The organism is Ruegeria sp. G10, from assembly GCF_056533645.1.
This window is the reverse complement of the sequence record NZ_JBQFOQ010000013.1, coordinates 57,672-105,300: the sequence shown is the minus strand read 5'-3', so window position 1 is coordinate 105,300 and position 47,629 is coordinate 57,672. Positions and strand designations below refer to the sequence as shown.

Here is a 47,629-nt window from a genome sequence, read left to right as displayed (position 1 = left end):
TCACCCACACCATGGGGCTGGACGACATCAACCACGGCTTCGACCTGATGCATAAGGGCGAAAGCATCCGCTCGGTGGTTGTGTACTAAGGTTCTGAACTGGCGAAGAATGGTGGATCATAGATGAGGTCAAGCGCTGTATTGGGGTTTTGGCACATTGCCTTAACTCGACCAGTAGTCCGGCGCGCGACGCGCATCTCCCTGATCGTTGGTACAGTTTTGGCCGCGATCAATCATGGCGACCGCCTGCTATCGGGCGACATCGATCTGACAATGGTTGCAAAGATCCTGGTGACGTATTGCGTACCCTATTTGGTCTCAACCTATTCCTCGGTTCTTGCCATTCGCGAAAACAGCATCACTGAACAGATCCGTGACTAGGGCTTCAACTCGGTCCAAATACCGAAGGCTGAGATATTGCGCTGTACCTAACGGCAGTTGGAGCAGCACACAGCGTCACGTTTGAAACGGAGACCCCAAGAAGCCCTCGGCTGATCTATCGTGACAGACGACCTGCTGTCCGATACCCGCAACCCTGAAATCGCAGCAGTTTTGAGCCATACACCAATACATCAGAACCTCTATTCAAATGGACTGGGTGCAGTCCTTCGTAACGCCCAAAGCCTGGGCCCGGGTCTGAATACAACCGGTTGCTCGCAGCGCTTTGTTGTGGATCAGCTAGCGCGCGATCCCCCTCCCCCTTCTTAGCGTATGCAAGGTCTGGAAAACGAGTGCGGACGATTAGAAGGTCCAGGTTTCCGAGTAGGGGCGCAGCTCAATCTCATTGCTCCAGGCCGATCTCGGCTGCAAATAAGCATGCCAATAGCTGAGCGCCACGTCATCCGGGTGCGCCAGTTTCTCAGGGTCGTAGCGGTCGCCATAGCGTTCATGCATCACCGGAACATCCAGGTCGCAGTCTAGTCGCACATGAACGATATGAATGCCGTCCTTGGCATAAGCACGTGTCAGGCTTTGCGACAACGCTCTAAGACCGAATTTTCCGATCGCATAAAGCGGCATCTTACCTGACCCTCTGAAAGCTGCGGTCGAACTTGAAAAAAACACACTGCCCCCGCCATTTCTGCGCATCGTGGGCAGCACTGCTTTTGCCGCCGCAAAAGCACCGATGACCTCGAGCCGCAAAGTTGCCTCCAGCGCCTCATAGCTCATCTCCAGAGGATCGATGGCCGTAAATGCATCACGCACATTGTAGATCAGCACATCGATCGGGCCCAGCTCACCGGCAGCGATTGACAGCGCCTCTTCAAGTGTCGCAGGGTCGGTCGCGTCTGCGCGATAGTATCGCACCTGTGCCTCAGGCCTCGCTTCAAGGGCCGCTGTCTTTGCTGCGTCACTACCCTGTTCAGTGCGCGAGACCAAAGCAATGTCCATCCCTTCGCTGCAGAATTTGCGCGCCAGCGAAGCGCCCAAGCCCTCTCCAGCTCCAATGATTGCACAGACTGTCGGCATAGCGTTCCTCAGTTCGCGGTTACAAATTGTTATGCGTCGTATAGGACGGCGCAGCGCACCTCGATACTCCACCGGTCCGGAGCGTCGTCTCCAACTGACGGGTCGGTAAAGGCGCTATGGAAACTGAAGGTTGAAGCACCCCCCGGTTGAGCGCTGTCTGCATTCGCCCCCTGCGAACGAGAGAGTTCACCAGCGGAGTCCCATTGCTTGATCAACAAGGCCTCATCCCGCGTCATCTCAGGGTAAAAGAGCCACTGATGCTGCTCCGAGTATTTGGCATAGTAATTTTCGCCGATCCGGTCCGCATAGTGGATTTCGAACACCACCAGATCCTTCGGACTGACCAAGGCTGCATCGCACAGAGCCAGAGGGTCGGTCATGACTGGGTTGTGGTCGATGTTACGCCACAAGTTGATGATAGCATAACGCCCCTTTCTGATCGCCTCGTCCACCGCATCCTTGTCGAGCAGCGTCCTCCCATCTTCTAAAATGAAACTGTAGGTATCATTGCCTGTCGGCGGCCGGGTCAGATCTCGCAGCCGCTGTGGTGCGCTGGTCATGGTGTAGTCGCCATGGACCATATGCAGCGGTGGCTGCACCTGTTGCCCACCAACAATCCGCTGCAAGTTTCGGTTACCCGAAACCGAACGGACATTGTGATCGAACGCCGCCACGACGTTAGCACCGGTAGCCTGCCGAATGATCTCTTGGCACTGAGGGTAGTAGCGTCGCACCACCTGCTGGTTATCAAGAAAGTCAATGTCGGGACCGTCCATCGGCCTCTGCAACAGCTCGAAACCGTTAGGGTCTAGCCGACGCCGCGCCGCACCGTCAAAGGCGCGGGCATCGCGCACGCGTATCTCGCGTCTATCGAAGGTCGTGCCAACCCATTTATCATCCGACCCACTGTTGTCGCGTCGTGTGTACACTTTGCCGTTGCGCAGCAAAGACGTCTGGGTTGAGGCATCCAGATAAGTGAATTCTCCAACCCGCTCAGCTTGTGCAATCAGGCTCATTTGCACTCCCTTCGAATAACGACCTTAAAGACATCGAGTCAGTTTGCTTTCCTGGCAAGAATTGTGAGTTTCTATTTCGATTAGACCGATGGCCATTTTGAGCAAAATTGGAAGAAATGGTTATCAATGTCAAACAAAGTATAATAAAATCAAGAAGCGATTTGCTTACTTGTGAAGCCTTGGCCTACTGAGGTCTATAGCGGGTTCAACATCCCGGCGTAGCTTCCAACGGTGCTATGGAAGACTACAGGAGCCAATAAGACCTATACCTCAACGGGTTACCCTCGCGGACTGCTCATAGCTGGCGTCAACGTTTTGCCTCATCAGAGTGATCTGCCCAAAGCCGACATCCAGCTATAATTTAGGACGTTGCAGCGCGAAGGGCATTCCGGACCTCCGCCGCCGCGTGGGGGTGCCATCAGGATGGTCTTGATCCGGCCGCGAGTTGCTCGATCAACAGATCCTGGCAACCGCTGGCATCGTAAGGTGCCTTGTAAGCAGCCAGTGCGACACGTGCGAGCGGCGGCAGCCCTAAGGATGGGTGTGCAGGAACCAAGGGCGACACGATCGAGTTAGCGGGCATCACAGTCAGTGCCAAACCTGCCTGAACAAGTGTTCTGACGCCGACGGGATGCGGGCTGAGATGAGAAACACGCCCCTTCATACCCGCGGCGTCCAATGCCCGCAGCGCGTGCCGCCTTAGATCGCGCCCGTCCGTCAGGAACGCCAATGGAATTGGCCCGTTTGGTGGCATCTCAAAGTCTGGCGAAGAGGCCCAATGAAGGTCCATGGACTGGACAAAGGACCGAAAGCTATGGCGGCCCTGGTCCATCATGAATGCAACATCAATGTCGCCGCCTTCCAGCCGCTCTAGAAGACGATCGCTTCGGTCGCATTGGATCTGAATTTGAATGTCAGGTCGCAATCGCGAGAACGCGCCAAGGGATTGCGCAACAATTGACATTGCGAGCGTAACGGTCGTGCCCAGCCTGAGTATCTGTCGGGCATTGGCGGTTTGCATGACCTCTACCGCCTCATCGGAGAGGGACAGGATACGTCTGACATAGACCAAAAAGACTTCGCCATCTTTGGTCAGCGCAACTTTCTTGCCCCGACCACGAGAGACCAGCTGCTGTCCAAGACTGGCTTCAAGTTTGCTGATCTGCGCGCTGATAGCGGATTGCACTGTGTTTTGTCGTTCGGCGACCGTCGTAAAGCTCAACTCGTCTGCCAACATGGCAAAAGTGCGTAATTCTCGGGTATCAAATGAAATCTTCATTTTAGATTTTTAGAAGCACATAAAATCGTTTCACAGATTTACTTTAGTCCGATATGCGGGTGTCAAACAACCGAAAGCCCGCCCTTATGGATCAATCAGTTGCATTTTTTGCCGTAGCAGTACTCGCCGTACTGCTCACAGGTTTTTCCAAGAGCGGCTTTGGCGGCGGTCTGGGTGTGATGGCTGTTCCAATGATGTCGCTCTTTGTGACGCCGCAGTTTGCGGCCGCCGTGATGATGCCGATTCTTCTGGTCATGGATCTGCTGATCGTGTGGCGCTATCGCCTGACCTGGGATCGGCGGATCATTCTTGGACTGTTGCCGGCTGCCCTTTTTGGGTTGGGCCTGGGGAGTGTTTCGTTCCAATACATGGACGCAAATACCGTGAAGTTCCTGGTGGGGCTGCTGGCTGCGTTCTTTGTTTTGCAGTTCCTGATTTTGCGGCATCGTGATCAGCCCCACGGTCATACGCCAAGGCCGGTGGTGTTTGCGCTTGGCACGCTGTCTGGCTTTTCCAGTTTCATCGCTCATGCGGGTGGCCCGCCCGTAAAAGGGTATCTGCTTCAACAGCGGCTCGAAAAGTCATGGTTTGTGGGAACCAACACGATGTTCTTCTTCACGTTGAACTTTCTGAAGACCATTGCGTACGGGGCCTTTGGAACGCTCTCGATGTCCAGCTTGAAGATCAGTGCTATTCTATCACCGATTTTGTTGCTTGGGGTTTTTCTGGGATTTCGGCTGCACAAAGTGGTCGATCAAAGCATATTCGTAATGGTGGTCTATGTCTTTCTGGCCCTGACTGCTTTGAAGCTCCTCAACGACAGCTTATCAGCCTTTCTTGGGTAACTAACAAGCCGTGCGAGCTGAGCTTTCAAACGAGCAGACAGCAACCCAATGAGTCCGGGCGGCAGATCACACTAATTCGGTATCGGCCGAAGTTTCGTTGATCATCGTGCGGTCAACGAACTTAACTGACTTTTCGTTGTGGGCGTTTCGTAGATTCCCAAAGTCCCGGCCCGTCGCCAATTCAAACAACCACAGATCCACAATGCACTGCAGGGGTTTCACTGTCAGCGTCTACATCGAAGTTACTGCAGGGGCGACAACATCACGATCCCCGGAAAGCTGATTTGACAACTCAAGAATGTAAGATGCCTGACCTTTCCATTCCGTCGTATCCGTTTTCCCGGTCGGGTTTTCGCTATCTAGCTAACGAGTGCTGGCTACCAAAGCCCTAGACCCTCGATCCGTCAGTTCTGCGTCATGGGGGATGCTCCTCCTGTAACCCAGGGGAATACCCCTAAGCACACACTTCTCCACTTGCCCGGCAAACAGGCATGATCTGGGCGCGAAAGTCGCCAGTCGACACCAAGCAGGAATGCCTCGATCGTTGTCCCAAAGCACCCAAATGCTCGACGAAGGTGTCGGTTTGTTGGTTAAGGCGGTTTGGCAGATCGCAGTTCTCCAATTAGATGCGGGTCTTGAGCGCTCGGCGTCGGCGCTCGATTCCACATTGGGTTTGCGCATGTCTTTGACGGTCTTGTCGCTGTTGCTGCTGAGTGTTGCGAGCTGCCATCTCGTCTCCAATCGTTGGTGTCACGAAGAGCCGCAAACCCTCGCATATTGAATCACTCTAATCTGCCCCATTGGACCTGACGTACGATACTCACGCTCGAGCAAACGGGCCCCCCTGCCATGTTCCTGTAATTCAAGCTTGAAATACCGACTGAGACTTTGGCGACCGCTCAATCGCCCGAACGTTGGCCAATTGTGAGGGTTATATGGTCGCCCGAAAACCAGGTGCGACCATATTCTATGGGTTGTCCATTCTGTTCGGTATTGATCGAAACCAGACGCAAGACAGGCGCACCGGGCCGCAAGCCGAGGTGGCCCGCGATTGTCTTGCTTGCGCGAACTGAATTGACCTCGGTCCACGCGCGAACATAATCGTCGATACCGTGAGCCGCAAATGCGGCAGTAACCGAGCCGGTGCGGTCAAATGCATCAAGCATGTTTGGAAAACGAAAGGCCGGGAAAATACAGCGATAAACGGAAATCGGCTGACCATCTGCCATCCTTAGCCCCTCGTTGACATGCACTTTGACGCCCGGCGAGATTTTCAGCGCTTTGGCTTCTTCGAGATCGGCGGCGCGTGTCTCACGAAACAGACTTTTGCGTGATGGTGTTTGCCCGATGGATTTTAGATTCTGATGAAAGCGTACACGATGACCGATGGTGTACTGGGTTGGCTTACGAACGACAAAAACGCCGGCACCCTGTTGCGTCCGCAGAACGCCTGCGCTCACAAGGTCAGCAATTGCGCGCCGCACGGTATGACGGTGCACGCCAAAGCGCGACGATAACTCAGATTCTGTAGGAAGCTTGTCCTCGGGAAGGTACCGACCACCAGCGATCTCGAAAGACAGAGTATCGCGGATCGCGGTCCAGACGGCATTCCGAGACATCAAGAACTCCTCTTGAGTGCCAGAGCTGTGAAGGACCAGAAATTTGAGTAGGTAAATTGGCACATTTCAACAAGCAAACGGATTAGGTCGAGAGCTTTGATACAGCCAAATTGCAACAGAATTATATGTGAACTGTCCTTGGCTGGGTCAATGATCAATCAGGCTGAATCGCCGCTGGGGAATTCAGCCCAATCGCCTTGAGTTACGGACTTCTATACAACAATCCAACTGACGTTCTTGCGTGCTGTTTTTGCGGCGTCAGCGCCGGTTCAACCATCCCGACCTGCTCCAAGCCCCGAGAAAAATCATTGCCCGGTCAACCGCCCCGGTTTATCGCATTTCTCATCATCAGGAGGAGTTGAGATGAAAACAGATACACTCGGCATTGACCATATTGGATTGACCGTCGGAAATCTGTCAGCAACCCGCGATTTCTTTACCGACTGCCTTCTGTGGGACGAGATTGGTGGTAACGCAGATTATCCGGCAGCCTTTGTTTCGGACGGCCACTCACGCATAACGCTTTGGCAGCGTCTGGACGAGACAGGCAGCGACTTTGACCGGCGAGCCAACATCGGGTTGCATCACCTTGCGCTCAAAGTTGGCTCCAAAGAGGTGCTGGATCGGTTATACACGCGCGTTTCTAGCTGGCCTGGCGTGGTGGTGGAATTTGCACCTGAGCCGTCGGGTAAAGGACCCAAAATACACTTCATGATATTGGAACCTGGCGGGACGCGTATGGAATTCGCTTTCGACCCCAGATAATGCGACAGCGGCCGCCGAAAGCCGAAACGAACCTGCAAAACCCGCGCGTTTACAAACTGCGTGCCGCCCGGATCGGAGAATCACACCTACTCACATCAAACAGGCTGCTCTTTCTGCCGGTTGTACAATACTAGACAAATGCGCTTATGGTCCGACAAATTTGCAAGTGATCGCTCATTTGCCTCATTCTATCCTATTGTTTTTATGTTATCATTTTTCTTTTCGGGGTGATGTCACAAAACCTTCTCAGTATTCGAACACCGTCTGACTACTCGGAACAGCGCCTTCAGCTTTCATGCTGAATGCCAAATCGACTGATTAGTTTTCATGGAGGACAACGGTGTTTGTGTCTCGACTATTTGCCGCTGCGCTTTGTGCGACGCTGCCTTTGAACTATGCTGCCGCTCAGGATTTGCCGACAGGCACATCCGATGATCCGGTGCGGGTCGTGATGGTGCCCGCCGAAATCGGTGCTCGCGATACGCTCAGTGATTACCGCCCTGTGTTCAATGCGATCACAGACATCTACGACATTCACTTTGAACTGACACTTGCGGATAGCTACGCTGCCGCCGTGCACGGGCTGTGCAACGATCAGGCGGACATCGGATGGTACGGTGCCGTGACCTTTGGTCAGGCGCACGAATTGTGCGGCGCTGAGCTTTTGGCTGTCGATGTCAAAGACAATGAGGCTGTGTACTATTCAGGCATCTATGCACGGCGGGATGCCGGTTTCGAAACGCTTGAAGACCTTAAAGGTCGCAGCCTTGCTGTTGGTGACCCCAATTCGACGTCCTCGTTCAACTTCCCTTTTGCGATGGTTCTTGAAGCCGACGTTGATCCAGTCAAGGATTTGGACAAAATCATCATCGCGGGAAGCCACACCAATTCGCTGGCGGCGCTGTCTGAAGGGCGCGTCGATGCGGCTGCGGCCTCTTTCGTTGCGTATGAAAAAGCTGTCACTGCCGGTGTTCTTGACCCTGCCGAGTTCATAGTTCTAGCCAAATCCGTAGGTATTCCGAACCCGCCAATGGCTATCAACACCAACCTCGACGATGATCTGAAAGCCCGCATCCGGCTTGCCTTCGGTGAAATCCACACGAGGGTTGACCCGCAATTCGTGCGTGGCTTCGGCGGCAAGGTAGTGGACCGTTACGACACCGAATATCCGCTAGACCAAATGCTGGGAACGCTTGAAACGCTGGCCGGTCTGACCGACAGCCTGAAAGGTGAGATCATCGATAAAGCCGGCGAACGGTAGTGGTCAAAATCAAAAGCCAGGCTCGCGTCATCGGCGCGAGCCTTATTTTGGGCTAAAAGGATACGCCATATGCTTAGGTTCGATGGGATCACGCATGTCTTTCCAGATGGCACACGCGCAAGTCATGATGTGAGTTTTGACGTGCCGAATGGGCAGTTCTGCGTGCTCCTTGGCCCATCAGGCGCGGGAAAGTCTACAATCCTGAACACCGTCAATGGTCTTGTGATGCCGACTCAAGGCCGGGTTGTGTTCGAAGGCGAACCAGTGACGTTGAAGAACCTGGCAAAGATCCGCGGCCATATTGGAATGGTTCATCAGCAACTTCATCTCGTGCCGCGGCTCAGCGTGCTGCACAACGTGCTCGCTGGGCTACTACCGATCACGCCGACCTGGCGCGCGCTGTTCAAGCTTTTCCCTCAGGAGCAGCAAAGAAAAGCCTGCAGGCTTCTCGAAGAGGTGGAGTTGGAGGAAAAACAGCTCTATCGACGCGCGTCAGAACTGTCCGGGGGCCAGCAGCAAAGGGTGGCCATCGCAAGAGCCTTTATAAACGACCCGGATGTGGTTCTGGCAGATGAACCCGTTGCCAGTTTGGACCCCACAGTTAGCAGGCAGGTGCTGCAACTGCTGCGGGCCGCATCACGTCAGAGAAAAACCACCGTATTGTGCTCGTTGCATCAGGTCGAGTTTGCACTTGAATTCGCCGACAGGATCATTGCGTTTCGCGCCGGCGAGATCGTTTTTGACGGTTTGCCTGCCGACCTTTCTGCTGGCGTGCTCCGGCAAATCTACGGTGGAACCGACGAGCAGACCACAGGCATTCAGTTGGCTGGTAAACAAGCTGCTGTTGCAGACAGCGACATGCGCGTTTTGACTACAGTCTAGAAAGGGCCAATACATGGCGTCGATTGATCCGGCACGCCTCCCGTCCGAAACCTGGGAGTTACATCGCGCAATCTCTTCCCGCACCATCGGCGCATTGCTTGTCATTACGGTTCTTGCCGGATACTCCGCGCATGACATGGGGCTTGATAAGGCGCTGTCAGAAACATGGGGTGCGCTGCTGTCGCTCATAGGGATCGGAGAGTCCAGAGTTGTAAACGCCGCAACCGGGTTTCTTGGTCAGTCTTTTCCCATCCAAATCTCGACAAGCCAGGAAGTCAGCCGGATCGAGAATTTCGACCCGGCACATCTACCGCTGTTTTCCTACATAGAGATTCAGACCATCCGCGAGTACAGCGCGCTGACCGGCGAGTTCACCGAGGTCGAAGCTGAGTTTCTTGTGCAGCCCATTGGGTATCTGGTCAAAGTTCTCGTGAAAATGTGGGAAACGATCGAGATGGCAATTTGGGGGACCGTCCTATCTGTCATTATCGCCACCCCGCTCGCGTATTTTGCCGCGCAGAATTACACACCCAACTGGATCGTCTATCAGATTGCGCGCGCGATCTGCAGTTTCAATCGCGCGATGCCGGAGCTTATCCTCGCGTTGTTCTTCGTGCTGATGTACGGGTTCGGGCCAATAGCGGGCATTTTTGCGCTGGCGCTGCACACAAGCGGTTTCTTAGGCAAGTTCTTCGCCGATGAGATCGAAAACTCGGATCCGGGACCGCAGCAAGCGTTGCGCGGCACAGGAGCGAATAGAATAAAGGTCCTTCGATACGCGGTTCTGCCGCAAGTTGCTCCTCAGTTCTACGCCTATGTGCAGTATATTCTGGAACGAAACATCCGGACAGCTACCGTTTTAGGCATTGTCGGAGCAGGCGGTATCGGGACCGAGCTCAAAGGTCGGTGGGATTTGTTCGACTACGGGCATGTGGCTACAATCCTTCTGGTTATCTTTCTCACCGTCGTCTTGCTGGAATTCCTGACGCAGAAGCTCCGGGCACGCGCAATCTGATGATCAGAACCAGCCTGTCTTTAGGAGACATTGAATTCCAGCTAGAAGGATTGTGCGTAGTCCAAAACTGAGCTGAGGCTGCCTTTGGTGTTTTCTGGTCGAGCGATAGTTCGAAGCCTTAGCTGGACACTAAAACCGATTGCCTTGCCACGTTTACTTTCTAAGCCTCAGGCCCTCTTACGCCTGCTGAGCACGTGTCCGAACCGTTCAGGGAAAACAAGAAAAGATCAAACAAAAGGCCATCAAAGCCCTTCTTCACCGCATATTTGCCGCACAATCAATCCAGTAAGACGGGTCACACTCCGTCATAGTTCAAAATGCAACTACCCGATCTTGTTACCCTGGCTCCAGACGCCTCGTAGTATGGGCGTTTTGTCGGTTTTGCGCACACACAGCACGTCGCCGCGCAGGCCTATGGCAAGCGCACCGCGATCAGTCAGTCGGGCTGCCCTGGCCGGGTTGCTTGTCACCGTGGCAATGGCGCGTGGAATGTCCTGCCAGATCTCAGCAAGGCGAAAGGCAGATAGCAACAGCGCGGAAGGCACATAGTCCGAAGACAAAATGTCCAGAAAGCCGGCATCGGCTAACTCGACCGCAGCAACATTGCCAGAGTGCGAACGCCCCCGGATCAGGTTCGGTGCGCCCATCATGACAGCGATTTCCTTTTCGCGACACGCTTCCGCCGCCTCGATGGTTGTCGGGAACTCTGCAAACGCTACACCGTTTCTGGCCGAGGTTTCGACGTGATCAGTCGTCGTATCATCATGGCTGGCCAAAACCGCGCCCAATCGGCCCGCCTCTGCTACGGCAGCCGTTTCGTGTTTCGCCCCAAAACGCTTCTGCAGGTCCAGCAGGTTCTCCACATGCGCGGCAAACTCAGTGTCATTCATTGCGCGTTTTTTGGTGATATAGGTTTTCAACGCATCCAGACTGCGGAACTGACGCTGACCGGGCGTGTGATCCATCAGGCTCACGATCCCGACCCGGTCCTCAGGCTTGAAACTACCAAGCTCATCAATCAGGGTTTCCGAACATATCTCGGCCCGCAGATGCAGGAAATGGCTGATCTTGAAGACCCCATTTGCGCGGGCTGTCAGCAGCTCATTGGCCAGTTCGCGGGCATAGTTGACGTTGCGCCCCTTACCGCCATGAACCGAGCCGACACGCATGGCATCGAAAACGGTCGTGATGCCTGTGGATGCCAGCTCGGCATCATGGGCCATCAGGGCTGGCAGGTGCGGCCAGTGAACCTCGGGGCGAGGTTCAATGTGTCGCTCAACGTTATCGGTATGCAATTCAACCAAACCCGGAAGGACCAGATCTCCCGCACAGTCGACAGCCCCGGCGGGCACCTTGTCGCCTTCTACGATCCCGGAAATAACGCCCCGTTCAATCGTGACTGCGCCGCGGACCAGCTGATCGGGCAACACCAGCTGCGCATTGGCGAGGCATAGATCGCCGGACCTATCGCTGTCACAAGTCTTCGCCAGAGAGGATGCGGGAAAAACGGAATTCATATCACAATCTCAATTTGCGGTTTACTATGCTCCACCCGACAGGCCTGTGGCAGAGTTCGGGGCCGCCTGGCCGAGGTGGTACGTGGTGCGCGGTGCGCCAACTTGATCTGACCGGATTGCGTGACATCACGATGACACCGCGCAAATACAGGTTCCACCTGGGACTGTCCGGTCGGTTGCCGACGGACGCCCTGCCCATGTGGTCGGACGAGGTGATGCGCAACCTGCCGACTCTGCACGGCCCATTTGCTCTGGATCAGATCGCCTTGTGTAGCAAACGTCGGGAGGTGTGTTTCGAGGTGCCTCATCGCTATACGCTCACCGGTCGAAGCAGGGCGGTTGCACGGGCGATCGTCTCTTCTAGGGGGCCGTCATTGGCAAGCGTGATGACGTTTAGCCCTTCGGGCAGCGGCCTGCCTGCCTGCCCTAGTCGTTTTGCGATCTCCGCCTCCGACTCGCGGCCGCGTGCGGCCAGACGGCGTGCGAGTGTATCCGTTTGTGCGGTGATGTTCAGCACCAGAAGTTGGGGGAATTTTTCAGCCGCCTCAGCCAAGGCGCCCCGAGAAAAATTGACAAGGCAATCAACGCCTTCGCTCAGGCGCGCTTCCACCGAACTGGGTATGCCATAAAAAAGTCCATGGGCCTCCCAATGCACAGCAAACGCCCCACGGCGTGCCATTGCTTGAAACGCATCGGCAGAGACGGCGTCATAATCCTCGCCGCCTGCCTCTTTGGCGCGGGTGATGACGCGGCGCACCAGATGGACGTGTGGCAGAGCACGATGGATGCCTGCCATCACGCTGTCCTTCCCAACGCCCGATGGGCCAACCACCGCTATGAGGCGCCCTTGTGTCATGCTGCCAAACCCGGCGTAAAGCGCGTGATGTCGATTTCTCGGTCACACACCCGCTTCCGCGCGCCCTCATCATGGAAAATCCCGACTATTGCGGCCCCGCGCGCTTTGGCCTCTTCGATCAGGGACAGCACCACTTCGCGGTTCGTCGCATCAAGGCTGGCGGTCGGTTCATCCAACAGCATCGCGGGATATGGATGGGCGAAGCCGCGGGCAATATTGACCCTCTGCTGCTCGCCACCCGAGAAGGTCGTTGGTGAAAGTGTCCAAAGCCGTTCGGGGATGTTGAGCTGGCTCAGCAGCGCCCGGGCGCGGTCCTCGGCCTGCTCAGCAGGTGTTCCAAGGGCGCGCAGCGGTTCGGCGACCACCTCAAGAGTCGGCACCCGAGGCACAACGCGCAGGAACTGGCTGACATAACCCAGCACATCCCGGCGCAGGGCGATCACGTCGCGCGGTTCGGCCTGAACCAGATCGACCCCGCCGATGCGGATTTCTCCCGACGGCGTCAGGTAGTTACCGTAGATCATGCGCATGAGCGTCGACTTACCGGCGCCGGACGCGCCAGTGAGTGCCACACATTCGCCAGCAGCAACCGAAAGCGAGACGTTGCTGAGGACTTCTATGACAGCGCTTCCCTGATTGTGCAGGGTGAAGGTCTTGGAGACGTTGTTGAGCTCGATCATGACTTACACCTGCAAAACTGAACTGACCAGAAGTTGGCTATAGGCGTGTTGCGGATCGTCGAGGACCTGATCTGTCAGGCCCGCTTCGACCACGCGGCCCGATTTCATGACCATCAGCCGGTCCGCCAGCAGCCGGACAACGGCCAGATCATGGGTGACAATGATCGCGGACAAACCCATGTCACGCACAAGGCTGCGCAGCAGATCAAGCAGGCGTGCCTGCACGCTGACATCCAGCCCTCCCGTCGGCTCATCCATAAACACAAGCCGCGGACCGGTGACCAGATTGCGAGCAATCTGAAGCCGTTGCTGCATGCCGCCCGAGAAAGTCGTTGGCCGGTCGTCGATACGCTCGGCATCAATCTCGACCCGTCCCAGCCAATCGCTGGCCGTATCGCGAATATCGCCATAGTTGCGCGCACCCACGGCCATCAGACGCTCGCCAACATTGCCACCTGCGGAAACACCCATGCGCAGCCCATCACGTGCGTGCTGGTGTACAAAGGCCCAATCGGTGCGGCCCAGCATGCGGCGTTCCGGTTCGGACATCGAGATGGTGTCGCGCGGCCCGTCGGTGCGGGTGTCGAAGATCACCTCGCCTTCATCCGGGGTCAGATGCCCCGCCATGCAGTTCAGCAATGTGGACTTGCCGGACCCGCTTTCGCCGACAATCCCCATTACCTCGCCGGGATAAAGGTCGAAGGACACATCCGCGCAGCCGATATGCGCGCCGTAGCGTTTGGTAATGTTCTGAACAGACAGCAAAGGTGTCATGCCGCGTCCTTTCCCTTATGTCCCGCTGCCTGCCGGGTCTCGCAATAATCCGTGTCCGAGCAGACGAACATCCGCCCGCCCGCGTCGTCCACAATCACCTCATCCAGATAACTGTGCGCAGCCCCACAAAGACCGCAGCAATAGTCGGCCTTGGAGGCTTCGAACGGGTGATCCTCAAAATCGAGGCTGACCACGTCGGTATAGGGCGGCAGAGCATAGATCCGCTGCTCGCGCCCCGCTCCAAACAGCTGGATCGCGGGCATGTCTGTCAGTTTCGGGTTGTCAAATTTCGGGATAGGCGATGGGTCCATCACGTAGCGTCCCTCGACGTTGACAGGATAGGCATAAGAGGTCGCGATATGCCCATGCCGGCTGATATCTTCGTAGAGCTTCACATGCATCAGCCCGTATTCTTCCAGGCTGTGCATTTTTCGCGTCTCGCTTTCTCTCGGCTCCAGAAAGCGGAGTGGCTCGGGAATGGGGACCTGATAGACGAGTATCTGCCCCTCGGTCAGCGGCTCTTCGGGGATGCGGTGGCGTGTCTGGATAACCGATGCATCGGCTGTTTTGGTCGTCGTCTCCACACCGGCGGTGCGTTCAAAGAAGGTGCGGATCGATACCGCATTTGTCGTGTCATCCGCGCCCTGATCGATCACCTTGAGGGTGTCCTCGGGCGTCAGGACGGCCGCTGACACCTGTACGCCGCCCGTGCCCCAGCCATAAGGCATCGGCATTTCACGCGATGCGAAAGGCACCTGATAGCCGGGAACGGCAAGAGCCTTTAAGATGGCTCGCCGGATCATCCGTTTGGTTTGTTCGTCAAGGTAGGCGAAATTGTAAGCCTGATCGTTCATGTCAGCCCCCAGCCCGTTGAGCTTTTTTCACGTTGGACGCACCCGAATGGCGCCAGCCCGGATCGTCGACCCAAGCGAGATGTGGCTGCCAATCAATCGGCACGCTGCGGATACCAAAAACGACCGTGTCAATGCTCATTCCGCAGCCTCCTGAACCTGATCCGCACCCGCTTCGCGGCGTAGTTTGCGCACAAGTTCCAGTTCTGACTGGAAATCGACGTAATGCGGCAGCTTGATATGTTCCAGAAAGCCAGTGGCCTGAATGTTATCAGCGTGATACAGGACAAATTCCGCATCCTGCGCCGGCGCGCCAACATTATCCTCGCCCAGTTCTTCCCATCGCAGCGCACGGTCGACCAAGGCCATCGAGATCGCCTTGCGCTCGGTCTGTCCAAAGACCAACCCGTACCCGCGGGTGAATTGCGGGGGCTCAGTTTTTGACCCTTTGAACTGGTTGACGGTTTCGCATTCGGTCAGGGTGATCTCGCCGATTTCGATGGCAAAGCCCAATTCGGGGATTTCCATTTCGACTGGCACAGAGCCGATCCTCAACTCGCCCACGAAGGCATGATTTCGGGCATAGCCGCGCTGCGTCGAATAGGCGAGACCCAGCGTAAAGCCCTCATCTGCGCGGGTCAGGGCCTGCAGGCGCAAAGCGCGTTCGGCAGGCATCTCCAGCGGTTCACGTGTCAGATCAGGGGGCGTCGTGTCGTCATGAGCGGCCTCTTCAATCAGCCCTTCGCGGTTCAGAAACTCCGTCACATGCGGCACATCTGCGGGCTCGGCCTCGCGCAAAGGGGCCTCAGGCACCTCGCCATCAGCGGCCAGCTTGAAATCCAGCAGCCTGTGCGTGTAATCGAAGGTTGGCCCCAGCACCTGACCGCCCGGCAGATCCTTGAAGGTCGCTGAAATGCGCCGGTCGCAGGCCATCTTGCCGGTGTCGACCGGCTCTGATCCGCCAAATCGGGGCAAGGTGGTGCGATAGGCGCGTATCAGAAAGATCGCCTCGATCAGATCGCCGCGCGCCTGTTTGATCGCAAGCGCGGCAAGGTCAGGATCATAAAGCGAACCCTCGGCCATGACGCGGTTTACCGCAAGGCTCAGTTGTTCGCGGATTTGCGCAATGCTCAGCTCGGCAACATCCGTGCTGCCCCGGCGTTCCTCGGCCAGCCAGGCATGCGCATTTTCAATCGCGCGTTCGCCGCCTTTGACAGCTACATACATCAGGATACCTCGGTAGAACGCGGCAGGGCCGCAAGGTGCGCGCCGCAGGTGAATATGAAATCTAGCCCCAGAGGAAACAGCGCGCGGTTCGACCGGAATGCCTGCAGCTCCGGAAGGGACAGGACTGCGCTGCCTTGAATGCCGGGACCGGTCAGGGTTGCTCCGGCGGACCTCAGCTGGGGGCTTTCCACGATCAGCGTGGCCGAGCGGTCGGGGTATTCAGGGCTACCAACGGGGTAGGACGATAGCGGTGCCAGCGCGTCCCACGATCCGATTGCGAACATGCAATGCGCCGGGCCTGTAAAGGGCGCGCCGGTGTGAAAGGCCAACCAAGCGCGCACTGCCTCGCAATCGGCCTCGCCCGCCAGATAAATCGGGGTTTCCCGGTCGCAGAGCGTCAGCAGAGCGCCACCCGCCGCGGGCGAGAGCGGAGAGGGCGGTGTAACCCCGCCGATGTCGTGGATGGTGCCGGGACGGGCCATCGCCTCCATCACACTGCGAAAGGCGTGTGCCGACTGGATCGCAGGATTCTCAAAGCCACCGGCCAGAATTTGCGCCTGCATCAGTCTTCTCCTCTGACCATGGTAAAGAATTCCACCTTCGTCGCCGCAGCCTTGGAGGCGCGCACGGCCTTGGCCTCGGTCTGCTCAGTTTGCAGGGGATTCAATACTGCAGCGCGCAATGTTTGTGCCGCCCCCGTCTGCATCAGCGCATCGACCAGCGCGGCGGCTTCTGCATCTGCCTTGCGGCGGCCCTGAATGTAAGCATGCCCCACTTCGCCGGTTTCCAGCGTCAGCGCGCAGCGGGTGACCGTCATCTCGCCCAGATTGAAAGGCGCGCCGGTAGCCCCTGCACGGGCGCGCACCATGGTACTGCCGATCTCGGGCGCGCGCAGCCATGTGAAAGCAGGTCGTGGCATGGCTGCGTCCAGCAGCACCCCCGCCCTGCCCTCTGGCGCTTTGGCAAGAAGGCTCATCCATGACTTGCGCGGAAGATTTGCGTCAAAACTGTCTTTCATCTCGACAACTTTTCCAGATACTATACAACTATACATATCTTATCATATACGCCGCGCGAAGACAGAGGAGTTTTGTGAATATTGCGTGACGCTTTACGAAAGACACCGATCTGGAAGGCCATCTCTGACGCCCTGCGCAGCGATCTGGCCGAGGGGCGTTATGCCCCCGGAGACAAGCTGCCGACCGAAGCAGCCCTTGCCGAACGCTTTGGCGTGAACCGCCACACGGTTCGTCATGGGTTATCTGCTTTGGTCGATGAAGGTTTGATCCGAACACGTCGCGGCGCCGGGGCCTATGTCGAAGCCACACCCACGCAATACCCCATCGGAACGCGGGTACGGTTTCATGAGAACCTGATTGCCGCAGGGCGCAGGCCCGGGAAACGGGTGCTGCATGTAGAGGAGCGCGCCGCGACGACAGGTGAGGCCGCCGCGTTGCAGATCGCACCAGTCGATCCGGTCTGTGTCTATCACGGCTTGTCATTGGCGGACGGTCAGCCCATTGCCGTATCCGAAAGCCTCTTTCCGTTGGTGCGCCTTCCGGGCATCCATGCCGCGCTGCAGAGCTACAGCAGCATCACTGATGCACTTCATGCTGCAGGTGTGGCGGACTATACCCGCGCAACGACCCGATTGACGGCGGTACGCGCCACAGCCACACAAGCCCTGCATCTGCAGGTCGCCGAAGGGGACCCTCTGTTGAAATCATCGGGTGTCAATGTAGATGAACATGGACAACCGGTGGAATTTGGTCGTACTTGGTTCGCCGGGGACCGTGTCACACTGACGCTTGAGAGCTAGCCTCATACTTCTCAAGAAACGCTTCGGCTGTCAGCGCACGGAAATCGTCAAGCGAGCGGCGCAACGCATCGTGCGACCAATCCCACCAGGCAAGTTCCATCAACCTGTCTGCGATGTCACGAGGTTGGCGCAAGCGCAGCGGCTTGGCCGGTGTGCCAGCAACAATTGTGTAGGGATCGACATCTTTCGTGACCACCGCACCGGCTGCCACCACCGCGCCGTGGCCCAGCGTGACCTCGGGCTTGATCATCGCGCCTGCACCGATCCATGCGTCATGACCAAGATATGCGATACGGGATTTGCGATGGGCAAAGAATTCCTCGTCGCGTGCCGCGTCATCCCAGTAATCGTCAGAGCGATAGAGGAAATGGTGGCAGCTGGCCGCGTGCAGCGGGTGGTCGGCGGCGCCAATGCGCGTGAAGGCGGCGATATTGACGAACTTGCCGATTTGCGCGTTGGCGATATCGGCGTACCTGTCGCAATAGCTGTAGTCACCCATCGCTGAATGGGCCACGCGGCTGCCCTTGCCGATCTCGACATAAGCACCGAAAGTGCTATCGGTGATCACACAGTCAGGCTGAATGAATGGCTCATCTTCCGAAAGCCGCGCCATCAGTCTTTGCGCCCGATCAGTTTGCCGCGCAGCCAGCCAGAGAACCAGTCCATGAACATGACCATGACGATGATCAGAATGATGTAATACGCGACCTCTTCCCAGTCTTTCTGCGTCTGGATCGCTTGCGTCAGCATCAGGCCGATGCCGCCGCCGGTAATCGCGCCGATGATGGTTGCTGAACGTGTGTTGGATTCCAAGAAATAGAGAATCTGCGCCAGCAGCACGGGAACGACCTGCGGGATGACACCGAAGCGATACCGCTGCAACGGCTTAGCTCCGGTTGATGAGATCCCTTCGATCTGCTTCTGATCCACGTTTTCCAACGCTTCCGAGAATATCTTGCCGAATGTTCCCGTATCGGTGATCAGGATTGCCAAAGCGCCTGTAAGGGGACCCGGCCCGAAGGCCCGTGCCAGAACCACCGTCCAGATCAGAGCATCCACACCGCGCACGAAATCGAACAGGCGGCGGGTGGCAGCGCGCAGCAGCATGATGGGCGAGAACCGCTTGGCCGCCAGAAACGACAGCGGCAGTGCGACCATCGCAGCGCCCATGGTGCCAAGAAACGCCATCAGAATCGTCTCTCCGATCGCCCAGGCAACATCCTTGTGCCGCCACATGGCGTTATTCCACCAGTCGGATACAGCGCCCTCGATGTTCGAGCGATCCGGGTCGAAACGCGCGCCGAACAGGATCTCGGCAAGTCCGTGGCCATGATAAGGACTGTCGAGAGTGAACCAGAACAGCTCCCAGCCGGGGAAGTAGTTGAACACCTCGGTGCGCGCGCCGGTCATGGTGATGCGGCCCTCGGGCGTGGTGATCCCGATCCGCCGCTCCGAGGCGGATATCCAGTCGGGCAGCTCGGACGGCAGGTTGGTCGTCAGGCGGCGACCTTCGGCCTGCACCTCGATCAATGGAAAACCCGGGATCTCAATCTCGGTCCGGTTACCGGGCAGGAACCGTACGATATGGTCCCGCCCCAGATCGATGGTGATCACCTCGTCACCGGACACCCATTCCGGTCGAAGACCGTCGGGATAGGTACCCTTGCGCTCGCCTTCCACAGCATAGGTCACATCACCCGAGCGATTATCGCGCGTAACATGCACCTTGTGCGACCAGCTGTCTGAGGCCAGCGTCACGGCGTTGTCCAGATTGGCCCGCTGCGCAAGACCCGGAAGGTCGAACGCAAAGAAGATATAGGCAAGGTAAAGGACAATCACAGCCGGGATGCCAAAACCGATCATGCGTTTGCGCTGAAACAGCTTTTCCGCCTCAAGCTTGGTGCTATTCAGGCCCGGGTTCACATCTATCGCGGTCATTGGCCCTGCCCTTCTGTCAGACGATTGCGGAAACGGCTGGAAACCTGATCGAAGAACACGATCGTGCTGAACAGCAAAATGAAGATTGCACCTGCTTCGTCGAACCGGCCCGGCCCCCAGGCCATGGCATTGCGCAGCTCATAGCCCAGTCCCCCCGCCCCGACGAAGCCCAGGATGGCGGAAGCGCGAATGTTGATCTCGAACCGCAGGAGTGAATAGCTGACATAGTTCGGCGCAACCTGCGGAAGAACGCCAAGCAGCATTTTCTGCGACCACGTGGCACCTGTCGATGCCAGGCCTTCGACAGGTTTCAAATCTGCGTTTTCGGCGACTTCTGAGAACATTTTGCCAAGCGCACCCGCGGTGTGAATGGAAATCGCGATCATCGCCGGAACTGGGCCCCCACCAAGCACAAAGATCAGGACCAGCGCTATGACGATCTCAGGCACGGCGCGCATGATGTCCGAGATACGACGAAATAACGGGATCAGGCGCGGCCATTTCGCCAACCCACGCGTTCCGAGCAGCGATAGAAACAGGCCACCGATGGCCCCGACCAAGGTCGAGACTGCAGCGATATTGATCGTCTCAACCAGCGCCGGGAAGTATTTCACAATCAGGCCAGGCAGGTCAGCACGTTTCTCCCAGGCCTCTGACAGAACTTCTGCAGGATAGTCTCCAATCTGATGCAAACCCTCCCAGAAGCCGCCGGCATTACGAGAGTCTGCAATATTGAAACCCGACACCAGCAGGACCACAAAAACCAGCAACGTCAGCCCGCCATACAGCCTGCGACGTTGAACCTGCGCCATATAGCTGGATTGAATGGTTTCAACGCTGTGGGGCGCTGTACCGATAGATATGTCTGCCATCCCGAACCCCGGACAAAGAATGACCGGCAACCCAATAGGGTTGCCGGAAACATCAAACGACGGGCTTAGCCACCGATCTTGGCTTTGCGCGCCTCAACGATGGACGTGTAGGTATCATGGGATACCGGCTGGAAGCCCAGCGTGTCGCCTGCTGCCACACCGTAAGCGCAATCGGGGTCACGCTCGTGCAGGCCGTCAACCAGTTCGGTCATGGTTGCACGTACATCAGCAGGCAGGGCCTTGCGCAGAACCACGGGACCTTCGGGGATGACGTTCGATTTCCAGATCTGGACCATGTCGTTCATGTCGACCAGCCCCGCGTCAACCGCCTTGCGCAGCGCGCCCGAGTTGTACCCGTCTTCCCAGTTGCCCTGACCATCGGCCCAGGTGACGCCACCGTCAATGTCACCATTGTTTACAGCAACGATTGTCTGCTCGTGGCCACCGGTGAACTTCACTTCACCAAAGTACTCGCCCGATTCCATCGTGACGCCGTCCTTGTACTGCGGGATCTCGATCGAGGGGATCAGATAGCCCGAGGTCGAATTGGGATCGCCGAAGCCGAACACCTTGCCTTCCATATCGTCCAGCGAGGAAATACCGCTGTCTTTGCGGGCAAAACCGATCGAGTGATAGCCTATGGAACCGTCCACGTTCACTTTGATCAGAACGGGCTCGACCGCATCAGGGTCCTGCAGATATGTGGCAGCGTAAGAGGACGCGCCCAACCACGCCATGTCGATCGTGCCGCCCAGCAGACCCTGGATCACGCCGTTATAGTCGGCGGGCGCAAACAGCTTGGTCTCAACACCCAGCGCTTCGGTGGTGTAGTCCGCAAGGCACTGATACGAGTTCATACGGTCCTGAGCGTTTTCGCCGCCCAGGATTCCGATGCGGAATTCTTTGATTTCCTCAGCAAGAGCACCAGTGCTCAGCGCGGTGGTGGCGGCAAGCGCCAGTACCAGGGTCTTTTTCATCGTTGTCTCCGTTCGGTTTGATGAAGATGGCCCGCGACAGGCGCGGATAGAAACTGGCTCAGACGTAGGCTTCCGCTTCGCGGACCTCGGGCCTGTCCAGTGTTTCGATTTCGGTCGAGGTCGCGGCCTCGGAAAAATCCGCGCCCGCGCCGTAGATGTCGCGGGCCACACCCGTCGTCAGCTGTGCTGGCGTTCCGTCAAAGACGATCCGGCCATCGCGCATACCGATCACACGGTCGCAGTAGCGGCGCGCAGTATCCAGCGTATGCAGGTTGGCAATGACCATGCGCCCGTCTTCTTCGTGAATGGTGCGCAGAGATTGCATCACAACTTGCGCATTCATCGGGTCAAGCGACGCAATCGGCTCATCGGCCAGAATGATCTTGGGGTCCTGCATCAGGGCGCGCGCGATAGCGACGCGTTGCTGCTGTCCGCCTGACAGCGCCTCGGCCCGTTTGGGCGCTTGTTCGGCGATGCCCAGTCGATCGAGTATTTCGATCGCCTGATGGATATCCGACTGCGGATAAAGGTTGAACATCGTCGCAAAGGTCGAGCGTTTGTTTAGAGTGCCATGCAGCACGTTCGACACCACATCCATGCGCGGTACCAGATTGAACTGCTGGAAAATCATGGCGCAGCGTGATTGCCATTTGCGCTTTGCAGCACCGCGCAGCGCGGTGATCTCTTCACCTTCAAAGGTAATCCGACCCGACGTCGCGTCGCTCAGACGATTGATCATGCGCAGCAACGTGGATTTGCCCGCGCCGGATCGGCCAATGATCCCGATCATGGTCGGTTCGTCCACCAGGATGTTCGCAGCATCCACAGCTGTCTTGTCACCAAACTGCTTGGTCAGCTTTTCGATTTTCAGCATATCGCCCCCAGGTTTGTGAGGCGGATAGAGGTTGAAAACGAAACTCCTGTGACGCTTTTGAATCGGTTTCTTTAAGTCTGCGCAAAAGATTTATGACAGGGCCCGGACAGTCACGCCGATAGAGTTCAAGATATCCGAACCACTTTCAGACGCTCATTTTAGTTATCCACAAGACGTCATAAAACTGTTACGGTCAGCGAAAGGAAAGATCAGGTTTTGTTCATGACACGTCGCATCGTCAGCATCTTCTGCCTCGGTTTTGCGCTTCCGTCTGCCGCTTACGCACAGATGGCGGATGTACGCTGCGATGACAGTGCCCGCCTGACGCATACCCTGAAACAGGTCATGGGTGCCGAGCGTCAGGGTATGGGGTTACGCGATCCCGAGACAATGCTGGAAGTCTGGGTCAAGCGAACAAGCGGCGACTGGATGATTGTCCAGAACTACGCAAATGGTACTTCCTGCATCGTAGCCATGGGCGAACACTGGGAAGATGCGACATCAGGGCCCGCCTAATGCAGTTAGTTTCCAGCCGCCTTCCCTTTAACGGGCAGCAAACGTCTAAGCTTCTATAAGGCTCGCAAACCACAATAAACATCACGAGTGTCCGATTGGAACTGAGTTCTACGCTTTTGCTATTTGTGGTCACACACGAAGCAGATTTGTCAGAATGATTGAATTATGAACTGCAGTAGTAGGACGCTCGCGTCTGTGGCCTTGGGGTCTACAAGACAACATAGCTATATGCAGAATCCGCTCGTTCAATCAAATTGAAAGAGATCATAGGCCAAACGCCCAGTATTCTGTGATGGTTAGGACCGTCTGTGAACTATCATGTTACTTTTGCATTTGTGACGATCTCAACGAGATTTTGAATTAAGATGGGACGCACCTGGCACTTTACACTTTTGGCAAGAACCCGGAAAAAGCTTCGACTGCATCTTTCTAGTGTTTAGTAGAGTGACCATCATAGGTCATGCTGGGAGATGCCAATGTAGATAACGGCCCTGAGCTGCCATTGGTCGGAGCCAATTATCGCTGCTCTGGGGCCCGTCAAAGGAGACTTTAGCTGCAATCGCGAGATTTGGTCACCGACGAACTGACGTCCTGTCAGACAAAGTGTGATTTCATTGCGGCTGCGCGAGTTATGGCTTTGGTTGCCAAACCCTAAGCGGATTCGTTTGCGTCGTGGAATATCCAGACCATGCGATCAACGAACCAAACCTTGGGCCCGATCGAAAGCACCAAACCGCAAATTGTCGCCCACGGGTCGAGGACGATCAGACCCCATAAGAGGATCACCATTCCAACAGCAGAAATCGCGGTTAATATGTTGGCCATGCGGACGTGATGTTCAGCAATAGGAACCACACTGCGCTCGAGAAATAGTCTTTCGCCCATAACACCTTTGGCGGCCCAGCTATCCATCTTAGCCGGCGGACCAAACAGCCTCGGGTTCGCCCAAGTCCATAGGACCGCCAAGGCTAACGGTGCCAATGCCCACCAGCCAAGCCAGACTCGCGACCAGATTGCAAGTGCTATGAACGGCAGGCAGCTGAAGCGAGTATAGACGCTCCATGGGTTCGCGTGACGGGCCCATGACTCATCGTCCATCGCCATCAGGCGCTCGGCTGCCTTGAAGATGTCTGCCATGACATAATCCTAGCGCGGAGGCCGCCTAAACACCATCCGGGTTCATAAGCCGGCTATTGGATTCTTCTACAGCAACTGACGTGTCGGGCTCGTTCCGGAGCCTAGAGCAAGCGCGGTGTCTTAATGGTAGGCGGACTCGTCGCAGGTATTGTCAACCCATACCAGCCATTGATCACCCCCTGACATGCCACGCAGCAGCTTCATCGAACCGGACATTCGCGGCCCAAGCGAGACAGGGAGGCAGTTTGGGGTCAGTCGGACGGACAAAGCGGGCTTATGTCACCCAGACTCCTTTGTCCGCTTCTACAAAACACCACGTCACTGATGCGGTGGATTGCGACCCGCTTGAATTTCCTGAACCCGCTCGGGCCAACTGGACCTAATGTAGGCGAGAATGTCCCAGATATCGTCGTTGGTGAGGATATCCCCAAATCCCGGCATGCCACTTGCAAAGCCGTCGACGCCGCGCGCGGACAACGCGGCCTCGCCACCTAGTTGGGTGTATTCGAACAGAAGCTGGTTGTCGTGGTGCCATGTATGCCCGCTCTCATCATGAGGCGGAGCAGGCAGAATACCGTTGTCGTCAGGCGTCTGCCAATCCGGCTGTCCTTCGAGATTGACGCCATGACATGACGCGCATTGTTCGGCGTAGAGGGTCTGACCATTGGTCAAGTCCCGGTCGTCCATTTCATGACCGGCACTTGCACTCGTAGCGAAGCTGAAAAATGTGACTATCAAAAAGTCGCGCCTGTTCATGCAATACCTCAGTTCGGTAGGGTCAAAACACTGGTGAGCGTCGCGGTTGCTGCAAGGACCACCAGAATGATTACGGCTTCGATTTCAATGGAGCGTGCCAGGTGGCGGGCGGCTTTGTTGTCCCCGGACTGCATGGCCGGAACGAAGCGGAGCTTGTTTGCGGCTGCCAACGTCAAGACCAAGACAACGAATGCAAGTTTGATCAGCAGAGTCTGCCCGTAACCCGTTGTCATTAAATCCCACATATCGCCCAGCAACATCCAAGCCATCAGCAGTCCCGCCAAAATCAATACTGGAACAATAATCGAAGCCGCCTGTCCAAACCGATGCCCCAACATGCCTGCGTTGCTCAGATATTCTGGCCGTTGGGATAGGGCACGCAACGGTTCAAGTATGCCGACCCAAAACGCGATACCCAGAAGGTGAAAGAGCAATAGCACACGGACGCCGGTTATCTCCAACTCAGGGACATGCCCGATCTGGGCGAATGACCACAGGGCGATCATTCCACCGGTAAGCGCGATCCATTGGCCGAATAGTGGCATGAATACCCCGACTATCATCAATACCGCCCCGACAACCCGATAGACGAGAACGTCGCCAACCAGGGTCTGCCACAGCAGACCGAGCATTTCTGGATCAGTCATACCATCAGTTCCGCCCGTCAGGGCTGCACCGCGCAACATGAACCCAAGTACGGAGCCCGCAAACGCAAGCGCTGCCAACAGAGCAATCTGACCACGCATTCTATCATTCAGAGGCGACACCAAGTCGGTAAAAGCAGTCCGAATGATCAATAGACCAGTCGCACCACTAATGCCGACATACAGCATCAGCTTGGACAATATCGCGCCTATTCCCCAGATATCGGGCATGGTCAGTCCACTGTGAATGTGAACTCGCCTTGCATCGCGTGCCCATCTGCTCCCAAGCCTCGCCATTTGATGCGATAGGTGCCTCCGCCCATGCTGTGAAGCGGGATCGCAAATGCGCGCCCAAAACTTGTCTGATCTCCTAGGTCGAGCGTGACGGTATGAGCCTCCTGATGGATCATGTTGACTTTTGTCAGGCGAACATCATCCGCGAAATCAAAGCTGATCTCAGAAGGCACTGCGGTAACTGTCGCGTCGTTTTTGGGTGTAGTGGTGTCCACGCTCGAATGGGCAAATGCGCTTGTGGCAAGTGTGGAAATCAATGCAAATATGGTGAGATTCTTCATTGGGGGTTCCTCAGTTTATTCCATTGGCGCGCTGGATTTCGCGGATGTAGTCGATGACCATAACCACGTCGCCACGTGTCAAGCCTTCGACCGGAGGCATGTCGCCAAACTGCCAGTGGTGACTTCTGACGCCCATTGCGACCGCGCGTTGGAAGGACTCGTCTGCATGATGGCTGGGTTCATAGATAATATGGATCAGCGGTGGCCCTGCGCCTTCTACGCCGACCGCGTCGCTGCCGTGGCACGCGGCGCACGCGTTTTCGAATATCCGCTGCCCGATAGCTGCATTTCCTTCAATGGGCGGCATCTGTATGGCCACCATTGCATTGCCCTCAGCAGGTGCCGCCTGCGCGGCGTCCTCAACTGGGGCGGGACTTAGCGTGACATACGCAGCGATGGCTGCCACGGCGCAAGTGCCGATCAATAGATATTTTCGGTTCATGTACTGGTCCTAACCTTGTGTAACAGAGCGGTGCCGCAAATAAATCGCAGCACACCAGAACGTGTTCACTGCCATGAACAGCGTCGGAGATCTGTTTCAAATGTTAGGTGGCCTGTCCGGGCTGCCGGGTTCATTGAGCGTTGAGAGGTTTGTAACCTGCCATGCCGATACGACCGCAGCTTGACAAATTTTGGTTTCGGAAGATGGTGCCGTGAGCGCGAGAACATTACACAGGAATGGATTGCATCCTTCGTGTGCTACGCTATCCGGCTGATGCTGCCCGTCTTCGCTAGGAGCGACCAGTCTGTGGTCAACATGTTTCGCCTCAACACTGATAGCCACATGATCATTACAATGCCCGCCAATGCAATCATTGCACAGCGCATACGCTGTGCTGCCAAGCCCAGCAAAAAGTATCAGGAACAGCATAAGCGCTGTTTTGGCTATTGGACGAACGTACTTCACGGGGCGAACCTACCCCGGATACTGACCCAACACAACGCGCGTGCCAATGGGCCGCGACACGCCCAATACTCCACTAGCAGGTGCGCAATTGAAAAAGCATAGGGCAGGAAACACTCCCGCATATTTTTCTTCCAGTTGAAGTAGATCGCAGAGCTGATCCAGCCTCCCAACACACTTCAGCAACCGCCTTGCCCTCTTCAACCTGCTTCAAAACAAACGCCTTCTGTGCGTCCTTAGGTCTCGCTGCTTTCACTACTTCCGTTCCTTCTCCCAGCCTGGAATTCGTCTCGGAAAACTCTATACACAAATCGACGGAAAACTTGATTTCAGAGCAGCCTGAACGAATGGCGGCGCGTTGCCACCCTATATGACAGATGCCCAAAGGTATTTCTCTAGGCCATCGCTCTCGCTGCAAAAGTCCTATTGTGGCTGTGAATTAATGAGACCGGAGCCCAACGTCGTCGCGATCACCAAGACAGTTCGGTTAGCTCAGAACTTTCCGACACAACCGTACAGTAGCCGCGCCTTTTTGTATAGCTTATCTCTCTAATTCAAATACATATTGAACCAGGCAATCGTCCGACCCCAAGCCAGATTTGCCATCTCTTCATCATAGCGTGGCGTACTGTCATTGTGGAAACCGTGATTGGCGTTTTCGTAGATGTAAGCTTCGTAGATCTTGTCATTGGCCTGCAATGCGGCCTCGAACGCTGGCCAACCTGCGTTGATGCGATCATCAAGCTCTCCCATTTGGATAAGCAGCGGAGCCTGGATTTTCGCAACATCCTCGGCTGCTGGCTGCCGTCCGTAGAAAGGTACTCCTGCGGCCAGCTCCGGGTAGGCCACGGCAATCGCACTTACAACGCCACCGCCGTAACAGAAACCGACCGCGCCGACCTTGCCAGTGCTGTCTTCCCGGTTCAGCAAGTATTCAAAACCGTTGAAGAAGTCGTTCATCAACTCGACCCGATCCACCGTCTTTTGCAGCTCGCGCCCGTCCGCGTCATTGCCGGGATACCCGCCCACCGACGTCAAGCCGTCAGGGGCCAACGCCATAAAGCCAGCTTTGGCCAACCTGCGCGCCACATCTTCGATATATGGATTTAGGCCGCGGTTTTCGTGGATCACAAGGACTGCCGGTAATGGATCATCCACCCCGGCCGGCCGGACAAGATAGCCCCGCACGTCGCCAGTTCCATTTGTCGAAGGATAGGTGATGTAGTCGGCGTGGATGTCAGGATCATTGAACGACACCTGCTGCGCCATTGCATAGTTCGGGCTGAGCATATTCAGCAACGCGACCGCCGTCACGCCACCAACCGCGAATTTTCCGGCGCGATCCAGAAACTCTCGCTTGGTAATTTTTCCATGGGCGTAGAAATCATAAAGGTCCAACAATTCCTGGTCGAAGTCTTTCGCCGTCATTCGGGTCATAGCGGATCTCCTGATAAGACTGGTCTTTCAAATGTTGGGCTGCTGCCATCCGACTGATGTAACGCAATCCGTCGCAGAACTCGGCGTCGCGTTGCATGGCGTACTATCTCACGGCAAAGCCTAAGTTTCGACCTCCCAGGTTGGGAGGTCGAGTGGTTGATCAGTTCTGTTTAATTCACCGATGTCGGAAAACCGGCTTGTCCTTGGTTAACGTCGCCATAGTCAAAGTATTTGGCGTTGTTGTTTTGGAATTCCCAAGCGGCGTCCAACCAGCGGCGCACCGAAGTGTCGCCGTTTGACTCGGCTTTTTCGGCCACCTTGTTTAACGCATCCGGCATTGCGGCGCGCAGCTCATCCAAAAGGCCTTGGGGCCATGTGAGGTGCTTAACTCCGGCCTGTTCCAGACGTTCGATCGCCTTGCCTTGGATGCTGAGCCGTTCTGCCTGCGTATCAAGAATGGCTGCCTTTGCCACGGCTTTGATCAATGTGCGCTCATGGGCTGGGACGCTTTCCCAAAAGTCCTTGTTCACCACCAGCTCGACCGTCAGCGTTGGCTGATGCCACGACCCGGAATATTTGAAAGGCAGGCCAACATCAGAAAGGTTGGCTTCGGCGTCAGTTTTTCCCTGCTGCCCGGATATGAGTTTCAGGAACTGAATGTCATCTGCGGGCATGTTCAGCTCGAACGCATCAATGTTTCCGTTCTGGAACATGGTGTGCGGGATCACACCCGGAGCGAAACCGCCAAAGGTAAGGGCTTCGGGCTCGAACTGAATAGGATTGTCAGGGTTTGTCGCGGGATCACACACCGCTGATGCATCCTCGCACCGAGTCTGGCGGCCTATGTTCGGCGTCGTGACGCCCAGTTTGGCGCAAGCTTCGGTCATGACCGCAGCAGCAGAGTCGGGCCAGCGGACGATCATAGGAGTTTCACAGATTTTCAGCAGCGCGTCTGCGTTGCTCAGATTTGCATCTGTATCCGGGTCGGGCAATGGATTGGGGAAAAAGCCGGGGCCCTGAGCGGTCGTGATCGCGACCGGTATCGTGACGACATTTCCATCGAAGGTTTCGTCGTAGATCTGCTGCTGCAGCTCTAAGCCACCACCATAGAACAGGAACGAGGCGTACTCGTCAGGAGCCATGCCAAATGGCAAACCGCCGGACAACATTTCACCAAACGCCAAACCGGATTCAGCCGGAATGGCCAAAGCGGCGTTAATACCCCCTCCGTCAGCCCCAGCCGCAACCGCATTGTACAGGTTACCCATAGCTTTTCGGTCGATCAGCTGCGGTTTGACATTGTGTTCGTCAAACGGATTGACTTTGCCCGAGGCGTGAACCTGAAAAGTGATCCCAAAAGGTTCCAGAATTTCATTCGCCTTCAAGACAAAGGCATTTCCGGGCCCGCCGATTGGGTGCGCCCCGCCCGGCGCGGCATCCGTGAATTGCAACGGTGCGTATCTTGATTGAACGTGGAACGTTGTTTCAGCAATGGCCTGTGAGGCAAGTACAGTCGTCGCGGCCGTTATAAGCGCAAGCGGTTGGCTGGACTTCAGTTTCATTGTTTTCCTCCCGTTTTCGTAAACCTGAATGTCCAACCATGAAATCTTCGTCGGGCTTTGCGTTTTATCCGCTTCGATCAAACCCGCGACACCGAAACGGTGACGCCGACAAAACGGCGTTGACGAAAGGCATTCACCCGCAAACGAATGTCGCAATTCATCTGTATCCCCGCGTTAGTTCAACGCGGGATCAAGACAGCGAAGAAGGCTGAAAATCTCGACAGGACTAAGGTGTACTCGGGGCTGAATATCATTTTTTGAATGGCTGCTCAATTTTATTTTTGAATGATCGCTCAAAAATATTTAACGGGCTTCTTGCCGGTCAGAAAGCCAACTCAGGATAATGGCGCATGGAGTGGGCGCAGTTGGCGAGATTCTTTATGCTATCCAAGAGTCTCGTTGTGGACTTGCTTCCTATCAAACCCTCCGGCCTTCAATGGGATGTAAACGCTGTGCGCGCTTCGCGCTATTAGCGAATAATTGTAAGTGGGGAGAAGCGGACTTTCGCCGCACGCGCAAACGCTTTCGGTCATGTCTCCTAGAGCGGACTTTGGATGCGGAGTTAACCGGCTGTTGGCGGATGAGGTCAAATCGCAAGCGCTCCTGATAGAGAAACTAAAGCATCAACTGACCGGCCAGAACCGCCACAGATTTGGTTTGCATTCCGAGAGCCAGGACCAGCTCAATCTGACCTTCGAGGAAGGTGAGGAGATTGACGACGCGGCACCGGAACAGGTCAATGCGAGTTTAACTCCCCATATAGATGCAACTGGTTCGAGAAAAAAATCTCGATGTTTGCAATCCGCGCGCCGGATTAGTGCAAGTCGCAACACATATGTGATCCGGTTGCAAGGGACAGAGCCAACCGTGTGAGAAAGCGTTCCGGGCGTTATGTCATATCAAGCAGAAACCCAATGATCAGGATGTATATCTCAATTTTGCAACATCTGCGATCCGCATTGGTTACATGGTTGGTCTTTGGGCCTTAGAGCGTGGATTATGAACCCATGAATTCGGCAAAGAAACTCTGTTTTGTCTCGCGAAAATGGCCTCCTGCAATGGGTGGAATGGAAACATACTCCAAAAGGCTGTCAGACGAGTTGGATGGTGTCACGACCATACGGCGACTCGTGTTGAAAGGTCACGCTGATGGATCCGTGCCCAGAGTTTCGGAGCTTATCGGTTTTGGAGCCACGACGGCTTTCAAGTTGATTTTCAGAAAAGGATCGTTTGACGTCATTCACGTTGCAGATATGGCAAGCTGGCCTTTGGCCTTGCTCGGGCGGCTTCGTTATCCACGCAGCCGTGTGGTAATTTCTGCGCACGGGACGGATGTGTCTTATCCGCGCCGGGGCGGCATCAAAGGCAGCGTATATGGTGCTTATTTGAAGCTGGGTGCGCGGCTACTCCGAAATGTAACGATAATCGCAAACTCAAAGGCTACGGCCAGATGCACGCAAAGCTACGGTTTCCACGACACGGTTGTGGTCCCGCTGGCGGCCGAAGTTGACAGTCCGGAACAAGCACGTCAGTCAGGCAGATCAATACTGTTTGCCGGGCGCCTGGTCCGTCGAAAAGGATGTGCCTGGTTTGTTCGGGAAGTGTTGCCGCACCTTCCCCCGCATATCACGCTAGATGTCGCAGGAACAATTTGGGATGACCAAGAGTTTTCAGCATTGAACACATCCAGGGTCAGGTATCTGGGGGTTCTGGATCAAAAAACACTATGGCAGGCTTACGCTGATGCGCTTTGTGTGGTTGTGCCAAACATCGATATTGAGAACGGAGAGTTCGAAGGATTTGGACTAGTTGCAACCGAGGCCGCTGCTGCTGGCGGAGTGGTATTGGCCTCACGGCATGCAGGGCTGCAGGACGCGGTTCTGAACGGACGCACCGGCTTTCTTTTACCGGTTGGAAAGCCAGCCGCATGGGTTCAAAAAATCGTCGAAATATCAGGATGGTCGACTACGAAACGCCGCAACTTCATCGACTTTTCGCAAGCAAGCTGCGCTGATAAGTTTTCATGGAAAAGGGTTGCGCGTGATACCTTGGCTGTCTACGACTCCGAGCGTGACAGCGGTTTTCGTGGAGAGGTCATCGAATGACACGCCCACGATCTGGGATTGGTTTCAACCTTTTTTCGGCCAACAAGCGCCGAATTAGCTCTACGATAACAACGCTTAAGTCGCATCGTTTGCGTCCTTGGCTGCGCGCGGGTGGGCTATCGGTGCTCATCGGAGGGGCGGTTTGGTCGTACAGCAAACTTGGGCTTCATCTGTCCGAAATCTCTGGCTGGCTCTTGGTTTTGAACCTATTGGTTCTGTCCCCGCTGTTGCTTGTTTTGGCCGGCGTTTCGTTGATGGTGACGGCGAGAGTCCTGAATCTCAATATCCTTCTTGCAAAATCAATCGAGACTACGGCAATGGCAAATGTCGCTGAGTTATTGCCCTTGCCTGGTGGTGCGTTTGTAAGAGGAGCCGCACTTGTGCAGGCAGGTGCCGGAGTTAAACAAAGCGCAAGAATAGTTACATTGACTGCGATACTGACACTTTCAATGACGCTTGCGTTCTCAGCCTCTGCATGTGGATACCTTGGTGTTGGTCCTGGTTGGTGGTTTGCCGCCCTGGGTCTTGTGGGAATGATAACTTCGCTGCACTTGATCGCCCGCGAAACAGGACGACGAATGTTACTCGAACTGCTCGTCGTAAGGTTCGTCATTCTAGGATTGAGTACGTTCCGTTTGGCAGTAAGCTTTGCAACAATAGGAGTAGCTGCGTCATTCGGCCAGGCAGCTGTCTACACCGTCGCCACTTCACTCGGTTCGACAGTCGCAATAGTGCCCGCAGGATTTGGGGTGAATGAACTGATTGCTGCCGCCCTTGCGACTCTGATTTCCGGCTCTCCGGCGGCTGCTTTTTTGGCGGTGGCGTTAAACCGTACCTTGGGGCTTATCGCGGGTGCCTTGTTAACATTTTCGTTGCCCGTGCTTCAACGCGTGAGACAATGACCAAGCAACTCGTCTTTATTGCTTCGGGCGGTCGCACTGGAACGCAGTTCTTTGGCGATCTGCTTAGCGATGTTGTGTCGGATTGCTACTCTGAGCACGAGCCGGATATGTTTGCGGGATTCTCGAACCTTACATTGGAAAGAATCCACCAATTTGGATTCTGGCAAATGACGGGTGGGCGACTGCTTGGCAAAACTGGTGTGCGCGTCCTCGGCCAGCGTCTCTTAGAAAATCGGATTAGTACACAGCAGTGTGCGCGACGGATCAGATCCATTCGCGAGACATACCACTCGAGTATCCCACAGGCGCTTGTGATTGAAAGCTACTATGCGTGGTGGAGTCTGTCCGAACATATCAACGAAATCTGGCCAGGCGCCAAGATTGCCGGAGTGATTCGTGATCCGAGACATTGGATTGGTTCATGGCAACGGCATTCCTCAAAACGAAGAAATGGGGCGATCACAGAACTTTTGCCCCCCGGAAAGCTAACACCGGCTAAGCTTGGTGACTCGGATGCCGCCCAAGTTTGGCCGACGCTCGATCAGGTCGGACGTTTGGCTTGGGAATGGGCACTGATATGTCGAACACTTGATCGTGCGGCGGCAATAAACTCAAACGTGAAAGTGTTTCGATTTGAGGACTTGTTCTCCGAAGACCAGACAGAACTAAATCGGTTTGTTTCCTTTGTCTCTCAGCATAAGGAAGGCCCTGCACACAAAATTGGTGATTTGAAATCAATTGTGGGCAAAGTGAGAAACTCTTCACACGGTTCTGCGGGAGATTGGCGCCAATGGAACGATGCTCAAGTTTCGGCGGTTTCTCATTTCTGCAATTCCAAAATGAAGCAGCACGGGTATGCATCTGATCCTGAGTGGTTGATGAGAGTAAAAACTGCAACCGGTTCGAAATGAGTTCCTCGGCTGCTAATTTGTCCCACTATCTGCTACAAAGGCTTCAGGGCGGCCTCATTGCAGCCGTAATCCGCTCTTATTTCGACTTCAGGTGAGAGTATGTAGATCAGCCCGATGAAGCTTGTAATTCAGATTCCCTGCTACAATGAAGAAGAAACTCTTCCGGCGACACTCGCCGAGTTACCGCGTGATGTACCGGGGTTCGATAAAGTTGAGTGGCTCATCATTGATGATGGTTCAACAGATGGAACTGTTGACGTAGCTCGAAAGATGGGAGTGGATTACATTGTTCAGCAATCTCACAATCAAGGACTAGCCGCCGCCTTTATGACGGGAATCGACGCGGCTCTTAGGGTTGGTGCCGACGTCATTGTTAATACGGATGGTGATAACCAATACGATGCCTCATGTATCCCAGATATCACTGCTCCTATTCTTGCGCGCAAGGCTCAAATTGTTGTTGGGGCGCGACCAATCTCGGAAATCCAGCACTTTTCCATGGTCAAGCGCGTACTGCAAAAGCTGGGAAGCTGGGTCGTCCGCAAAGCCAGCGGAGCGGCAATTCAAGATGCCCCCAGTGGTTTTCGTGCAATTCACCGTGACGCAGCGATCCAACTTTATGTATTTGATCGATATACCTATACCCTTGAGACAGTTATACAGGCCGGCCGCCTTGGAATTCCCCTTCTATCGGTCCCGATCAAAGTTAACGATCCGACGCGAGAGTCACGCCTTATGCGCTCGGTTCCGCAGTATATCTTTCGCTCGACCAAGACGATTTTGCGTATAGCAGTCCTTTACAAACCATTTCGTTTCTTTTCCTGGCTGTCGTTGTTGATTATGCTGCCCGGTCTCGCATCGTTTCTCAGGTTTCTCTATTTTTTCGCAATAGGGCAGGGAAATGGCCATGTACAGTCGCTTGTCATTGGTGCCGCACTAATCGCGGCTGGTGTCGTATTTTTTATTGCCGGATTACTGGCCGATCTGATTGCTGCCAACAGGGTGTTGTCAGCTGACATTCGAAGCCGACTGTTGAAGGCCGAACTTGAGCGGAGCAGACAGCAGTGAACACCACTCTGAATTGGCTTAGTTTTTGTATACTGTTTGGCATCAGCTTGTTTCTAATCCTCTTGGGCGTTTTGGCATCCGACGGGTTCTTCATTTTAGACGAGTTTATCTATTTTTCTGCAGCTCAATCGCTTCGAGACACAGGAAGTTTCTCTGTTTCTAACGGTTTTGAACAATTCGGGTCCGATGACCTTCGCCTTTGGTTGTTGGTCGAGGGTCCAGTGGGCCTTGTGTCGCAATATCCAATCGGCACAACGTTAGCCGGCGCTTCATTGCTTGGCGTTTTCGGGCAGAAGTCTCTGATCGCATTGAATGTGCTGGCCGGAATAGGGACGTTAATCTTCACGTTTGCCCTCGCCAGGCGCTTGTTTCCCGGAAAAGTTGTGGGTGAACTTGCGGTAGTGTTGCTAACCTTCTGCACGTTCTGGGTAGAATACGTGGTGGGGCATTGGCCGCACTCGATCAGCATGATGACAGTGACCGCGGCTGTCTATTTCTTTGTTGCCGCTCTGGATCAGGAAAAAGGAGTAAATTTACACGGCATTGCGGCAGGCGCTTTAGTCGGATTTGGTGTGCTGTTTCGTTTGGAAGGCGTTCTCTTACTTCCCGGTATAGTAGCCTTGACCGTCTTATATGCGAAATCGCCTGTTAAGGTCTTAGCTTCGGGCATGATTGGGCTTGCACCCTTTGCGGTTCTGATGACCTGGTCAAACCTCATCCGTTTTGGCAGCCTCACGCCACTGTCTTATGGTTCGGCGGGTGGTGGGACAGACCTGGCCAGCTATTTTCCGCTGGGTGTTTTTATGAGCCTTGCGTTTGCGGGGCTTGTGGGGCTTCGTATCAAAGGCAGTTTTCGATCCTCCTCAATATTGTGGGTCGGAGTATCTGCATTTGCCTTGGCCAGCATAGTCTTGTCGTCCCAGCTATTGGCCCTGGTTATAAAGTTGATCGAGGGGGTTCAGTCTCTCCTGATCGATGCCACTCGGCTGTCTGATCCAAGGAGCGGCGTTCAATCTGACCTAAACGGTACGTTGTCATTTTGGGGTTTACCCAAAAAAGCGCTAGGTCAAAGCCTGCCTTGGTTAGGCTGTCTGGCGCTGCTCGTCGGCTATCGATGGAAACAACAGCGGCGTAGCATTTTGATATTGCTAACAATTTGCACAATTTGGGCATTGCCATTTCTGTTGCGCAGTTGGCATGGTGGTCTCGGCTTGAATATGCGGTATTTTTTGCCGCTCCTTCCGCTACTGGCAGCGCTGTCCGCCTTTCTCATCGCGCATTGGGTTGAACGGTTTGGCAACTTATGGCTCATCACCGGGGCAGTTTTGGGTCTGTTTTTTTCGGTACTGTGGCACGCAGGTTCTTTCGGCAGCGTCGCAGTGTTTCACCAGATCACGACGACAAAACTGCTAACTTTGATCGGGCTCCTTTCACTTGTGTGTGGATTCTTTTCGCACCGCTCTTTCTCTGGCTTAGTGCTGCCAGCAGTCGGATTCGGCATGGGTGTCGCGATGTTACTTGCGTTCCAAGATTGGACGCTCTCGCAGCATCGTCGGGCAGAGATGGCATCCATGTCAGAAAAATCGATGTCTCTTGAAGGAAACTTTGTGATTTATGCGCCTCCCGAAGCTCATTCTCATGCGTTACAAAACCCTGATCATTTATTGGCTTTACCCGACCGTGTTTCTGACAACTTCGATGCTGAATTTATCAAGTCGGCCTGCACACAAGGTTACCGGGTATTGATTTCGCCAAATTTGCTATCCTCAAGCAATTCTCAAATGCTCTTACCAACAAAAACCGCAAGCCAGCAGATTGAGGATATCACTGGGCTTGCTCAGGCGAATTGCGCTTCGATACCTGCCCAACTGGCGGTCGAATAACCGCGAATGGTGCGATTGCGGCTAGCCCAACACAGCCCTTGTTGAGACGATCTCTGGATCTGAACTGACGCACATGAAGGTTTTTGCCATTCACCTTCACGAAAAGCTCATCCACGTGCCACTTCCATTTCGAAAATGCGCGCAATTGTTGCACCGGCTTTCGCCTGATTTCAGAAGCGAACTTCGGGCCAAACCTATTCCACCAATAGCGGACGGTTTCGTGGCTCACGTCGCTGCCTCGCTCGTGTAGCAGGTCTTCGACATTCCGCAGCAAAAAAGCGGAAAATGGATGTACAGCATCACTGCAAGGCGGATGAACTCGGGGCTGGTTTTGAAGTACGTGAAGGAGGCGAGCTTAGTTATTCCTAAATGCTATGCAACCGCCCTGCCCCACTAAAGCAGTTATTCTGACAAAACCTACATTTTGAAGATAATTTCGGGTTTCGCGCTCTATGGATCGCCGATAAATTTTAGTCCTACGTTCAGGTGGCTAAGCACTACCTGATGCGAATTCCGTTAGGTTGAGAACGAAAATTAATATAAGAATAACCATCGCCCAAAGTATGAAACAGACCATCGATCCAGCGAACCCTATTAAAATAATAGATGGTTCGTTCGAGCTTCTTGGTCGTCCGTTTAACTGAGAATACTTAATTTCTGCACGTCTGTTGACCAGAAAGGAAAAACTCCCAATTCCATAGGCATTCAGCAGGAGCGTCTTTCGTGAGGGGGCAACTCCTCTGGTGCGCTCATAGTATTCAACAAATTCATCTCTGAAGTTAAGTGATGGGAATAGATAAACGAGGATCAGATTAGCAATCGGTGCAGTCACAATAAAAAGGGTCATGTACCCGAATACAAACACGAGAATATAGGTCATTGGGCTCTATTATTTCCTTAAGGTCAGGAATGACCGTGTTTTCGGGCTATTCAAACGCTCACAAAAAGCTTTTAAATAGATGCTCTTGCTGCCGCAAGTGGTTGCACCAAACAACCAGTTGCGGCTTTGCATATGATTTGCCGATAAGAGGCGCTGGCCGAAGTATGATTTAGACTGGCATAGAATATAGATTTTGTTAGTAATTTTCTTGTTCATGGGTTCGAAGCATGTTGGAGCAACCGCTGACCAATTCACTGTCTGGACACTTCTCAGCCCGGGTCTAGTCTATTAACCATCAGGCCTACCGAAGGCAAAAATAATTCAGTTATCCTAAGATCTCAGTTGGTGAATAAAAAGGGACCAAATCCATCGCGCTGCAGGACAGAATAAGAGGCTCTGTAGTGGCCAATCAAGAAGCAGCCGATTTCCTTACATATATCTATCATTGGGCGCCAACGGGATTCATGTTTGAGAAGTCTAAGTTTATTGGTCAGGAGGGGTATTCCTTTTCACAAACGGTGCTCAGAAACACTCAGAGCGTTTTCTCCCAATACTGTTCTTCAATCATGCAGTGGTCGATCTACTCAGTGCGTTAGAACCTGTTGCAGGAAATTCCGCGTCCGTTCGTTTTTGGGACTGTCGAAAAAGCTTTCTGGGTCATCCTCTTCGATGATCTCACCAGCGTCCATGAAGATCACCCGATCCGCCACTTTGCGGGCAAACCCCATCTCATGGGTGACGCAAATCATAGTCATGCCTTCCTCGGCAAGCGTCACCATAACATCCAGAACCTCGCCGATCATCTCGGGGTCCAGCGCCGAGGTCGGCTCGTCGAACAGCAGAATATCGGGCTTCATGCACAGCGCCCTTGCGATGGCGACCCGCTGTTGCTGACCGCCCGAAAGCTGACCGGGGTATTTCGGTGCCTGATTGGCGATCTGCACCTTTTCCAGATACGTCATCGCAGTCTCTTCCGCTTCAGCCTGAGAGATCTTGCGTGCCAGCATCGGGGCCAGGGTGCAGTTCTCAAGGATCGTCATGTGGGGAAACAGATTGAAGTGCTGAAACACCATGCCAACATCCTGCCGCAGCTTGTCGATATTGGGATCTTCTGCGCTTATGGCGTGGCCATTGATCTCAATCAGACCGGACTGATGTTCCTCGAGCTGGTTGATCGTGCGGATCATGGTCGACTTGCCAGAGCCCGAAGGACCGCAGACAACAATTTTTTCACCCTTGCTTACGGTCAGATTGACGTTCTTTAGAGCGTGGAAACTGCCGTAGTACTTTTCCACGTGGCTGAGTCTGACGGCCGGAACTTCGGACATGGGCGATCTCCCCTTCAGGTTTTTATGGCAGCAGTAACGATGATCTCGACTTTCAGTACATCCCGCGCCAATCGGGCTTCGCCACAGGCGCGGGCGGGCGCATGGCCCTCGGGGACCCAGGCATCCCAGACGGCGTTCATTTCGGCGAAATCCGCCATATCGCGCAGCCAGACAATGGCCTGCAGAATATGCTCACGGTCAGAACCCGCCTCGGTCAGCAGGGCATCAATGCGCGACAGACAGTCTTTCGTCTGCGCGATGAAGCTGTCCCCGGTTCCGACTTGACCACACAGGTAAGCAACGCCGTTGTGTTTGACGATCTTCGACATCCTTGTGCCGGTATGCAGGCGTTCGATCATGGCAGAAGTCCCCTGCCCTTCAGCGCATCGGATATCTCGTCCAAAATGGCCGGATCGTCGATGGCAGCGGGCATCTTGAATTCGACGCGATCGGCGATCTTCTGCATAGTGCCACGCAGCACCTTGCCCGAGCGTGTCTTGGGCAGGCGTTTGACCGGGATGGCCGTTTTGAAAGCGGCCACGGCTCCGATTTGCTCTCGCATCAGCGCGATCAGCTCTTTTTCCAGCTCTGGCGCCTCGCGGTTCGCACCATCGTTGGTCACATAAAAACCCAGCGGCAGTTGACCTTTCACCGCATCCGCCGCGCCGACCACGGCACATTCGGCGATGTCGGGATGCGCCCCGATCACCTCCTCCATCGCGCCGGTGGACAGGCGGTGACCGGCCACGTTGATGATGTCATCCGTGCGGGCCATGATGAAGACATAGCCGTCCTCATCAATGATCCCGGCATCAGATGTGGCGTAGAAACCGGGGAACTCATTCATGTACGAGGTCAGGAACCGCTCGGGCGCGTTCCAGAGCGTCGGGAAACCCGAGGGCGGCAGCGGAAGCTTGCAAACGATGTTGCCCAGCGTGCCGGGTTCAACCTCGTGCCCTTCGTCATCCAAAACGCGGATGTCGTATCCCGGCATCGGTTTGCCCGGCGAGCCGTATTTGACCGGGAACTGTCCCAGCCCGACCGGGTTGCCGGACATGGCCCAGCCGGTTTCGGTCTGCCACCAGTGGTCGATCACCGGGCGCTGCAATTTTTCCTCAGCCCACTGGATCGTTGCAGGGTCCGAGCGTTCGCCCGCCAGAAACAGCGCGCGGAATTTGGACAGGTCATACTGGTCGATCAACTGGCCCTTGGGGTCTTCTTTCTTGATCGCGCGGAACGCCGTGGGGGCCGTAAACAGCGCCGCGACCTGATGATCCTGAATAACCCGCCAGAAAGCGCCTGCATCGGGGGTGCCCACCGGCTTCCCCTCGTAAACCACGGTGGCGCAGCCATGCAGTAGCGGCCCGTAGCAGATGTAGGAATGCCCGACGACCCAGCCCACATCGGAGGCGGCCCAGAACACCTCACCGGGGTTAATTCCGTAATGGTTTTCCATCGTCCATTTCAGCGCCACCATGTGCCCGCCATTGTCACGCACAACGCCTTTCGGCTGGGCGGTGGTGCCAGAGGTGTAGAGGATATAGAGCGGATCGGTCGCCGCGACCGGCACGCATTCTGTCGTCTCTCCTGCCGCCTTTGCCGCACCGATCAGTTCGGCATAGTCCAGATCGCGGCCCGGGATCAGTTCGGCCCGTTCCATATCGCGTTGCAGGATCAGGCAATGCTCGGGCTTTGACGTGGCTTCCTCAATGGCCGCGTCCAGCAGGGGTTTGTAATGTACGATCCGTCCGGGCTCGATCCCGCAGGAGGCTGAGATGATCATCCGGGGTTCGGCATCATTGATCCGCGTTGCCAGTTCATGTGGTGCAAAACCGCCAAACACAACCGAATGGATCGCCCCCAGACGAGCGCAGGCCAACATCGCGAACACCGCCTGCGGCACCATTGGCATGTAGAGGACAACGCGGTCGCCCTTGCCAACGCCATGTGTGCGCATGACCGAGGCGAGCGCGCCGACTTCCGCCTGTAACTCCGCAAAGCTGAAGGTCTGGGCCGTGTCGGTGACCGGGCTGTCATAGATCAGCGCAGTGCGGTTGCCATGCCCGGCATCGACATGACGGTCGACACAGTTCCAGCAGGTGTTGCATGTGGCGCCCGCGAACCAGCGACCATAAACGCCCATGTCGGGATCGAACACCTTATCGGCTGGTTTGAACCAGTCTATCTGTTCAGCGGCCTTGCCCCAGAACGCCTCGGGCTCCGCTTGCCAGCTTTCATATGCCTCTGCGTAACTCATGACATCACGTAGTTCAGGCCAAGGCGGCCGCCATCGACATAGATCGTTTCACCGGTGACATAGCTGGCCTTTTTCGAGCACAGGAACGCCACCACATCCCCGATTTCCCGCGCCGTGCCCGCGCGGCCCATCGGCGTGCGCGACATCGCCATCTTATAGGCTTCGGGGTTGGCATTCACACCCGCCATCATCTCGGTATCAATCGAGCCGGGGCCGACCGCGTTCACACGGATGTTCTTCGGAGCCAGCGCCAGTGCTGCAACCTTGGTCAGTTGCATGACCCCACCTTTCGAGGCGCAATAGGCCGGGATCGCCGGGATCGCGACCTGCGCATTAACCGAAGACATGTTTACGATCGCGCCTTCTATGCCGTTATCAACCATGCTGGCCGCCACCCGTTGCATTGCCACAAAAACACCCCGCAGATTGATGTCCATCACACGGTCAAAGGCGGCGAGATCATAGTCCAGAAAATTCCCCGGCATCGCGACGCCCGCATTGTTTACCAGCGCCGAGACCGGGCCGTGATCAGCCTCAATCCTGTCAAACATCGCGCCGATGGCATCCACGTCGCCCATGTCACAAACCATTCCGCCCCCCCCAACGGTGGCGGCGGCCTTGTGCACGCTGTCTTGAATGTCGACCAGAATGACCTTGTAGCCATCCTCGCTCAGCGCCTCGGCGCAGGCCAGTCCAATGCCCTGCGCAGCACCTGTCACAACTGCAATCGGAGTGTCAGCCATCTGCGTTTACCCTTCGAACCCGTAATCTTGCTTTGCCTGTTCGGCGGTGATGAAACCGGCGGCCAGATCACCGGCCACGGCGTCACGATCCCTGTGTTCCGGCGCGCCATAACCACCGCCGCCCGGCAGGCTGAGTCTCAGTCGCTGGCCGTTCCTGACCAGTTGGCGACCCTTGGCGCGCAGTTTTGTCCCGTCGGACAGCTCGACAGCACCGGCGCCACCGGCCAGCCCGCCATTGCGCCCGCGCGCGGGGTTTTCCACCCGGTCGAACATAGCGTTGAAGTAAAAATCGTACCCCGCACGCGGTTCGATCTCGATGGTCTGGCCCAGACCGCCACGCAGGGCCCCGGCCCCGCCCGAGCCTTCGCGCAGGTCCTTGCGCCAGACGGTGATTGGGCCTACATGCTCGGTCGCCTCAACGCTCATGGTCGATACGCCCGAGGGGAAAGCCGTGGCGTTTAGCCCATCAAATTCGGGGCGCGCACCTGTGCCGCCCGAGTTGAACATTAGCACCTCACGGTTCGGTAGCCCGCTTTCGGGGTCGGATGCCCGCGCTGAAATCTGAATGTTCCAGAGCGCACTTGCCCCCTCGGCCGGAACAGTATCAGGCAGCGCCTTGTGCAGCGCACCCAGCACCACGTCTGGGACCAGATGACCCATCACATGGCGCACTGAAACCGGTGCGGGGCGTTTGGCCGCAAGGATGCAGCCTTCGGGGGCGGTGATCCGATAAGGTTCAAGCGAGCCGGTATTGTTTGGGACGTCCGGCGCAATCGCGCATTTCAGCGCGTAGCAGGCATAGGCGCGGGTATAGACCTCGGGGCAGTTCACGCCAAACCGGCTCATACCCGATGTGCCCGAGAAATCCGCCAGCAGCTGATCGCCATCGACGCTTAGGGTCACCTCCATGTGCACCGGGGCGTCATATCCATCGACCTGCATGGTCTCGTGATAGGTGCCCGAGGGGACCTTTGCGATGGCTTCCAAAGTCGCCTTGCGGCTGGTCTCGATGACGAACTCCGACAGGGATTGCAGGTCGTCGATACCGAACTCATCCATCATTGCCTGAAGGCGGCGGTCACCCGCCTCGTTACATGCCGCCAGCGAATACATGTCGCCCACAGTCTGATCCGGGGTCCGCACATTGGCGCGGATCATCTCGATCAGCAGGGGCTGCACCTGGCCATGCTCAGCAAACTTGGTAATGGGGATCAGTAGGCCCTCTTCGAATACCTCATTGCCATCCGGGCCAAAGCCGCGCCCGCCGATGTCCACCACATGCGCAGTGCAGGCAAAATAGCCGATATGCCCGCCCTCTCGGAACACCGGTGTGACGACGGTGATGTCGTGCAGGTGCCCTGTGCCCAGCCAGGGATCGTTGGTGATGAACACATCTCCGTCGAACGTGTTTTGCGGCCCGATCTGGGCGGCAAAATGGGTGACGCTTTCGGCCATCGCGTTGACGTGGCCCGGAGTGCCGGTCACCGCCTGCGCGATCATCCGCCCCTCGCGGTCAAAAAGACCCGCCGACAAGTCGCCCGCTTCGCGGACCGAGGTTGAAAAGGCCGTGCGGATCAGCGTTGTGGCCTGTTCCTCAACAACCGCGATCAGGCGGTTCCACATGATCTGATGATCAATATCTGACGTAGCCATGGCCTATGTCTCCTTCGCCAGCAACAGCAAACTGCCGTCGCCCTGCCCCACAGCGCGATAGCCCGAGGTAACAACGGTCGAGGTCTCGGACTCCGCAATGATCGCGGGACCTTCGACAGCCTTGCCGGGGGTCATGCCGGACCGTTCAACCTCGCGCGCTTCGACCGATTTGCGCAGGGCGGCGTCGAAAAACCGCCGCGTCCGTGAGACGACCGCGTCCGTGCCGGTGCTATGACCGACCACCAGATCGGTGTCCGGCAGCACGGTCGATACGGTCAAAAGCCAGTTCGTGATCTCAACGGCCAACCCGTCAATCACCCGACCAAACAGCGTGCGATAGGCCTGTTCAAACGCTTTGAGGATCAGCGATACATCGCAATCTTCAAACTGTTTGTGCGGCAGCGGCACCGGGATTTCCCAACCTTGCCCGGAATAACGCATCTGCGCGGTCAGGCGAATCTCGGTATCTGCCCCCTTGGCCCCTTCTTCGACAAAGGCGCGGGCCTCAGCCTCCATGTCGATCAGGGCGGCATTCACGGCCCCGGCATCAAAATCGTCCATGCGCTGGAACAGCCCGCGCGTGGCTTCAAAGCTGAACGGTGCCTTGAGGAACCCGATGGCCGAGCCGACACCTGCGCCCGGCGGAATGATCAGCGCCTTGATGCCAAGCTTTTCGCACTGACGACAGGCATGCAGCGGCGCACCGCCGCCAAAGGCGATCATGGTGAAGTGTTCAATATCGCGACCGTTCTCGACCGTATGCACCCGCGCCGCATTTGCCATATTCTCGTCCACCAGTTCGGTGATGCCAAAGGCGGCATCGCCGGCAGGCAGGTTCAGCCTGGTCACCGCTTTTTCGGATTCTTCCGTTTGCAACGGGATCGCACCGCCAGCGAAATTGTCAGGGTCAAGACGTCCGAGCAACAGGTTGGCATCGGTCACGGTTGGCTCGGTGCCGCCGCGCCCGTAACAGGCAGGTCCGGGTTCCGATGCCGCCGACCGGGGACCGACCTGAAGCCGTCCCATACTGTCGACCGAGGCAATCGAGCCGCCGCCCGCTCCGATCTCAACCATCTCGACAACGGGCGTCGACACGGTCATGCCCGAGCCCTTCTTGAAGCGATAAGTCCGGGCAACCTCAAAGGTGTTGGCGGTCTTCGGCGCGCCGTTCTCAATCAGGCAGATTTTGGCGGTGGTTCCGCCCATGTCAAAGCTGAGCACTTTGTCCAGCCCATATGCCCGCGCAAAATCGGCGGCAAAAATCGCGCCACCGGCCGGACCGGATTCCAGCAGACGCACCGGCTGTTCTGCGGCAGTTTCGACCGAAATCAGACCGCCGCCGGAATGCAGCATAAAAACCGGAGCGGCCACGCCCATCTCTCGCAGGCGACCCACCAGACGGCCAAGGTAGTCGGCGACCTGCGGCTGGACATAGGCGTTGGCGATAACGGTGTTGAAACGGGGCAGTTCACGCATTTGCGGCGAGATCACCGAAGACAGCGAAATCGACAGTTCCGGCATTGCCTTGCGCAACGCTTCGCCCATCGCGACCTCATGCGCGTCATTGGCGTAGGCGTGCATCAGACCGATGGCAACGGCCTCGAACCCGCCCGCCTTGATCGTCTCCACCATCGCGTTGACTTCAGAATGGTCCAACGCCAGCAGGACCTCTCCGTCAGGGCCCATGCGTTCGTTCAGGGTGAACCGGTCCTGACGCGGCACCAAGGGCTTGGGCAGGTTCAGGTTCAGGTCGTATTGCTCAAACCGGTTTTCCGAGCGCATCTCGATCACGTCCCGAAACCCTTCGGTGGTGATGAAGGCGGTCCTGGCACCGCGACGTTCGATCAGCGCGTTGGTGACCAGCGTCGTGCCATGAATGACCTGACCAATATCGCCCAAGGCAAGCCCGGCCTGTTCTGCGGCTTTGGTTATTCCGTCCAGAATAGCCTGTTCCGGCCGGCTGTAGTTGGTCAGTACCTTGCAGGTGGACAAGCCGCCCTGGTGCTGCAACGCCACATCCGTAAAGGTTCCACCGATATCGACGCCGACGCGAACATCAATCTTGCTCATGAGGATATCAAAGGCTCCTGAGGACTTGGTTGGCGGTGAAGGCCGTCTGATACAAGCGGGACATGATCGGGGCCGACGGGACAGTCGACAGCTCAGTCATCGGCAACGGCAGATCAGACGGATCCATGCCCGAGATCAGCTGGGCCATGCACTCGCCAAAGATCGTGCCGGTTGTTATGCCGCGCCCGTTATAGCCGATCGGGGTCAGCAGATTGGGGGCCAGTTGGTAGATACGCGGCAGATGGTCCGGCGTCATGGCAATTTGACCATGCCATGCCTCTTCGAATTCGACCGGGCCAAGTTCCGGATAGAGGCGCGCAAGCTGTTTCCTGGCCCAACGATGCGACAACCCGCGACCGACGGACCCGACAACTGTTCCCATAGAGCCGATGACAAGGCGATCATGGGCATCGCGCCGGATGCTGAACATGATCTGTCCCGTGTCCCAAATACCCTGACGGCCCGGAAGAATATGCGACATGTCCGCCTGCAGCGGTTTTGTTGCAAGTTGGAAGTAGTTGATCATGGTGAACACGCGGTTCAGGTTTGGCCAAAGGGTATCGCTGTAGGCATTTGTGCCCAGCACAACATACTTGGCCCGGACCGTACCCTTGTCGGTTTCCACAACCCATTTCCCGGCATCGCGCCGCAGATTGGTTGCGCACACACCTGTGCTGATCTCGGCACCTGCCCCTCTTGCTGCGCGCGCCAGACCACGGCAATAGCCCATCGGATTGATGGTTCCCGCCCTGTGATCCAACAAGCCCCCGTGAAAAGCGCTTGTTCCGGTTTTTTCCACCATTTCCCCGGCCGACAGAAGATCAACCGGTTCACCCAGACGTGTCCACTCGGCATGGCGCGCCTTTAGATCCTCGAAACCCGACGGAGCGTGAGCAGCGTGAATGGTTCCCGTTTTGGTGACCTCACAACGGATCTGATGTTTTTCGATCAGGTCGAAAACCTGCGAAGGACCTTCACCAAACCGCTTTACAAAACGCGGCCCATAGGTGTCGCCCAGCTTTTTCCGAACGGCGGCGGGGGGATGCCAGACCCCGGCGTTAACCAGACCCACATTGCGGCCCGAGCCACCGAAACCAATATGCCTGGCCTCAAGCACATGCGCGCTCAGCCCTTGCTCTGCACAATAAAGCGCCGTTGAAAGACCGGTGAACCCCCCGCCGACAATTGCGACATCCGCTTCCGCGTCGCCAGCCAACGGATTGCGAAAATCCGGCTCCTCTGCCGACATATCCCAAAGAGAGATCGGGCTGTCTGTATTCATGCGAGCGGACCCTCTTTTCTAACTATGAACATGCTGGGCAGTCAGGCGATTCCTGTTAACTTACGTTGCAACGATCTTATCATTGTGTCAATATATGAAAAATATGTTTTATATACCGGAACAATAACCATGACTAGACTTAAGAAAACAGCAGCCCAGATGGTGCAGGACTCGCGCGATCGCATCGAAGAGATCGAAACAGCAGACCTGATCAAAGCGGTCGATGATCCCAATGTCGTGATTGTTGACATCCGCGATGTGCGCGAGCGTCAGCGTACCGGGTTCATCCCGGGCAGCTTCCATGCGCCGCGTGGCATGATCGAATTCTGGGTCGATCCTGATAGCCCGTACCACAAGGATATCTTTGCGCAGGAAGGCAAGAAATATGTCTTTCACTGTGCGTCGGGCTGGCGGTCAGCCCTGACGGTTGCAACCCTGCAGGACATGGGCTTCGAAGCGGCACATCTGAAAGAAGGATTC

The 47,629-nt window shown here is 55.9% G+C and carries 48 protein-coding genes and 2 pseudogenes (1 of these 50 running past the window's edge); 16 read left to right on the top strand and 34 right to left on the bottom strand.

The window, feature by feature from the left end:
• The first annotated feature begins 122 nt into the window (after positions 1 to 122).
• A complete protein-coding gene (nrtS, locus tag ACR0KM_RS18420; protein WP_480860964.1) occupies positions 123 to 380 on the top strand; it encodes a nitrate/nitrite transporter NrtS in 258 nt (85 codons plus the stop codon).
• Positions 381 to 740: 360 nt separating this feature from the next.
• Here the strand turns inward: nrtS and ACR0KM_RS18415 are convergent, their stop codons facing one another.
• The 3 genes from ACR0KM_RS18415 to ACR0KM_RS18405 all read right to left on the bottom strand — a co-directional run bounded on the left by ACR0KM_RS18415 (position 741) and on the right by ACR0KM_RS18405 (position 3,764).
• A complete protein-coding gene (locus tag ACR0KM_RS18415) occupies positions 741 to 1,469 on the bottom strand; it encodes an SDR family NAD(P)-dependent oxidoreductase (protein ID WP_480824918.1) in 729 nt (242 codons plus the stop codon).
• 29 nt (positions 1,470 to 1,498) lie between these two features.
• Positions 1,499 to 2,485 (bottom strand): CmcJ/NvfI family oxidoreductase, encoded by a 987-nt coding sequence (locus ACR0KM_RS18410; protein WP_480860966.1) that lies wholly within the window; start codon positions 2,483 to 2,485, stop codon positions 1,499 to 1,501.
• 418 nt (positions 2,486 to 2,903) lie between these two features.
• On the bottom strand, positions 2,904 to 3,764 hold the full coding sequence (locus ACR0KM_RS18405) for a LysR family transcriptional regulator (RefSeq protein WP_480860968.1): 861 nt from the start codon (positions 3,762 to 3,764) through the stop codon (positions 2,904 to 2,906).
• Between the two features lie 86 nt (positions 3,765 to 3,850).
• Between ACR0KM_RS18405 and ACR0KM_RS18400 the strand changes: the two genes are divergently transcribed.
• Both ACR0KM_RS18400 and ACR0KM_RS18395 read left to right on the top strand, forming a co-directional pair.
• Positions 3,851 to 4,609 carry a sulfite exporter TauE/SafE family protein gene (locus ACR0KM_RS18400; protein ID WP_480860971.1) on the top strand — a complete coding sequence of 253 codons (759 nt, stop codon included), beginning with the start codon at positions 3,851 to 3,853 and terminating at the stop codon, positions 4,607 to 4,609.
• Between the two features lie 562 nt (positions 4,610 to 5,171).
• A complete protein-coding gene (locus tag ACR0KM_RS18395) occupies positions 5,172 to 5,390 on the top strand; it encodes a hypothetical protein (protein ID WP_480860973.1) in 219 nt (72 codons plus the stop codon).
• 118 nt (positions 5,391 to 5,508) lie between these two features.
• Here the strand turns inward: ACR0KM_RS18395 and phnF (ACR0KM_RS18390) are convergent, their stop codons facing one another.
• The gene (gene phnF / locus ACR0KM_RS18390; RefSeq protein ID WP_480860977.1) at positions 5,509 to 6,228 is read right to left on the bottom strand and encodes a phosphonate metabolism transcriptional regulator PhnF; all 720 of its coding nucleotides are present in this window, start codon (positions 6,226 to 6,228) and stop codon (positions 5,509 to 5,511) included.
• Between the two features lie 363 nt (positions 6,229 to 6,591).
• Here phnF (ACR0KM_RS18390) and ACR0KM_RS18385 point away from each other — a divergent pair, with 363 nt between their 5' ends.
• The 4 genes from ACR0KM_RS18385 (at position 6,592) to phnE (ACR0KM_RS18370) (ending at position 10,151) form a co-directional block, all read left to right on the top strand.
• Entirely contained in the window at positions 6,592 to 6,993 is a 402-nt protein-coding gene (locus ACR0KM_RS18385) for a VOC family protein (RefSeq protein WP_480824948.1), read from the top strand.
• 346 nt (positions 6,994 to 7,339) lie between these two features.
• Positions 7,340 to 8,254 (top strand): phosphate/phosphite/phosphonate ABC transporter substrate-binding protein, encoded by a 915-nt coding sequence (locus ACR0KM_RS18380; protein WP_480860980.1) that lies wholly within the window; start codon positions 7,340 to 7,342, stop codon positions 8,252 to 8,254.
• Positions 8,255 to 8,323: 69 nt separating this feature from the next.
• On the top strand, positions 8,324 to 9,136 hold the full coding sequence (gene phnC, locus ACR0KM_RS18375) for a phosphonate ABC transporter ATP-binding protein (protein ID WP_480860983.1): 813 nt from the start codon (positions 8,324 to 8,326) through the stop codon (positions 9,134 to 9,136).
• A gap of 13 nt (positions 9,137 to 9,149) precedes the next feature.
• Positions 9,150 to 10,151 (top strand): phosphonate ABC transporter, permease protein PhnE, encoded by a 1,002-nt coding sequence (gene phnE, locus ACR0KM_RS18370; RefSeq protein WP_480860985.1) that lies wholly within the window; start codon positions 9,150 to 9,152, stop codon positions 10,149 to 10,151.
• A 323-nt stretch (positions 10,152 to 10,474) separates the two neighbouring features.
• Here phnE (ACR0KM_RS18370) and ACR0KM_RS18365 read toward each other — a convergent pair whose 3' ends face one another.
• The 9 genes from ACR0KM_RS18365 to phnG form a co-directional block, all read right to left on the bottom strand.
• On the bottom strand, positions 10,475 to 11,668 hold the full coding sequence (locus ACR0KM_RS18365) for an alpha-D-ribose 1-methylphosphonate 5-triphosphate diphosphatase (protein WP_480860988.1): 1,194 nt from the start codon (positions 11,666 to 11,668) through the stop codon (positions 10,475 to 10,477).
• A 310-nt stretch (positions 11,669 to 11,978) separates the two neighbouring features.
• The gene (gene phnN, locus ACR0KM_RS18360) at positions 11,979 to 12,524 is read right to left on the bottom strand and encodes a phosphonate metabolism protein/1,5-bisphosphokinase (PRPP-forming) PhnN (protein WP_480860990.1); all 546 of its coding nucleotides are present in this window, start codon (positions 12,522 to 12,524) and stop codon (positions 11,979 to 11,981) included.
• Positions 12,521 to 13,204, bottom strand: a complete 684-nt coding sequence (gene phnL, locus ACR0KM_RS18355) for a phosphonate C-P lyase system protein PhnL (RefSeq protein WP_480860992.1) — start codon at positions 13,202 to 13,204, stop codon at positions 12,521 to 12,523. Before phnL ends, phnN begins: the two co-directional genes overlap by 4 nt.
• 3 nt (positions 13,205 to 13,207) lie before the next feature.
• Positions 13,208 to 13,978 carry a phosphonate C-P lyase system protein PhnK gene (gene phnK, locus ACR0KM_RS18350; protein ID WP_480860996.1) on the bottom strand — a complete coding sequence of 257 codons (771 nt, stop codon included), beginning with the start codon at positions 13,976 to 13,978 and terminating at the stop codon, positions 13,208 to 13,210.
• Positions 13,975 to 14,832, bottom strand: coding sequence for an alpha-D-ribose 1-methylphosphonate 5-phosphate C-P-lyase PhnJ (locus ACR0KM_RS18345; RefSeq protein WP_480860998.1), 858 nt, complete (start codon positions 14,830 to 14,832; stop codon positions 13,975 to 13,977). The genes phnK and ACR0KM_RS18345 overlap by 4 nt, the downstream gene beginning before the upstream one ends.
• A 1-nt stretch (position 14,833) precedes the next feature.
• Positions 14,834 to 14,971 carry a hypothetical protein gene (locus ACR0KM_RS18340; protein WP_480861000.1) on the bottom strand — a complete coding sequence of 46 codons (138 nt, stop codon included), beginning with the start codon at positions 14,969 to 14,971 and terminating at the stop codon, positions 14,834 to 14,836.
• Complete coding sequence (locus ACR0KM_RS18335) at positions 14,968 to 16,056, bottom strand: carbon-phosphorus lyase complex subunit (RefSeq protein WP_480861002.1); 1,089 nt, start codon at positions 16,054 to 16,056, stop codon at positions 14,968 to 14,970. The genes ACR0KM_RS18340 and ACR0KM_RS18335 overlap by 4 nt, the downstream gene beginning before the upstream one ends.
• Positions 16,056 to 16,619 carry a phosphonate C-P lyase system protein PhnH gene (gene phnH / locus ACR0KM_RS18330; protein ID WP_480861004.1) on the bottom strand — a complete coding sequence of 188 codons (564 nt, stop codon included), beginning with the start codon at positions 16,617 to 16,619 and terminating at the stop codon, positions 16,056 to 16,058. Before phnH ends, ACR0KM_RS18335 begins: the two co-directional genes overlap by 1 nt.
• Complete coding sequence (gene phnG / locus ACR0KM_RS18325) at positions 16,619 to 17,074, bottom strand: phosphonate C-P lyase system protein PhnG (RefSeq protein WP_480861007.1); 456 nt, start codon at positions 17,072 to 17,074, stop codon at positions 16,619 to 16,621. Before phnG ends, phnH begins: the two co-directional genes overlap by 1 nt.
• 81 nt (positions 17,075 to 17,155) lie before the next feature.
• Here phnG and phnF (ACR0KM_RS18320) point away from each other — a divergent pair, with 81 nt between their 5' ends.
• Positions 17,156 to 17,875, top strand: coding sequence for a phosphonate metabolism transcriptional regulator PhnF (gene phnF / locus ACR0KM_RS18320; RefSeq protein WP_480861008.1), 720 nt, complete (start codon positions 17,156 to 17,158; stop codon positions 17,873 to 17,875).
• Here the strand turns inward: phnF (ACR0KM_RS18320) and ACR0KM_RS18315 are convergent.
• The 5 genes from ACR0KM_RS18315 to phnC (ACR0KM_RS18295) all read right to left on the bottom strand — a co-directional run bounded on the left by ACR0KM_RS18315 (position 17,853) and on the right by phnC (ACR0KM_RS18295) (position 22,536).
• Complete coding sequence (locus ACR0KM_RS18315; protein ID WP_480861012.1) at positions 17,853 to 18,488, bottom strand: LbetaH domain-containing protein; 636 nt, start codon at positions 18,486 to 18,488, stop codon at positions 17,853 to 17,855. The two genes, phnF (ACR0KM_RS18320) and ACR0KM_RS18315, sit on opposite strands and share 23 nt — an antisense overlap.
• On the bottom strand, positions 18,488 to 19,813 hold the full coding sequence (gene phnE, locus ACR0KM_RS18310) for a phosphonate ABC transporter, permease protein PhnE (protein WP_480861015.1): 1,326 nt from the start codon (positions 19,811 to 19,813) through the stop codon (positions 18,488 to 18,490). Before phnE (ACR0KM_RS18310) ends, ACR0KM_RS18315 begins: the two co-directional genes overlap by 1 nt.
• Positions 19,810 to 20,685, bottom strand: coding sequence for a phosphonate ABC transporter, permease protein PhnE (phnE, locus tag ACR0KM_RS18305; RefSeq protein ID WP_480861017.1), 876 nt, complete (start codon positions 20,683 to 20,685; stop codon positions 19,810 to 19,812). Before phnE (ACR0KM_RS18305) ends, phnE (ACR0KM_RS18310) begins: the two co-directional genes overlap by 4 nt.
• Positions 20,686 to 20,750: 65 nt before the next feature.
• On the bottom strand, positions 20,751 to 21,662 hold the full coding sequence (gene phnD, locus ACR0KM_RS18300) for a phosphonate ABC transporter substrate-binding protein (RefSeq protein WP_480861019.1): 912 nt from the start codon (positions 21,660 to 21,662) through the stop codon (positions 20,751 to 20,753).
• Between the two features lie 58 nt (positions 21,663 to 21,720).
• Complete coding sequence (gene phnC, locus ACR0KM_RS18295; RefSeq protein WP_480824984.1) at positions 21,721 to 22,536, bottom strand: phosphonate ABC transporter ATP-binding protein; 816 nt, start codon at positions 22,534 to 22,536, stop codon at positions 21,721 to 21,723.
• A 222-nt stretch (positions 22,537 to 22,758) separates the two neighbouring features.
• Here phnC (ACR0KM_RS18295) and ACR0KM_RS18290 point away from each other — a divergent pair, with 222 nt between their 5' ends.
• Positions 22,759 to 23,052, top strand: coding sequence for a hypothetical protein (locus ACR0KM_RS18290; protein WP_480861021.1), 294 nt, complete (start codon positions 22,759 to 22,761; stop codon positions 23,050 to 23,052).
• Positions 23,053 to 23,703: 651 nt separating this feature from the next.
• Here the strand turns inward: ACR0KM_RS18290 and ACR0KM_RS18285 are convergent.
• The 8 genes and pseudogenes from ACR0KM_RS18285 to ACR0KM_RS18250 form a co-directional block, all read right to left on the bottom strand.
• A complete protein-coding gene (locus ACR0KM_RS18285; protein ID WP_480861023.1) occupies positions 23,704 to 24,189 on the bottom strand; it encodes a DUF6653 family protein in 486 nt (161 codons plus the stop codon).
• Between the two features lie 318 nt (positions 24,190 to 24,507).
• Entirely contained in the window at positions 24,508 to 24,876 is a 369-nt protein-coding gene (locus ACR0KM_RS18280) for a c-type cytochrome (RefSeq protein WP_480861025.1), read from the bottom strand.
• Positions 24,877 to 24,953: 77 nt separating this feature from the next.
• Positions 24,954 to 25,820: a copper resistance D family protein gene (locus ACR0KM_RS18275; protein WP_480861027.1), complete on the bottom strand. Its 867-nt coding sequence runs from the start codon at positions 25,818 to 25,820 to the stop codon at positions 24,954 to 24,956.
• Between the two features lie 2 nt (positions 25,821 to 25,822).
• A complete protein-coding gene (locus ACR0KM_RS18270) occupies positions 25,823 to 26,164 on the bottom strand; it encodes a copper resistance CopC family protein (RefSeq protein WP_480824994.1) in 342 nt (113 codons plus the stop codon).
• 10 nt (positions 26,165 to 26,174) lie between these two features.
• The gene (locus ACR0KM_RS18265; RefSeq protein WP_480824996.1) at positions 26,175 to 26,606 is read right to left on the bottom strand and encodes a c-type cytochrome; all 432 of its coding nucleotides are present in this window, start codon (positions 26,604 to 26,606) and stop codon (positions 26,175 to 26,177) included.
• A 570-nt stretch (positions 26,607 to 27,176) separates the two neighbouring features.
• A pseudogene (locus ACR0KM_RS18260) lies at positions 27,177 to 27,324 on the bottom strand (transposase); the annotation flags it as partial.
• Between the two features lie 293 nt (positions 27,325 to 27,617).
• Positions 27,618 to 28,505, bottom strand: coding sequence for a YghX family hydrolase (yghX, locus tag ACR0KM_RS18255; RefSeq protein WP_480861029.1), 888 nt, complete (start codon positions 28,503 to 28,505; stop codon positions 27,618 to 27,620).
• Positions 28,506 to 28,675: 170 nt separating this feature from the next.
• Positions 28,676 to 30,067 (bottom strand): hypothetical protein, encoded by a 1,392-nt coding sequence (locus ACR0KM_RS18250; protein ID WP_480861031.1) that lies wholly within the window; start codon positions 30,065 to 30,067, stop codon positions 28,676 to 28,678.
• 573 nt (positions 30,068 to 30,640) lie between these two features.
• On the opposite strand from ACR0KM_RS18250, the gene ACR0KM_RS18245 reads away from it, so the two are divergent.
• From ACR0KM_RS18245 to ACR0KM_RS18220, 6 genes are all read left to right on the top strand, one after another.
• Positions 30,641 to 30,940 (top strand): IS66 family transposase, encoded by a 300-nt coding sequence (locus tag ACR0KM_RS18245; RefSeq protein ID WP_480861033.1) that lies wholly within the window; start codon positions 30,641 to 30,643, stop codon positions 30,938 to 30,940.
• Between the two features lie 134 nt (positions 30,941 to 31,074).
• Positions 31,075 to 32,172 (top strand): glycosyltransferase family 4 protein, encoded by a 1,098-nt coding sequence (locus ACR0KM_RS18240; protein WP_480861034.1) that lies wholly within the window; start codon positions 31,075 to 31,077, stop codon positions 32,170 to 32,172.
• Positions 32,169 to 33,074 (top strand): hypothetical protein, encoded by a 906-nt coding sequence (locus tag ACR0KM_RS18235; protein ID WP_480861036.1) that lies wholly within the window; start codon positions 32,169 to 32,171, stop codon positions 33,072 to 33,074. The genes ACR0KM_RS18240 and ACR0KM_RS18235 overlap by 4 nt, the downstream gene beginning before the upstream one ends.
• Positions 33,071 to 33,985: a hypothetical protein gene (locus ACR0KM_RS18230; RefSeq protein ID WP_480861037.1), complete on the top strand. Its 915-nt coding sequence runs from the start codon at positions 33,071 to 33,073 to the stop codon at positions 33,983 to 33,985. Before ACR0KM_RS18235 ends, ACR0KM_RS18230 begins: the two co-directional genes overlap by 4 nt.
• A gap of 114 nt (positions 33,986 to 34,099) precedes the next feature.
• Positions 34,100 to 35,053 (top strand): glycosyltransferase family 2 protein, encoded by a 954-nt coding sequence (locus tag ACR0KM_RS18225; RefSeq protein ID WP_480825010.1) that lies wholly within the window; start codon positions 34,100 to 34,102, stop codon positions 35,051 to 35,053.
• Entirely contained in the window at positions 35,050 to 36,936 is a 1,887-nt protein-coding gene (locus tag ACR0KM_RS18220; protein ID WP_480861039.1) for an ArnT family glycosyltransferase, read from the top strand. Before ACR0KM_RS18225 ends, ACR0KM_RS18220 begins: the two co-directional genes overlap by 4 nt.
• Before the next feature lie 82 nt (positions 36,937 to 37,018).
• Here the strand turns inward: ACR0KM_RS18220 and ACR0KM_RS18215 are convergent.
• From ACR0KM_RS18215 to ACR0KM_RS18180, 8 genes and pseudogenes are all read right to left on the bottom strand, one after another.
• Positions 37,019 to 37,299, bottom strand: a pseudogene (locus ACR0KM_RS18215) (IS6 family transposase); the annotation flags it as partial.
• Positions 37,300 to 38,400: 1,101 nt separating this feature from the next.
• Positions 38,401 to 39,144, bottom strand: a complete 744-nt coding sequence (locus ACR0KM_RS18210; RefSeq protein WP_480861041.1) for an amino acid ABC transporter ATP-binding protein — start codon at positions 39,142 to 39,144, stop codon at positions 38,401 to 38,403.
• Positions 39,145 to 39,158: 14 nt separating this feature from the next.
• Positions 39,159 to 39,503, bottom strand: coding sequence for a RidA family protein (locus ACR0KM_RS18205; protein WP_480861043.1), 345 nt, complete (start codon positions 39,501 to 39,503; stop codon positions 39,159 to 39,161).
• Positions 39,500 to 41,401, bottom strand: a complete 1,902-nt coding sequence (locus ACR0KM_RS18200; RefSeq protein ID WP_480861045.1) for a propionyl-CoA synthetase — start codon at positions 41,399 to 41,401, stop codon at positions 39,500 to 39,502. Before ACR0KM_RS18200 ends, ACR0KM_RS18205 begins: the two co-directional genes overlap by 4 nt.
• Entirely contained in the window at positions 41,398 to 42,144 is a 747-nt protein-coding gene (locus ACR0KM_RS18195) for an SDR family NAD(P)-dependent oxidoreductase (RefSeq protein WP_480861047.1), read from the bottom strand. Before ACR0KM_RS18195 ends, ACR0KM_RS18200 begins: the two co-directional genes overlap by 4 nt.
• Positions 42,145 to 42,150: 6 nt before the next feature.
• Positions 42,151 to 43,797: a hydantoinase B/oxoprolinase family protein gene (locus ACR0KM_RS18190; protein ID WP_480861049.1), complete on the bottom strand. Its 1,647-nt coding sequence runs from the start codon at positions 43,795 to 43,797 to the stop codon at positions 42,151 to 42,153.
• Positions 43,798 to 43,800: 3 nt separating this feature from the next.
• Positions 43,801 to 45,867 carry a hydantoinase/oxoprolinase family protein gene (locus ACR0KM_RS18185; RefSeq protein WP_480861051.1) on the bottom strand — a complete coding sequence of 689 codons (2,067 nt, stop codon included), beginning with the start codon at positions 45,865 to 45,867 and terminating at the stop codon, positions 43,801 to 43,803.
• 7 nt (positions 45,868 to 45,874) lie between these two features.
• Positions 45,875 to 47,149 (bottom strand): NAD(P)/FAD-dependent oxidoreductase, encoded by a 1,275-nt coding sequence (locus ACR0KM_RS18180; RefSeq protein WP_480825025.1) that lies wholly within the window; start codon positions 47,147 to 47,149, stop codon positions 45,875 to 45,877.
• A 129-nt stretch (positions 47,150 to 47,278) separates the two neighbouring features.
• Here ACR0KM_RS18180 and ACR0KM_RS18175 point away from each other — a divergent pair, with 129 nt between their 5' ends.
• Positions 47,279 to 47,629: the 5' portion of a rhodanese-like domain-containing protein gene (locus ACR0KM_RS18175; RefSeq protein WP_480825027.1), read on the top strand. It continues 45 nt past the right edge of the window; only the first 351 of its 396 coding nucleotides appear in the window; the start codon lies at positions 47,279 to 47,281; its stop codon lies off the right edge, out of view.

What these genes read in the sequence shown, in the direction of transcription:
- ACR0KM_RS18285 (WP_480861023.1), bottom strand. Translation starts at nt 24,189, where the DNA reads ATGGCAGACATCTTCAAGGCAGCCGAGCGCCTGATGGCGATGGACGAT.
- phnK (WP_480860996.1), bottom strand. Translation starts at nt 13,978, where the DNA reads ATGACACCTTTGCTGTCTGTTCAGAACATTACCAAACGCTACGGCGCG.
- ACR0KM_RS18250 (WP_480861031.1), bottom strand. Translation starts at nt 30,067, where the DNA reads ATGAAACTGAAGTCCAGCCAACCGCTTGCGCTTATAACGGCCGCGACG.
- ACR0KM_RS18235 (WP_480861036.1), top strand. Translation starts at nt 32,169, where the DNA reads ATGACACGCCCACGATCTGGGATTGGTTTCAACCTTTTTTCGGCCAAC.
- ACR0KM_RS18410 (WP_480860966.1), bottom strand. Translation starts at nt 2,485, where the DNA reads ATGAGCCTGATTGCACAAGCTGAGCGGGTTGGAGAATTCACTTATCTG.
- phnL (WP_480860992.1), bottom strand. Translation starts at nt 13,204, where the DNA reads ATGATCGAGCTCAACAACGTCTCCAAGACCTTCACCCTGCACAATCAG.
- ACR0KM_RS18345 (WP_480860998.1), bottom strand. Translation starts at nt 14,832, where the DNA reads ATGAACGATCAGGCTTACAATTTCGCCTACCTTGACGAACAAACCAAA.
- ACR0KM_RS18265 (WP_480824996.1), bottom strand. Translation starts at nt 26,606, where the DNA reads ATGAACCGAAAATATCTATTGATCGGCACTTGCGCCGTGGCAGCCATC.
- ACR0KM_RS18270 (WP_480824994.1), bottom strand. Translation starts at nt 26,164, where the DNA reads ATGAAGAATCTCACCATATTTGCATTGATTTCCACACTTGCCACAAGC.
- phnE (WP_480860985.1), top strand. Translation starts at nt 9,150, where the DNA reads ATGGCGTCGATTGATCCGGCACGCCTCCCGTCCGAAACCTGGGAGTTA.
- ACR0KM_RS18190 (WP_480861049.1), bottom strand. Translation starts at nt 43,797, where the DNA reads ATGGCTACGTCAGATATTGATCATCAGATCATGTGGAACCGCCTGATC.
- phnG (WP_480861007.1), bottom strand. Translation starts at nt 17,074, where the DNA reads ATGAAAGACAGTTTTGACGCAAATCTTCCGCGCAAGTCATGGATGAGC.
- ACR0KM_RS18210 (WP_480861041.1), bottom strand. Translation starts at nt 39,144, where the DNA reads ATGTCCGAAGTTCCGGCCGTCAGACTCAGCCACGTGGAAAAGTACTAC.
- ACR0KM_RS18240 (WP_480861034.1), top strand. Translation starts at nt 31,075, where the DNA reads ATGAATTCGGCAAAGAAACTCTGTTTTGTCTCGCGAAAATGGCCTCCT.
- phnE (WP_480861017.1), bottom strand. Translation starts at nt 20,685, where the DNA reads ATGGCAGACATATCTATCGGTACAGCGCCCCACAGCGTTGAAACCATT.
- ACR0KM_RS18180 (WP_480825025.1), bottom strand. Translation starts at nt 47,149, where the DNA reads ATGAATACAGACAGCCCGATCTCTCTTTGGGATATGTCGGCAGAGGAG.
- ACR0KM_RS18225 (WP_480825010.1), top strand. Translation starts at nt 34,100, where the DNA reads ATGAAGCTTGTAATTCAGATTCCCTGCTACAATGAAGAAGAAACTCTT.
- ACR0KM_RS18315 (WP_480861012.1), bottom strand. Translation starts at nt 18,488, where the DNA reads ATGGCGCGGCTTTCGGAAGATGAGCCATTCATTCAGCCTGACTGTGTG.
- ACR0KM_RS18365 (WP_480860988.1), bottom strand. Translation starts at nt 11,668, where the DNA reads ATGAATTCCGTTTTTCCCGCATCCTCTCTGGCGAAGACTTGTGACAGC.
- phnC (WP_480824984.1), bottom strand. Translation starts at nt 22,536, where the DNA reads ATGCTGAAAATCGAAAAGCTGACCAAGCAGTTTGGTGACAAGACAGCT.
- ACR0KM_RS18400 (WP_480860971.1), top strand. Translation starts at nt 3,851, where the DNA reads ATGGATCAATCAGTTGCATTTTTTGCCGTAGCAGTACTCGCCGTACTG.
- ACR0KM_RS18340 (WP_480861000.1), bottom strand. Translation starts at nt 14,971, where the DNA reads ATGAGCATTGACACGGTCGTTTTTGGTATCCGCAGCGTGCCGATTGAT.
- phnF (WP_480860977.1), bottom strand. Translation starts at nt 6,228, where the DNA reads ATGTCTCGGAATGCCGTCTGGACCGCGATCCGCGATACTCTGTCTTTC.
- ACR0KM_RS18200 (WP_480861045.1), bottom strand. Translation starts at nt 41,401, where the DNA reads ATGAGTTACGCAGAGGCATATGAAAGCTGGCAAGCGGAGCCCGAGGCG.
- phnD (WP_480861019.1), bottom strand. Translation starts at nt 21,662, where the DNA reads ATGAAAAAGACCCTGGTACTGGCGCTTGCCGCCACCACCGCGCTGAGC.
- ACR0KM_RS18280 (WP_480861025.1), bottom strand. Translation starts at nt 24,876, where the DNA reads ATGGACGACCGGGACTTGACCAATGGTCAGACCCTCTACGCCGAACAA.
- ACR0KM_RS18275 (WP_480861027.1), bottom strand. Translation starts at nt 25,820, where the DNA reads ATGCCCGATATCTGGGGAATAGGCGCGATATTGTCCAAGCTGATGCTG.
- nrtS (WP_480860964.1), top strand. Translation starts at nt 123, where the DNA reads ATGAGGTCAAGCGCTGTATTGGGGTTTTGGCACATTGCCTTAACTCGA.
- phnN (WP_480860990.1), bottom strand. Translation starts at nt 12,524, where the DNA reads ATGACACAAGGGCGCCTCATAGCGGTGGTTGGCCCATCGGGCGTTGGG.
- yghX (WP_480861029.1), bottom strand. Translation starts at nt 28,505, where the DNA reads ATGACCCGAATGACGGCGAAAGACTTCGACCAGGAATTGTTGGACCTT.
- ACR0KM_RS18405 (WP_480860968.1), bottom strand. Translation starts at nt 3,764, where the DNA reads ATGAAGATTTCATTTGATACCCGAGAATTACGCACTTTTGCCATGTTG.
- ACR0KM_RS18195 (WP_480861047.1), bottom strand. Translation starts at nt 42,144, where the DNA reads ATGGCTGACACTCCGATTGCAGTTGTGACAGGTGCTGCGCAGGGCATT.
- phnE (WP_480861015.1), bottom strand. Translation starts at nt 19,813, where the DNA reads ATGACCGCGATAGATGTGAACCCGGGCCTGAATAGCACCAAGCTTGAG.
- phnC (WP_480860983.1), top strand. Translation starts at nt 8,324, where the DNA reads ATGCTTAGGTTCGATGGGATCACGCATGTCTTTCCAGATGGCACACGC.
- phnH (WP_480861004.1), bottom strand. Translation starts at nt 16,619, where the DNA reads ATGCAGGCGCAAATTCTGGCCGGTGGCTTTGAGAATCCTGCGATCCAG.
- ACR0KM_RS18205 (WP_480861043.1), bottom strand. Translation starts at nt 39,503, where the DNA reads ATGATCGAACGCCTGCATACCGGCACAAGGATGTCGAAGATCGTCAAA.
- ACR0KM_RS18290 (WP_480861021.1), top strand. Translation starts at nt 22,759, where the DNA reads ATGACACGTCGCATCGTCAGCATCTTCTGCCTCGGTTTTGCGCTTCCG.
- ACR0KM_RS18395 (WP_480860973.1), top strand. Translation starts at nt 5,172, where the DNA reads ATGCTCGACGAAGGTGTCGGTTTGTTGGTTAAGGCGGTTTGGCAGATC.
- ACR0KM_RS18385 (WP_480824948.1), top strand. Translation starts at nt 6,592, where the DNA reads ATGAAAACAGATACACTCGGCATTGACCATATTGGATTGACCGTCGGA.
- ACR0KM_RS18415 (WP_480824918.1), bottom strand. Translation starts at nt 1,469, where the DNA reads ATGCCGACAGTCTGTGCAATCATTGGAGCTGGAGAGGGCTTGGGCGCT.
- ACR0KM_RS18230 (WP_480861037.1), top strand. Translation starts at nt 33,071, where the DNA reads ATGACCAAGCAACTCGTCTTTATTGCTTCGGGCGGTCGCACTGGAACG.
- ACR0KM_RS18335 (WP_480861002.1), bottom strand. Translation starts at nt 16,056, where the DNA reads ATGTATGTAGCTGTCAAAGGCGGCGAACGCGCGATTGAAAATGCGCAT.
- ACR0KM_RS18185 (WP_480861051.1), bottom strand. Translation starts at nt 45,867, where the DNA reads ATGAGCAAGATTGATGTTCGCGTCGGCGTCGATATCGGTGGAACCTTT.